At 34.5% G+C, this 52,041-nt stretch carries 87 protein-coding genes and 4 pseudogenes (1 of these 91 only partly in view); 83 read left to right on the forward strand and 8 right to left on the reverse strand.

The genetic code is table 11. From position 1 onward, the window contains the following. Positions 1–43 precede the first annotated feature (43 nt). Together KXD37_RS17080 and KXD37_RS17085 are read left to right on the forward strand one after the other, a co-directional pair. Positions 44–1,165, forward strand: a complete 1,122-nt coding sequence (locus tag KXD37_RS17080) for a helix-turn-helix domain-containing protein (protein WP_263463315.1) — start codon at positions 44–46, stop codon at positions 1,163–1,165. Further along, positions 1,162–1,350 (forward strand): hypothetical protein, encoded by a 189-nt coding sequence (locus KXD37_RS17085; protein WP_075747637.1) that lies wholly within the window; start codon positions 1,162–1,164, stop codon positions 1,348–1,350. Before KXD37_RS17080 ends, KXD37_RS17085 begins: the two co-directional genes overlap by 4 nt. Positions 1,351–1,378: 28 nt before the next feature. Here KXD37_RS17085 and KXD37_RS17090 read toward each other — a convergent pair whose 3' ends face one another. Continuing rightward, positions 1,379–1,558, reverse strand: a complete 180-nt coding sequence (locus KXD37_RS17090) for a hypothetical protein (RefSeq protein ID WP_263463316.1) — start codon at positions 1,556–1,558, stop codon at positions 1,379–1,381. Between the two features lie 70 nt (positions 1,559–1,628). Between KXD37_RS17090 and KXD37_RS17095 the strand changes: the two genes are divergently transcribed. From KXD37_RS17095 to KXD37_RS17160, 14 genes are all read left to right on the forward strand, one after another. Continuing rightward, positions 1,629–1,880, forward strand: a complete 252-nt coding sequence (locus KXD37_RS17095; protein WP_263463317.1) for a hypothetical protein — start codon at positions 1,629–1,631, stop codon at positions 1,878–1,880. 3 nt (positions 1,881–1,883) lie between these two features. After that, positions 1,884–2,099: a hypothetical protein gene (locus tag KXD37_RS17100; RefSeq protein ID WP_263463318.1), complete on the forward strand. Its 216-nt coding sequence runs from the start codon at positions 1,884–1,886 to the stop codon at positions 2,097–2,099. 11 nt (positions 2,100–2,110) lie between these two features. Continuing rightward, on the forward strand, positions 2,111–2,245 hold the full coding sequence (locus KXD37_RS17105; RefSeq protein ID WP_263463319.1) for a hypothetical protein: 135 nt from the start codon (positions 2,111–2,113) through the stop codon (positions 2,243–2,245). A gap of 112 nt (positions 2,246–2,357) precedes the next feature. Beyond that, positions 2,358–2,690: a hypothetical protein gene (locus tag KXD37_RS17110; protein ID WP_263463320.1), complete on the forward strand. Its 333-nt coding sequence runs from the start codon at positions 2,358–2,360 to the stop codon at positions 2,688–2,690. A gap of 27 nt (positions 2,691–2,717) precedes the next feature. Beyond that, positions 2,718–2,909, forward strand: a complete 192-nt coding sequence (locus KXD37_RS17115) for a hypothetical protein (protein ID WP_263463321.1) — start codon at positions 2,718–2,720, stop codon at positions 2,907–2,909. A 104-nt stretch (positions 2,910–3,013) separates the two neighbouring features. Beyond that, positions 3,014–3,331 (forward strand): hypothetical protein, encoded by a 318-nt coding sequence (locus KXD37_RS17120; protein ID WP_263463322.1) that lies wholly within the window; start codon positions 3,014–3,016, stop codon positions 3,329–3,331. Between the two features lie 160 nt (positions 3,332–3,491). After that, entirely contained in the window at positions 3,492–4,652 is a 1,161-nt protein-coding gene (locus tag KXD37_RS17125) for an AimR family lysis-lysogeny pheromone receptor (RefSeq protein ID WP_263463323.1), read from the forward strand. 13 nt (positions 4,653–4,665) lie between these two features. Then, a complete protein-coding gene (aimP, locus tag KXD37_RS17130; protein WP_009967508.1) occupies positions 4,666–4,791 on the forward strand; it encodes a lysogeny pheromone peptide AimP in 126 nt (41 codons plus the stop codon). A gap of 329 nt (positions 4,792–5,120) precedes the next feature. Next, positions 5,121–5,321, forward strand: coding sequence for a hypothetical protein (locus tag KXD37_RS17135; RefSeq protein ID WP_004399418.1), 201 nt, complete (start codon positions 5,121–5,123; stop codon positions 5,319–5,321). Positions 5,322–5,323: 2 nt separating this feature from the next. After that, entirely contained in the window at positions 5,324–5,641 is a 318-nt protein-coding gene (locus KXD37_RS17140) for a hypothetical protein (RefSeq protein ID WP_263463324.1), read from the forward strand. A 48-nt stretch (positions 5,642–5,689) separates the two neighbouring features. Continuing rightward, positions 5,690–5,902, forward strand: coding sequence for a helix-turn-helix domain-containing protein (locus KXD37_RS17145; RefSeq protein WP_263463325.1), 213 nt, complete (start codon positions 5,690–5,692; stop codon positions 5,900–5,902). Further along, positions 5,892–6,968, forward strand: a complete 1,077-nt coding sequence (locus tag KXD37_RS17150; RefSeq protein ID WP_263463326.1) for a tyrosine-type recombinase/integrase — start codon at positions 5,892–5,894, stop codon at positions 6,966–6,968. Before KXD37_RS17145 ends, KXD37_RS17150 begins: the two co-directional genes overlap by 11 nt. A 106-nt stretch (positions 6,969–7,074) precedes the next feature. Beyond that, on the forward strand, positions 7,075–8,457 hold the full coding sequence (locus KXD37_RS17155) for a DNA sulfur modification protein DndB (protein WP_254517580.1): 1,383 nt from the start codon (positions 7,075–7,077) through the stop codon (positions 8,455–8,457). Between the two features lie 23 nt (positions 8,458–8,480). Next, positions 8,481–9,458: a hypothetical protein gene (locus KXD37_RS17160; RefSeq protein ID WP_263463327.1), complete on the forward strand. Its 978-nt coding sequence runs from the start codon at positions 8,481–8,483 to the stop codon at positions 9,456–9,458. Between the two features lie 187 nt (positions 9,459–9,645). Here the strand turns inward: KXD37_RS17160 and KXD37_RS17165 are convergent, their stop codons facing one another. After that, complete coding sequence (locus KXD37_RS17165; protein ID WP_004399410.1) at positions 9,646–9,870, reverse strand: helix-turn-helix domain-containing protein; 225 nt, start codon at positions 9,868–9,870, stop codon at positions 9,646–9,648. Between the two features lie 182 nt (positions 9,871–10,052). Between KXD37_RS17165 and KXD37_RS17170 the strand changes: the two genes are divergently transcribed. The 5 genes from KXD37_RS17170 to KXD37_RS17190 all read left to right on the forward strand — a co-directional run bounded on the left by KXD37_RS17170 (position 10,053) and on the right by KXD37_RS17190 (position 11,752). Then, positions 10,053–10,271, forward strand: coding sequence for a YopT family protein (locus tag KXD37_RS17170; RefSeq protein ID WP_071578959.1), 219 nt, complete (start codon positions 10,053–10,055; stop codon positions 10,269–10,271). 68 nt (positions 10,272–10,339) lie between these two features. Next, complete coding sequence (locus KXD37_RS17175) at positions 10,340–10,537, forward strand: hypothetical protein (RefSeq protein WP_119996859.1); 198 nt, start codon at positions 10,340–10,342, stop codon at positions 10,535–10,537. Positions 10,538–10,648: 111 nt separating this feature from the next. Continuing rightward, positions 10,649–10,843: a hypothetical protein gene (locus tag KXD37_RS17180; protein WP_119996858.1), complete on the forward strand. Its 195-nt coding sequence runs from the start codon at positions 10,649–10,651 to the stop codon at positions 10,841–10,843. Positions 10,844–10,932: 89 nt separating this feature from the next. Then, on the forward strand, positions 10,933–11,484 hold the full coding sequence (locus KXD37_RS17185) for a dUTP diphosphatase (protein ID WP_263463328.1): 552 nt from the start codon (positions 10,933–10,935) through the stop codon (positions 11,482–11,484). A 1-nt stretch (position 11,485) separates the two neighbouring features. Next, on the forward strand, positions 11,486–11,752 hold the full coding sequence (locus tag KXD37_RS17190; protein WP_263463329.1) for a hypothetical protein: 267 nt from the start codon (positions 11,486–11,488) through the stop codon (positions 11,750–11,752). A gap of 142 nt (positions 11,753–11,894) precedes the next feature. Here KXD37_RS17190 and KXD37_RS17195 read toward each other — a convergent pair whose 3' ends face one another. Continuing rightward, entirely contained in the window at positions 11,895–12,167 is a 273-nt protein-coding gene (locus KXD37_RS17195; RefSeq protein WP_213419261.1) for a hypothetical protein, read from the reverse strand. 319 nt (positions 12,168–12,486) lie between these two features. Here KXD37_RS17195 and KXD37_RS17200 point away from each other — a divergent pair, with 319 nt between their 5' ends. The 9 genes from KXD37_RS17200 (at position 12,487) to KXD37_RS17240 (ending at position 16,675) form a co-directional block, all read left to right on the forward strand. Then, entirely contained in the window at positions 12,487–13,173 is a 687-nt protein-coding gene (locus tag KXD37_RS17200; RefSeq protein WP_263463330.1) for a hypothetical protein, read from the forward strand. Positions 13,174–13,216: 43 nt separating this feature from the next. Then, complete coding sequence (locus tag KXD37_RS17205; RefSeq protein ID WP_263463331.1) at positions 13,217–13,951, forward strand: hypothetical protein; 735 nt, start codon at positions 13,217–13,219, stop codon at positions 13,949–13,951. Next, on the forward strand, positions 13,951–14,298 hold the full coding sequence (locus KXD37_RS17210) for a hypothetical protein (protein WP_263463332.1): 348 nt from the start codon (positions 13,951–13,953) through the stop codon (positions 14,296–14,298). The genes KXD37_RS17205 and KXD37_RS17210 overlap by 1 nt, the downstream gene beginning before the upstream one ends. A 30-nt stretch (positions 14,299–14,328) precedes the next feature. Further along, positions 14,329–14,631 (forward strand): hypothetical protein, encoded by a 303-nt coding sequence (locus tag KXD37_RS17215; protein WP_263463333.1) that lies wholly within the window; start codon positions 14,329–14,331, stop codon positions 14,629–14,631. 35 nt (positions 14,632–14,666) lie between these two features. Next, positions 14,667–14,903 carry a hypothetical protein gene (locus tag KXD37_RS17220; protein ID WP_213420327.1) on the forward strand — a complete coding sequence of 79 codons (237 nt, stop codon included), beginning with the start codon at positions 14,667–14,669 and terminating at the stop codon, positions 14,901–14,903. A gap of 40 nt (positions 14,904–14,943) precedes the next feature. Next, positions 14,944–15,186, forward strand: coding sequence for a hypothetical protein (locus KXD37_RS17225; RefSeq protein ID WP_263463334.1), 243 nt, complete (start codon positions 14,944–14,946; stop codon positions 15,184–15,186). A 17-nt stretch (positions 15,187–15,203) separates the two neighbouring features. Further along, a complete protein-coding gene (locus tag KXD37_RS17230; protein ID WP_263463335.1) occupies positions 15,204–15,878 on the forward strand; it encodes an SLOG family protein in 675 nt (224 codons plus the stop codon). Between the two features lie 411 nt (positions 15,879–16,289). Further along, positions 16,290–16,505 (forward strand): hypothetical protein, encoded by a 216-nt coding sequence (locus KXD37_RS17235; protein ID WP_263463336.1) that lies wholly within the window; start codon positions 16,290–16,292, stop codon positions 16,503–16,505. 14 nt (positions 16,506–16,519) lie between these two features. Next, positions 16,520–16,675, forward strand: a complete 156-nt coding sequence (locus KXD37_RS17240) for a hypothetical protein (RefSeq protein WP_263463337.1) — start codon at positions 16,520–16,522, stop codon at positions 16,673–16,675. A 345-nt stretch (positions 16,676–17,020) separates the two neighbouring features. On the opposite strand, the gene KXD37_RS17245 is transcribed toward KXD37_RS17240, so the two are convergent. Then, a complete protein-coding gene (locus tag KXD37_RS17245; RefSeq protein WP_263463338.1) occupies positions 17,021–17,395 on the reverse strand; it encodes a YoqO family protein in 375 nt (124 codons plus the stop codon). 120 nt (positions 17,396–17,515) lie between these two features. Here KXD37_RS17245 and KXD37_RS17255 point away from each other — a divergent pair. Further along, positions 17,516–18,038 (forward strand): annotated as a pseudogene (locus KXD37_RS17255) (hypothetical protein). A 3-nt stretch (positions 18,039–18,041) separates the two neighbouring features. On the opposite strand, the pseudogene KXD37_RS17260 reads toward KXD37_RS17255, so the two are convergent. Then, positions 18,042–18,266, reverse strand: a pseudogene (locus KXD37_RS17260) (hypothetical protein). A 305-nt stretch (positions 18,267–18,571) separates the two neighbouring features. Here KXD37_RS17260 and KXD37_RS17265 point away from each other — a divergent pair. Next, complete coding sequence (locus tag KXD37_RS17265; RefSeq protein WP_263463341.1) at positions 18,572–18,985, forward strand: hypothetical protein; 414 nt, start codon at positions 18,572–18,574, stop codon at positions 18,983–18,985. A gap of 65 nt (positions 18,986–19,050) precedes the next feature. Here KXD37_RS17265 and KXD37_RS17270 read toward each other — a convergent pair whose 3' ends face one another. Beyond that, positions 19,051–19,863: an ATP-dependent DNA ligase gene (locus KXD37_RS17270; RefSeq protein WP_263463342.1), complete on the reverse strand. Its 813-nt coding sequence runs from the start codon at positions 19,861–19,863 to the stop codon at positions 19,051–19,053. Positions 19,864–20,013: 150 nt separating this feature from the next. Here KXD37_RS17270 and KXD37_RS17275 point away from each other — a divergent pair, with 150 nt between their 5' ends. The 21 genes from KXD37_RS17275 to KXD37_RS17375 all read left to right on the forward strand — a co-directional run bounded on the left by KXD37_RS17275 (position 20,014) and on the right by KXD37_RS17375 (position 37,366). Then, positions 20,014–20,235, forward strand: a complete 222-nt coding sequence (locus KXD37_RS17275) for a hypothetical protein (protein ID WP_263463343.1) — start codon at positions 20,014–20,016, stop codon at positions 20,233–20,235. A 64-nt stretch (positions 20,236–20,299) separates the two neighbouring features. Next, the gene (locus KXD37_RS17280) at positions 20,300–20,770 is read left to right on the forward strand and encodes a YopX family protein (RefSeq protein ID WP_263463344.1); all 471 of its coding nucleotides are present in this window, start codon (positions 20,300–20,302) and stop codon (positions 20,768–20,770) included. 37 nt (positions 20,771–20,807) lie between these two features. Then, positions 20,808–21,203: a hypothetical protein gene (locus tag KXD37_RS17285; RefSeq protein WP_263463345.1), complete on the forward strand. Its 396-nt coding sequence runs from the start codon at positions 20,808–20,810 to the stop codon at positions 21,201–21,203. 98 nt (positions 21,204–21,301) lie between these two features. After that, complete coding sequence (pghZ, locus tag KXD37_RS17290; protein WP_263463346.1) at positions 21,302–22,126, forward strand: gamma-polyglutamate hydrolase PghZ; 825 nt, start codon at positions 21,302–21,304, stop codon at positions 22,124–22,126. Continuing rightward, positions 22,123–23,883, forward strand: a complete 1,761-nt coding sequence (locus tag KXD37_RS17295) for a right-handed parallel beta-helix repeat-containing protein (protein WP_263463347.1) — start codon at positions 22,123–22,125, stop codon at positions 23,881–23,883. Before pghZ ends, KXD37_RS17295 begins: the two co-directional genes overlap by 4 nt. 87 nt (positions 23,884–23,970) lie before the next feature. Further along, complete coding sequence (locus tag KXD37_RS17300) at positions 23,971–24,264, forward strand: hypothetical protein (RefSeq protein ID WP_263463348.1); 294 nt, start codon at positions 23,971–23,973, stop codon at positions 24,262–24,264. Between the two features lie 64 nt (positions 24,265–24,328). Further along, the gene (locus tag KXD37_RS17305) at positions 24,329–24,709 is read left to right on the forward strand and encodes a hypothetical protein (RefSeq protein ID WP_263463349.1); all 381 of its coding nucleotides are present in this window, start codon (positions 24,329–24,331) and stop codon (positions 24,707–24,709) included. Between the two features lie 328 nt (positions 24,710–25,037). After that, a complete protein-coding gene (locus tag KXD37_RS17310; RefSeq protein ID WP_263463350.1) occupies positions 25,038–25,409 on the forward strand; it encodes a hypothetical protein in 372 nt (123 codons plus the stop codon). A gap of 22 nt (positions 25,410–25,431) precedes the next feature. Next, the gene (locus tag KXD37_RS17315) at positions 25,432–26,772 is read left to right on the forward strand and encodes a hypothetical protein (protein ID WP_263463351.1); all 1,341 of its coding nucleotides are present in this window, start codon (positions 25,432–25,434) and stop codon (positions 26,770–26,772) included. Positions 26,773–26,817: 45 nt separating this feature from the next. Then, entirely contained in the window at positions 26,818–27,978 is a 1,161-nt protein-coding gene (locus KXD37_RS17320) for an AAA family ATPase (protein ID WP_087960913.1), read from the forward strand. A 45-nt stretch (positions 27,979–28,023) separates the two neighbouring features. Further along, on the forward strand, positions 28,024–28,635 hold the full coding sequence (locus tag KXD37_RS17325) for a hypothetical protein (protein ID WP_263463352.1): 612 nt from the start codon (positions 28,024–28,026) through the stop codon (positions 28,633–28,635). 10 nt (positions 28,636–28,645) lie between these two features. Beyond that, a complete protein-coding gene (locus KXD37_RS17330; RefSeq protein WP_263463353.1) occupies positions 28,646–30,157 on the forward strand; it encodes a DnaB-like helicase C-terminal domain-containing protein in 1,512 nt (503 codons plus the stop codon). A 14-nt stretch (positions 30,158–30,171) separates the two neighbouring features. Then, positions 30,172–31,236 carry a DNA primase gene (locus KXD37_RS17335; protein WP_263463354.1) on the forward strand — a complete coding sequence of 355 codons (1,065 nt, stop codon included), beginning with the start codon at positions 30,172–30,174 and terminating at the stop codon, positions 31,234–31,236. Between the two features lie 5 nt (positions 31,237–31,241). Beyond that, positions 31,242–32,936: a DHH family phosphoesterase gene (locus KXD37_RS17340; RefSeq protein WP_263463355.1), complete on the forward strand. Its 1,695-nt coding sequence runs from the start codon at positions 31,242–31,244 to the stop codon at positions 32,934–32,936. 17 nt (positions 32,937–32,953) lie between these two features. Next, positions 32,954–35,245 (forward strand): DNA polymerase, encoded by a 2,292-nt coding sequence (locus KXD37_RS17345; RefSeq protein ID WP_263463356.1) that lies wholly within the window; start codon positions 32,954–32,956, stop codon positions 35,243–35,245. A gap of 25 nt (positions 35,246–35,270) precedes the next feature. Then, positions 35,271–35,972 (forward strand): 3D domain-containing protein, encoded by a 702-nt coding sequence (locus tag KXD37_RS17350; RefSeq protein ID WP_263463402.1) that lies wholly within the window; start codon positions 35,271–35,273, stop codon positions 35,970–35,972. A 108-nt stretch (positions 35,973–36,080) separates the two neighbouring features. Next, positions 36,081–36,239: a hypothetical protein gene (locus KXD37_RS17355; protein WP_033885423.1), complete on the forward strand. Its 159-nt coding sequence runs from the start codon at positions 36,081–36,083 to the stop codon at positions 36,237–36,239. A gap of 36 nt (positions 36,240–36,275) precedes the next feature. Further along, positions 36,276–36,473, forward strand: a complete 198-nt coding sequence (locus tag KXD37_RS17360) for a hypothetical protein (RefSeq protein WP_041336515.1) — start codon at positions 36,276–36,278, stop codon at positions 36,471–36,473. A 32-nt stretch (positions 36,474–36,505) separates the two neighbouring features. Next, entirely contained in the window at positions 36,506–36,721 is a 216-nt protein-coding gene (locus KXD37_RS17365; protein ID WP_019712328.1) for a YorP family protein, read from the forward strand. Continuing rightward, positions 36,714–36,869, forward strand: coding sequence for a hypothetical protein (locus KXD37_RS17370; RefSeq protein WP_263463357.1), 156 nt, complete (start codon positions 36,714–36,716; stop codon positions 36,867–36,869). The genes KXD37_RS17365 and KXD37_RS17370 overlap by 8 nt, the downstream gene beginning before the upstream one ends. After that, the gene (locus tag KXD37_RS17375; RefSeq protein WP_263463358.1) at positions 36,869–37,366 is read left to right on the forward strand and encodes a deoxynucleoside kinase; all 498 of its coding nucleotides are present in this window, start codon (positions 36,869–36,871) and stop codon (positions 37,364–37,366) included. The genes KXD37_RS17370 and KXD37_RS17375 overlap by 1 nt, the downstream gene beginning before the upstream one ends. A 37-nt stretch (positions 37,367–37,403) precedes the next feature. Here the strand turns inward: KXD37_RS17375 and KXD37_RS17380 are convergent, their stop codons facing one another. Continuing rightward, positions 37,404–37,748 (reverse strand): hypothetical protein, encoded by a 345-nt coding sequence (locus KXD37_RS17380; protein WP_263463359.1) that lies wholly within the window; start codon positions 37,746–37,748, stop codon positions 37,404–37,406. A gap of 469 nt (positions 37,749–38,217) precedes the next feature. Continuing rightward, positions 38,218–38,634 (reverse strand): hypothetical protein, encoded by a 417-nt coding sequence (locus KXD37_RS17385; protein ID WP_263463360.1) that lies wholly within the window; start codon positions 38,632–38,634, stop codon positions 38,218–38,220. Positions 38,635–38,790: 156 nt separating this feature from the next. Here KXD37_RS17385 and KXD37_RS17390 point away from each other — a divergent pair, with 156 nt between their 5' ends. The 30 genes and pseudogenes from KXD37_RS17390 to KXD37_RS17535 form a co-directional block, all read left to right on the forward strand. Continuing rightward, positions 38,791–39,708 carry a DNA cytosine methyltransferase gene (locus KXD37_RS17390; protein WP_263463361.1) on the forward strand — a complete coding sequence of 306 codons (918 nt, stop codon included), beginning with the start codon at positions 38,791–38,793 and terminating at the stop codon, positions 39,706–39,708. 47 nt (positions 39,709–39,755) lie between these two features. Then, a complete protein-coding gene (locus KXD37_RS17395; protein WP_106021394.1) occupies positions 39,756–39,974 on the forward strand; it encodes a hypothetical protein in 219 nt (72 codons plus the stop codon). A gap of 3 nt (positions 39,975–39,977) precedes the next feature. Next, on the forward strand, positions 39,978–40,343 hold the full coding sequence (locus tag KXD37_RS17400) for a hypothetical protein (RefSeq protein WP_160245161.1): 366 nt from the start codon (positions 39,978–39,980) through the stop codon (positions 40,341–40,343). A 39-nt stretch (positions 40,344–40,382) separates the two neighbouring features. Continuing rightward, positions 40,383–40,610, forward strand: coding sequence for a hypothetical protein (locus KXD37_RS17405; protein ID WP_263463363.1), 228 nt, complete (start codon positions 40,383–40,385; stop codon positions 40,608–40,610). A gap of 12 nt (positions 40,611–40,622) precedes the next feature. Beyond that, a complete protein-coding gene (locus KXD37_RS17410; RefSeq protein ID WP_106021389.1) occupies positions 40,623–40,805 on the forward strand; it encodes a hypothetical protein in 183 nt (60 codons plus the stop codon). Positions 40,806–40,872: 67 nt separating this feature from the next. Next, a complete protein-coding gene (locus tag KXD37_RS17415; protein ID WP_263463364.1) occupies positions 40,873–41,085 on the forward strand; it encodes a hypothetical protein in 213 nt (70 codons plus the stop codon). A 34-nt stretch (positions 41,086–41,119) separates the two neighbouring features. Continuing rightward, the gene (locus KXD37_RS17420) at positions 41,120–41,299 is read left to right on the forward strand and encodes a hypothetical protein (protein WP_010331050.1); all 180 of its coding nucleotides are present in this window, start codon (positions 41,120–41,122) and stop codon (positions 41,297–41,299) included. Between the two features lie 353 nt (positions 41,300–41,652). Next, positions 41,653–41,775: a hypothetical protein gene (locus KXD37_RS17425; RefSeq protein ID WP_263463365.1), complete on the forward strand. Its 123-nt coding sequence runs from the start codon at positions 41,653–41,655 to the stop codon at positions 41,773–41,775. Continuing rightward, the gene (locus KXD37_RS17430) at positions 41,775–42,095 is read left to right on the forward strand and encodes a hypothetical protein (protein ID WP_263463366.1); all 321 of its coding nucleotides are present in this window, start codon (positions 41,775–41,777) and stop codon (positions 42,093–42,095) included. Before KXD37_RS17425 ends, KXD37_RS17430 begins: the two co-directional genes overlap by 1 nt. Positions 42,096–42,161: 66 nt before the next feature. Next, complete coding sequence (locus KXD37_RS17435; protein ID WP_411910716.1) at positions 42,162–42,515, forward strand: hypothetical protein; 354 nt, start codon at positions 42,162–42,164, stop codon at positions 42,513–42,515. A 14-nt stretch (positions 42,516–42,529) separates the two neighbouring features. Continuing rightward, positions 42,530–42,877, forward strand: coding sequence for a hypothetical protein (locus KXD37_RS17440; protein WP_263463368.1), 348 nt, complete (start codon positions 42,530–42,532; stop codon positions 42,875–42,877). Between the two features lie 13 nt (positions 42,878–42,890). Further along, the gene (locus KXD37_RS17445; protein WP_263463369.1) at positions 42,891–43,016 is read left to right on the forward strand and encodes a hypothetical protein; all 126 of its coding nucleotides are present in this window, start codon (positions 42,891–42,893) and stop codon (positions 43,014–43,016) included. 37 nt (positions 43,017–43,053) lie between these two features. Then, positions 43,054–43,362, forward strand: coding sequence for a hypothetical protein (locus tag KXD37_RS17450; RefSeq protein ID WP_263463370.1), 309 nt, complete (start codon positions 43,054–43,056; stop codon positions 43,360–43,362). Positions 43,363–43,419: 57 nt separating this feature from the next. Continuing rightward, positions 43,420–43,611: a hypothetical protein gene (locus tag KXD37_RS17455; protein WP_041056314.1), complete on the forward strand. Its 192-nt coding sequence runs from the start codon at positions 43,420–43,422 to the stop codon at positions 43,609–43,611. A gap of 33 nt (positions 43,612–43,644) precedes the next feature. After that, positions 43,645–43,839 carry a DUF1653 domain-containing protein gene (locus KXD37_RS17460; protein WP_263463403.1) on the forward strand — a complete coding sequence of 65 codons (195 nt, stop codon included), beginning with the start codon at positions 43,645–43,647 and terminating at the stop codon, positions 43,837–43,839. A 16-nt stretch (positions 43,840–43,855) separates the two neighbouring features. Further along, positions 43,856–44,122 carry a hypothetical protein gene (locus tag KXD37_RS17465; RefSeq protein WP_128740416.1) on the forward strand — a complete coding sequence of 89 codons (267 nt, stop codon included), beginning with the start codon at positions 43,856–43,858 and terminating at the stop codon, positions 44,120–44,122. Between the two features lie 31 nt (positions 44,123–44,153). Then, entirely contained in the window at positions 44,154–44,504 is a 351-nt protein-coding gene (locus KXD37_RS17470; protein ID WP_263463371.1) for a hypothetical protein, read from the forward strand. A 52-nt stretch (positions 44,505–44,556) separates the two neighbouring features. Further along, positions 44,557–44,904 carry a hypothetical protein gene (locus tag KXD37_RS17475; protein WP_263463372.1) on the forward strand — a complete coding sequence of 116 codons (348 nt, stop codon included), beginning with the start codon at positions 44,557–44,559 and terminating at the stop codon, positions 44,902–44,904. Then, positions 44,904–45,299, forward strand: a complete 396-nt coding sequence (gene nrdI / locus KXD37_RS17480) for a class Ib ribonucleoside-diphosphate reductase assembly flavoprotein NrdI (protein ID WP_263463373.1) — start codon at positions 44,904–44,906, stop codon at positions 45,297–45,299. The genes KXD37_RS17475 and nrdI overlap by 1 nt, the downstream gene beginning before the upstream one ends. Next, a complete protein-coding gene (gene nrdE / locus KXD37_RS17485; protein ID WP_263463374.1) occupies positions 45,262–47,361 on the forward strand; it encodes a class 1b ribonucleoside-diphosphate reductase subunit alpha in 2,100 nt (699 codons plus the stop codon). The genes nrdI and nrdE overlap by 38 nt, the downstream gene beginning before the upstream one ends. Further along, a complete protein-coding gene (locus tag KXD37_RS17490; protein ID WP_157883195.1) occupies positions 47,349–47,486 on the forward strand; it encodes a hypothetical protein in 138 nt (45 codons plus the stop codon). The genes nrdE and KXD37_RS17490 overlap by 13 nt, the downstream gene beginning before the upstream one ends. 18 nt (positions 47,487–47,504) lie before the next feature. Continuing rightward, positions 47,505–48,080: pseudogene (locus KXD37_RS17495) on the forward strand (ribonucleotide-diphosphate reductase subunit beta); the annotation flags it as partial. Between the two features lie 107 nt (positions 48,081–48,187). After that, a complete protein-coding gene (locus KXD37_RS17500; protein ID WP_010331065.1) occupies positions 48,188–48,709 on the forward strand; it encodes an HNH endonuclease signature motif containing protein in 522 nt (173 codons plus the stop codon). Between the two features lie 176 nt (positions 48,710–48,885). Further along, positions 48,886–49,293: pseudogene (locus tag KXD37_RS17505) on the forward strand (ribonucleotide-diphosphate reductase subunit beta); the annotation flags it as partial. Then, the gene (locus KXD37_RS17510) at positions 49,290–49,532 is read left to right on the forward strand and encodes a thioredoxin family protein (protein WP_263463375.1); all 243 of its coding nucleotides are present in this window, start codon (positions 49,290–49,292) and stop codon (positions 49,530–49,532) included. The pseudogene KXD37_RS17505 and the gene KXD37_RS17510, both read left to right, overlap by 4 nt. Positions 49,533–49,574: 42 nt before the next feature. Then, on the forward strand, positions 49,575–49,937 hold the full coding sequence (locus KXD37_RS17515) for a hypothetical protein (RefSeq protein ID WP_263463376.1): 363 nt from the start codon (positions 49,575–49,577) through the stop codon (positions 49,935–49,937). A 68-nt stretch (positions 49,938–50,005) separates the two neighbouring features. Then, positions 50,006–50,620 (forward strand): hypothetical protein, encoded by a 615-nt coding sequence (locus KXD37_RS17520; RefSeq protein ID WP_263463377.1) that lies wholly within the window; start codon positions 50,006–50,008, stop codon positions 50,618–50,620. Positions 50,621–51,088: 468 nt separating this feature from the next. Beyond that, complete coding sequence (locus KXD37_RS17525; RefSeq protein WP_263463404.1) at positions 51,089–51,244, forward strand: hypothetical protein; 156 nt, start codon at positions 51,089–51,091, stop codon at positions 51,242–51,244. Positions 51,245–51,261: 17 nt separating this feature from the next. Continuing rightward, positions 51,262–51,555: a hypothetical protein gene (locus KXD37_RS17530; RefSeq protein WP_106021355.1), complete on the forward strand. Its 294-nt coding sequence runs from the start codon at positions 51,262–51,264 to the stop codon at positions 51,553–51,555. 142 nt (positions 51,556–51,697) lie between these two features. Beyond that, positions 51,698–52,041, forward strand: partial view of a hypothetical protein gene (locus KXD37_RS17535; protein ID WP_042976089.1) — the 5' portion only. 1 nt of this gene lie beyond the right edge of the window; only the first 344 of its 345 coding nucleotides appear in the window; its start codon is at positions 51,698–51,700; the stop codon is cut by the window's right edge — 2 of its three bases fall inside, at positions 52,040–52,041.

Here is a 52,041-nt window from a genome sequence, read left to right on the forward strand (position 1 = left end):
CCAAAAATCATTCCTTTAACGATACAGATAGGGAGAAATTATGATGGAGAAATTAGAAAATAAGATAAACAGGTTGTTGAGTTTAGGGTATGAAGGAGAATACTGGGATTTTAAAGAAAAATGGCATACTGATAATGGGAAATTGGTACATGATATTCTATGTTTTGCAAATACAGTTCACGACAAAGATTGTTTTATAATAGTTGGAGTTTCCGATTCGGGTGAACTTAAAGGTTTGGATGAGCATGAGAGAAAACAACAAGCCAACATTATAGATATGCTTAGAAATTTAAATTTTTCCGGTGATAGACCTAACGTATTTTTAAGATCGTTAAAGTTAAGAGGGAAAACAATTGACGTTTTAATAATACCTAATTCAATTAAAGTGCCTTATTTTTTAAAAAAGGATTACAAAAAAGTAAAATCGGGTTTTATTTACACAAGAACTGGTGACAGTAATACTCCAATTGACCAAAACTCTACAATTTCTGTAATAGAAACTTTATGGAGAAAGAGATTTGGTTTGAATAAAACAGGGTTAGAACGGTTTAATCAACTCTTGAAAGACAAACTTTCTTGGGAATACAATGATTATGGATACTACTATACTTATAGTCCTGAGTATGAATTAAGGTATAAATACACCGATTCTCCAAGAGAGACAATAACAGAGTTCTATTCTTATGCTGTGTATAATGAACATACTACAACTCAACAAGCTGAACTTATAGTGAATGGTACAGTTCTTAAGGAAATACAGTTAGTTACGTTAGATGGGGGCAAATATATGACTCCTTCACCTGAGTGGGAATATATTAAGTTTGGGTTCGATGATATATATGATTTTAAATATTTTATTATAGGAGACCTTTTATACAATTTACATAATTTCTTTATAGATGAACAAAGTGAAGATGGAATGATTGCTTGCAGAAATTTTTTAGAAGTAGTTTTAATATTTAAAAATGAAGAAGAAAAGGAAAAGTTCTTAGAATTTGTGCAGGATAAACAAGATGATTTCAAAAGTAAGTTAAAGCATGCAAATAATAACAATCATAAAATCGATAACAAAGTTCATCAAAGACGCTTTGCCACTGCTAAAGTATTAAAACAAATGTTTAAGGAGTTTAGAGCAAAAGGAAATGAAAGGTTGATTAATGTATGAGAGAAAAAATTGAAGAGTTGTTGAATGAATTTAAAGAGAACGGAAGTGTGCTAGTTAATACATCTGTGCAAAACTTAGAAGATTCTTTTGAAAAAGCCCTGATTTCAATTACCGAACATTATGATAAAGATTACAAAAATGGATACGTGCGTTTCTTTAAATCAAACAGAAGCTTTTTCTTATGATTATAATTTAAACAAAAAGAGCATTAAACTAAATGCTCTTTTTCATACCGCATCGCCGGCATTCCCGCAAGAATATTCCACTCTTCACAGAGCTTTTGAACAAAGTGTAATCACAATTGTCGCAGCGGCCGTATTTTACATCAGGATATTCTTTATAATCAAAAACGATTGAAGTATCATACCCGTTTGTTTCGTATTTCTCTTCCACAAGATCACCTACATAATTTATTCAACATACTCAAGAATACCAAATTACGTTCGATATAGGGAGGGAACAAATGATTGGATTAGCTTATTTTTTAATTATCTGGCTTGGAGTTGGATTATTGACTGGCATTAAGTTTATTTTTGTTGATCAGGTCTATGACGAAGAGTTTAAAGAACTCATGGATAAAGAAACAACAGCGGGCATGGAAAGGAATTTGGCCAGCCTGTTTTTCAAAAATAAACTTAACGTTATTGCTTTTTTCATGTTAATTGGTTTGCTGCCATTAGCAATGAGGATTACAAAATTATTTAAAAGAGGTTGATTTATGTCCTTGCTTGATTATTTTTATGTACTGCAGTTTGAAAACAAGGAATACTTTAAAGCATTTAAATTAGATGAGAGCGGTTATTTGACATCTAGCAACCTCCATGAAGCTTCTAAAATGCATAATATGTTAGAAGTCATTGAAGTAGCAAGTGAGCTTAAAACGAAGTGTAATGTGCAATGTGAGGTAAGGGAAATTCAAGTTGTGACTCGGTAAGGAGTGTTCATGTGTATTGGATAGAGTGGATTGAAGGTGGGGAAAAGAAGAGCATTGTTGCTGAAGGTTGGATTGAATGGGCTGCTATACTTGAAGACTTGTATCAGAAGCGGTTTGAGTGTGTTGAATGGAAGAGGCTTAAATGAAGAAGAATTGCTTCAATAGAAGAATTGCTTGAAACCTTACTAATTTGTTAAACGTATACTGATAAACACGCAAATAACAAAAAAATGAAGTTTATAGGGGGGGGGAACTACAGTGGAAAAAGCTGAAATTCAGGAACTTAAATTGCGTATATTAAAAGACATTGAGATGTTTCAGTATTATTTAAAAGAAGTTCTAGATAATGAATTGATTGAAGATTCAGCTGCGTTAGGGATTGCGAGGCAAATACTTAAGCAAGGGGCTGAGAATCTAACAGAAAAACAATGGTATGTTTTTTTAAAACATGGAGTTGGGGAGGTGAATTACGTTTCACAATGTCGTAGAGACTACGAAAAAATCCCATGGGAAGAGATGCTTGGTGCAGTATATATTTATGAAGATGGTTTATGTTCTTATTGTAGACACAAAGAAGAAAAAGGCGAATAGATTTTTGAAAAAACGGGGGTAATTAAATTGACAAGAGTACAAGAATTAGTAAATGAATTGAATGACAAAGGCCTAAATGATATTGGATTGGCAATCATTTTAATGGAAAAAGCGTTAACTGACCTGGAGCAGGGGAATTATTCAGATGAGGTCAACATTGCAGACTCAAAACGCCTTATGTTAAAAGAAATGATGAAAATGCAAAAAAATCCTCGTTAATTGGTGTAGACTCTTCGGATCACATCCATAATAGCTTAAGTATTTACTACGAGAAATTTGCTAATCGAATTGGAAAGCTATCTGAAAAGAGAGGGGAATAAATTGTGAGCTATATTGTAAATGGGGCTGGAGCTAAAATTTTTAGCGATATTAATAAAAATAAAAAATTAGATATACCAAATTTAAAGAACGATTCTGAAACCGGAAGGGTATATACTGTGTTGTCTGTCGGTTTTATTGGCACACATCCATTGGCTACTATTGAGGATGAAGCAGGTGATCCAACAGCAAGGTTATTACCAGAAGATTTGACTTCTTGGGTGTTATCCACTATAGATTTTAAAAAACGCGGTGTGAATCTTCTTCCTGAAAAAGTTGAATTTGGGAAGATAGATGGGGTTAGCTATGCAGAGATGCTGTAGTCAACAATGCCTTCTCAACTGAGAAGGCAGTTTCAATAAAATAGGAATTTTAAAGAGAATACAAATACAAAAAATATGTACAAAGTAATTGACTCGTAATGTGATCTATAGTATTATTAAGTTAACCAATAAAGACAACAAAAAGAAATGAGGGGAAATAATGGAGTTAATAAGGATAGCTATGAAGAAAGACTTGGAAAATGACAACTCTTTAATGAATAAATGGGCAACAGTAGCTGGCCTTAAAAACCCCAATCCTCTTTATGACTTCTTAAACCATGATGGGAAAACTTTTAATGAATTTTCTTCAATAGTCAACATTGTTAAAAGTCAGTATCCAGACCGTGAATATGAATTAATGAAAGATTACTGTTTAAACCTAGATGTTAAGACAAAGGCAGCAAGAAGTGCATTGGAGTACGCTGATGCAAATATGTTTTTTGAAATAGAAGATGTTTTAATAGATTCAATGATTTCTTGCAGTAATATGAAAAGTAAAGAATATGGAAAAGTGTATAAAATACATAGAGAACTGTCTAACTGTGATATTACTGAATTTGAGGCAGTGAAAAGACTCGGTAAATTAAATATTAAGACACCTGAAATGAATTCTTTCTCAAGACTCTTGCTGCTTTATCATTATTTAAGCACTGGTAACTTTTCTCCGATGGCCCAACTAATAAAACAAATTGACCTAAGTGAGATTTCTGAAAACATGTACATTAGAAATACATATCAAACAAGAGTTCATGTTCTAATGTCTAATATAAAGCTAAATGAAAATTCATTAGAGGAGTGCAGAGAGTACTCTGAAATGGCATTAGAAAGTACAAATATCCAGAGATTTCAGGTTTTCAGCTACTTAACAATTGGTAACTCTCTTTTATTTTCGAATTATGAATTGGCTCAAGAAAACTTTTTAAAAGGGCTAGGCGTTTCTGTTCAAAATGAAAATTACAACATGATTTTCCAGCAGGCTTTGTGCTTCTTAAATAATGTATGGCGCAAAGAAAATAAGTGGATTAATTTTGAATCTGAGTCAATTATAGATTTGCAGGAGCAAGCTCATTGTTTTATCAACTTTAATGAAAATTCCAAAGCAAAAGAAGTTTTGGATAAACTAGATCGTTTACGTCATAACGATAATGAGCTTGCAATGCATCATTATTTGAAAGGGAGGCTCGAACAAAATAAAGCAAGTTTCTATTCTTCAATCGAGTATTTTAAAAAGTCTAATGACAAATTCCTTATTAGGCTGCCGTTGTTAGAACTGCAAAAGATGGGTGAAAATCAAAAACTTTTAGAACTACTTTTACTTTAAAGGAGGTGAGACAATGAAAAAACTTATTATGGCTTTAGTTATCTTGGGCGCACTAGGCACTTCTTACATAAGTGCAGATTCTTCAATCCAACAAGCTTCAGGTGATTATGAGGTTGCTGGAATGCCACGTGGAGCATAAAATCCATTGACACATAAAGTTATTAGTATTATCATTTACTTAATTAAATTAATCAGAGAAAAGGAAGACGTTTGGCTCTTTTGAGCTAAGCGTCTTTTGTAGTTTTAAGGCCATCACTTAAATATTAAGTTTTTATAACATCTAGTGATCAACTTCAAGTACATACACCCTAATTCAAAATGTAATGCATTACAAAGCAGCACATTCGCAAAAAAAATTGCGTAGAATGTGCTATTTGTCGTTAAAAAAATCTTTACTTCCCTTTTGTAATGCATTACAATTGCTATAGATGTAAAAGATAAAAAATATGTATATAGGAGGTTGGTGGTATGTCCGCAATTAGTTACTTGAAAAACAGTATGACAATGCATAAAACCATTTACCAAAAGAAAGTTGAAAGCTTAGTTAAAAATGATTTGTTTTTTCATGAAAAAAGCATTGAAAAGTCAAAAATAATGAAGAATGAAAATGTTCGAAAACAACTAACTAAAGGATACATGAAATTGTTAAGTGAGTACAAGGAGGATTAATAATGCATGTTGTAGAACTTAGGTCTACAAATCATAAAGATATTGATGCCGAATTTGTTTTAAATGCGAAACAAACTTACATAGAGAGTGTACTAAACATAAGGAATATGATTGTTCATGCAAAAACTGAAGATGATCTACATGGTGCAAAAATAGAGATAGCAGCATTATTAAAAGATCTAAATAGAGTATTATTAGGTGGAGATGGATTAAAAAGAAGCATTGAAAATAATCCACATTTTAGATCCCTAATACAATTTGTTAAGAATTTAAAACGACACATTGCAATTGAATTTGAAGAGTTTATTTATCAACCATAACATATACGCACTGCAGTCTATAGTATACATAAAAAATAGGAGGTTGACATGTCAGAGCGAATAAAACAGCTAATGGTCAAACGTGGCATCACAATAGAGGAATTGTCGAGGGAAACAATGATTGATATTCAGACATTAAACAAAATCATTGAAATGTCAGATGAATCAGATGTTACAACCATAAAGCTTATCGCTCTGGTATTGAATTTCTCTATTGATGAGTTATTGGATGAGAAAGGAGGAGAAGATAATGCAAAATAAAGTTAAACAATTAAAAAATTATGCTGTTTACGATGATATCGAAGGCTTTTTAATCAATAAAGATATAAGAAGTAGCTCAGGGAATTCTAACTATATGATGCCTTCATCAACTACAAGAGTGTCTAACACAAGAAAGAATTATGAAGGGGATATTAAGCAGTTCTTTAGTGTGATTAAAGGGAAAGATGTCAAAAGTTTAGTTCCCCATGATTTAGTTGTAACTAAAAGTGAATTAAGCAACTATGTTAAGTATCTTCAGGAAAAGGGATTAGTTAATAATAGTATTAACAGAAAAATGACCTCCCTTAAGATGCTCTATACATATTTGGAGCATGATTATAAGGACTATATTGATTTGTCGGTGTTTAATACTGTCGAAAGGCTTAAAACAGTAACTAAAAACTGGGATAAAACAACCCAGACAGAAGCGGAAAGAATTGCCCAGGATATGTATATAAATGAAAGGCAAAAGCCTTTAATGAAAAAGCTGTTTGTTAAATTCGCCATAAGAACTTCTTTTCGTGTAAGTGCGATTTTGCGCGTAAGATGGAGCGACATACAGCATGATGAAAGTACAGGCCATTATATAGTAACAGTTATTGATAAAGGATCTCAGGTTGTGTCTACAGGCATTAACCAGGTATTTTATGAGGAATTGTTGCAGCTGAAGGAAGAGGATGACAGTGAAACTGAATTGGTTTTTAAGGGGCTTTCGGAACAATCTTTACGACACTCATTGAAAAGGTCGAAAAAAAGGATGGGTATACCTCCTGAAAGAGAATTAGTCTTACACTCATTTAAGGGTGTAGGAATTGACTATGTCTATGAGAATTCTGGTCACGATTTACTTGCAGCAAAAGAACAAGGAAATCATAAAAACACATTAACAACAGAGAGATATATGAGCAGAAAGATTAACATAGCGAACTCTGCTGGTGTAACAATGGATGAAAAAATTGATTTAAATCCACTATATGAAGCAACTAAAGAGGATTTTATTAGTTTTTTTGAAAACACTGATCTTTTTACATTAAAAAAGTTTATAAAGCATGTAAATGAGCGATAATCATTTTTTCGGCATATTACTCAGTTCAAATGATAATTCTTCTTGATTAACCAGATTGCCTTTGGTAACTTTAAATTTAGCAACATGACATGAGGTGAAAGGCTATATGACAGTGATCTTTGATCAGTCTGCAAATGAGAAACTGCTTTCAGAAATGAAAGATGCTATCTCGAAAAATAAACACATAAGATCATTTATTAACGATATTCAATTAGAGATGGCTAAAAATAAAATTGCTCCAGGGACAACACAAAAATTAATTTACGATATAGAAAATCCAGAAGTCGAAATTTCTAAAGAATATATGTACTTTTTAGCCAAGTCACTATACTCAGTTCTTGAAAGTGAAAGGTTTAATCCACGAAATTACTTCACAGAAACGGATATGAGAGAAATTGAAACTTTATGGGAAGGATCTGTGGAGGAAGATATAAAATTTCCGTATACATTCAAACAAGTTGTAAAGTACTCGGATGATAATTATTTCTTCCCAATCACTGCTAAAGAGTTGTTTATGCTATTTGAAAATAAGTTATTGCACTATAATCCTAATGCTCAAAGAACAAACAAAACGAAAAAACTAGAGGGATCAGATATTGAGATACCTGTACCGCAGCTCAATAAACAATCGGTTGAAGAAATAAAGGAACTGTTCTTAGAGGGGAAATTAATTAAATCAGTTTTTACGTTTAATGCACGTGTTGGAAGCGCAAGTGGTGGCGAAGAATTAATATATGATGACGATACTATGTCGCTTACAGTGACTGAAGACACCATTCTAGACGTTTTAGACGGGTATCACCGGCTAATAGGTATTACTATGGCTATAAGACAGCACCCTGAGTTAGATCATTTGTTTGAAGAAACCTTTAAAGTAGACATCTATAACTACACTCAAAAAAGGGCGAGAGAGCATTTTGGGCAACAAAACACAATAAACCCAGTCAAAAAATCTAAAGTTGCCGAGATGAGCCAAAATGTTTATTCAAACAAAATTGTTAAGTTTATTCAGGATAATAGCATAATTGGTGATTATATAAAGACAAATGGAGACTGGATAAATCAAAATCAGAACTTGCTTATAACTTTTTCTGACTTCAAAAAGGCAATTGAAAGAAGCTATTCTAAAAAAGATTTTTCTACTCAGGCAGACATATTAAAAACTGCAAGATACCTTACATCTTTCTTTGATGCTTTAGCTACACAATTTGTAGATGAGTTCTTAGGTGATATAGCAAAAGAACGGAAGAGGAGTTTTGTAAACAACTATTTGTTCTTTAATGGATATGTGGGATTAGCTAAGAAATTGCAATTAGATGGGGTAAGTCTGGAGGATTTGGAAAGTAAGATTACTGATGTTTTAGGCTCTATAGACTTTAGTAAGAAAAATAAGTTGTGGGATGAACTAGGTGTAGTAGACAAGAATGGGAACGCTAAGTCACCACAAAAGATATGGAATTTCTTTAACAATTTAAAAATAGACGAGTAATTACTTAGGAGTTGTTTGCTGCAATGTTCAATAGTGAGATTAAGGAAAAATATATAGATACCTTATCTGAGGGTATGGTTTTGCAGATGAGGCCTATTTTTGCTAAAGCAGAGATTACTGAGACTTTATATAATAAAGACATTTATGATTTCACATCAATGCAAATTTTAGAGCTAATACGATCATTCGATCAAACCACTATCGGTAGTGTTCGGAGAACCTTAGCATTATTGTCATTGTATATTGATTGGGCAATTTCATATAAGTTAAGTAAAGGATTAACCAATTTAGCAAGAACTATTTCAGAAGAAGAGCTTTATGAGTGTCTTGGGGATAAAAAATTATATATTACTTATAGTGAATTAGAAGAAATGGAAAGTCAATTAGTTAATTATCAATCAAAGGCTGTATTAAGGCTGTTGTTTGAAGGGGTTTCAGGTTTAGCTCATTCTGAATTGCTAAGTTTAACGAAAAAGCAAGTTGAGGATGCGATGCTAAACGGTAACGTTTTAACCCTGCATGATTCAAAACACGGTGAACGAAAACTAAAAGTAAGTAGTGAATGTCTTGTTATTGCCTTAAATGCAGCTCAGGAAACTAAATATAAATTAAAGAATGGGAAGGCAAAAGGCCAAACAAAAGAAGTCTTTTTAGTTGAAAATGATTATGTAGTTAAAACAAAAAGAACGTCCAACAAAGGAGACGGCCAAGCAAGCAAATTTGTCATAACTAATCTAATTACTGATATATCTGAGTTCTTTAAAATTAACTTTTTAACACCAAACACTATTGTTAGATCTGGTCATTTGTATAGAGCATATCAGCTTTATAAAGAAAAAGGGGTTATTGATAACTCTGTAAGGTATCAGATTTTAGATGACTTTAATTTAAGAGTGAAATCCAAATATCGAGCAGTTTATTCAATGCAAGATTATATTAATGAGGAAGAAGTTAATAAATATTACGCAGAAGAACTAGGTCTAAAAGAGACGACCATTTAAATAAGAAATCCATTTGACTATTTTGGTTAAATGGATTTTTCTTTTATCTCAAAAATTGTGAAAAAATTCGCATTTCGACAAAAATAGACAAAATAATCACTTTAAATACATGTTTAAATGTAGTAAGATGGTCATGTAAACCATATGGTTTACTAAGGAGGAGACCAAGACCAAAGTCTTAGTCGTTTCAATGCCTTTCAACCTTGAATTCATAGAGGTCTTCGACATTACAATCTAAAGCAGCAGCAATTCTTTTTGCAGTTCTAATAGACATGTCTACTTTAACCAACCGATTATAGTCGCTCAGCTGCTGTTTCTTGATCCCAGTTATCTCTGAAAGTTCATTGATTGTAATGTCTTTCTTTCTACATAGTTCAGGTATCAAGCATTGCCCGATCTCAACTTTAATCATAATCGGACATCCTCCTGCGTTCTGTTATGGAAAGACATAATACATATCATACCATACGAAGCCGATAAATAACCACTAGCATAACACCTACTTTCTATGTATAATGATTATACAAAACAGAACGCACGTTCCCTTGGCGTCTTAAGGGTTTATCACAGAAAATTGAACATAGGAGAATGAGGATGGCAGGTTATTTAAACAATATTGCACTGAGTCTGGAAATTGTACTCAAAAACAAAGCAGATAGTCCAGAAGTCTCTGAAACATTGGTAGCCAGGATTTGTGAAAATTTACTTTTGTCTAAAGAAGTCTCGTTTTTAAAAGCTGACGGATCAGTTGAGAATTTTAAATTAAATGATATGGAATATGAAATAACAAATACAGAAGAATTGCCTGAGTAAAAATAAAAAAAGAAAGACTCCATTAAACATAATGTAATCAGCAGCAAGAGGAGAATGAAGGTATTGTTTTGAATATATTTGTTGATCAAGATAATTACAAAGAGGTTAGTCTAAGACTCACAAAAAAATTGCTGACTTCAGAACATTATCAATTCCTACTTGGCTTCAAGGGAGAGAAATTAGATATTACAATTTCAATTACGCCACAAAGCCTCGTTAAGCTGAGGGATGACATCAATGAATTGATCTTTATGTTCTCAGATTAAAATTAGATTCGGTCACATAAATTGGCCGAATCTAATTGACAGATATTAAATGATGGGTTATAGTTTATTCAAATACAAATAATATGTATATAGGAGATGATAAAGAGAGCTATGTTGCTTGATGAAAAACTCGATAAATTAACAAAAGCGGTTTTGCGATTACAAGCATACAAAGAAGAGAAAAATTTACGAAGGGTTATCGGAGAATTTCACTCAATAATCGATTATGCTTACGAGGGGATGTATATAGCTGAAGATATGTTAAGAGAAGAAGTGAGTAAGAGTAAAGAAGTAGGTACATATTGAACGTTGTAATTGTTCACTCAGATCACAAAATTAAAATTAGTGTATAAAATGTAAGTTTTATTCAGACTTATATTTTAGGAGGGAATAGCTTGAATCTACAAAAAATGTTCGAAATGCAAAAGGCGCTTGATGAACGGATTATCAAAGAGAAGGGGCTGGAAGGTCAGGACTTGCTGCCAAATCTTATTCTCGCTTTACAGGTGGAGCTGGCCGAGTGTGCAAATGAATGGCGCGGCTTTAAGCATTGGAGCAATGACAGAGAACCTAGAATTTGTGTAATAGATAAAAAGGGACAGACTGCAAAAGAATATTATAAAAATCCACTGCTTGAGGAATACGTGGACTGCCTGCATTTTATCTTGAGCATTGGGAACCGAATTGGATATGCACACGAAAATTTAGGGAAGTGGACTGACTTCACTATTGTAAACCAGTTTAACCACTTGTTTGGATATGCTTCGGACTTATATAAAGCAATACATGAAGATTGGTTTGAAGAAAAGTTATTTGATACTTACGATGAGTTTTTTGCGGGTTTTATCGGTCTAGGTAAAATGTTTGGATTAACCCATGAACAAATTGAAGCTGCGTACATGGAGAAAAACGCTGTCAATCATCAGCGGCAGCAGGAGGGGTATTGAAATGAGAAAACCAAAAACAGCAAGACTCAAGAAGAAAAAAGGGTTCAATCGGGAAATCACATTGCAAGAAGCTTTCGATGTTATTGCGGAAGAATTGTGTAGACGAGGACAAGAACATTGCGCTTTTATCGCACTAGAACAATGGACAGGGAAACTCATTCCCGAAAGAAAAATCGAATTAAGTCTGGTTGGCGATGAAGCGGGGGAACACATTTCCGTTGTGAAATCAAGTAAGGCTCCGTCAGAAATAAAGAAAGGTTTGAAATAAGGAGGATGCACAATGAACGAAATTAACCCGATGAAGAAGTGATTTAGGATTTAACTAATGAAGAAGAAATGGTGCTGATCATTGACGAGAGCTTGTTGTGAAAATATAAAAGAGGGAAGATTCCCTCTTTAAAAGTCAGCACTCATACAGGTGTTGAGTACCAACAACGTTCAAATGCACCATACCAAATACCTGAGTAAGTTTTCGCACCTTTTAAGTACCAATTATAGGTACCGTCGTTATAAATAGCCGGTATTGCATTTCTAGAAGAGTATGGGCCAAATATTTCTGAAGTACAATGCTTCCATGTTTCATTAGGGCTAGCAGCTTCTGCTTGAGCAGTAAAAAAAGCAGATGAAGAAACTAGCAAAGCGAGTGATAGAACTGAACTTGCAATTACTTTTTTAATTTGCATGATTGATGCTCCTTTTCGTTAGGGATAATAGTCTTACAAGTTTAATAATACTATATATTCAAATATAATCCATGTAAAAATTTATTTAACTTATATGGGAATTAGTAGCGGAAGAAGATAAGGAGGGCGCGGAGTGAAGGAAAATATTCTTTGACCCATCTGCAGCGAAGGCCAATTGGAACTATGGCATATGGATATTTACGAGTGTGGGACGATGCTACCGAATGAAGTATTGAAGTAAAATAACGATGGACTTTGAGTAATTGAGGTTTCAGTCTAGATAAAAGATGCATTTTATTTAAAAAAGGATGGTGATTGAATGGGAATGTTTGATAGCTTTATTGGTCAAATTAAATGTCCTAATTGTAAAAATCAACAGAAAACAGAAATTCAGTTTAAATGGGGTGAATGCTTACTATTAGATTATGAGTTGGGGGATGTTGTTTCAGGAGCGCCAGAAGGTTTATATGTCGAAGATGATTGGTTTAACGAGCGGTGCTCAAACTGTAAAACAGAATATATGCCGAATGTGGTTTTGAAAAACGGGAAGGTTATTTCATTTATTAGCAAAGAGGAGCTTCAAAAAACAGACCTTGCTCAATTAAAAGATATCCCATTAAAACATGCTAAGACTCAAAGGTATGAAAGAGATAAAATCGTTGCTAAGGGTTTTACTAAAGAATCAGCCGATTTCAATAAGCAACCATTTAAGGAGAACCAGATTATAATGGCCTTTGAGCGTGAATGGAAAGTTTCTAAAGGATGGAGAAAGGACTTTAACTCAGAAAAAGTTAGTGAATTTTTTAAACTTTCCGGATGTGCAACTAGGAAGTCTGATTACTGGTTTGTTTATATAGTTGTAGATGCTACAGGATTGAAACGCTTCGTGGAAGTTTCCGACAGAATTAAACATTGGTCAGACAATGATGATAGGTACGGCAATATGCTATTCAGTGAAACCTATGGATTTAAAGATGAGCACTTTTTATTTAGTGAAATTTTTTGATAGGGAGGAAATGAGGGAATTAGATTAGTAAAGGAGTGGAAAGATGGAAATGTTACAACCAAATCAATATTTTGACATGATTAAATCAAAGAAAAATAAGGTTACAGACAAAGAGCTTCAAAGGTATTACGACAATTGCTTGGTATTACTCAATAAATATAAGCAAACCAATCAAATTAAAGCTGCAAAGAAACTGATATTCCACTTAGAGTCAATTGAAAAAGAAAGGGAGATTGTAAAGCTTGGTATTGATACGTTTGTTTATCGAGATGATATTGAAGAATACATAGATAACATTGCAAAAGATACAGTCAAAATTATTGAGCTTGAAAATTACGAACGTGAAATCCCTGATGATGTCATCATCAAATACAGCAAAGTGAAAGACAAATTGGATCGTTTTTACGTGGTGTTTACAGATTATACGGGGAAGGTTGAAAGGCAAGTCGAAAAAGAACGAAGAGATAAAGATCCAATTCTATTTGGCACTTTTCAAGATGAATCGAGTGGTACTTTGATTGAACGTTTTTATTTCATAGGTGACTGGGAAGATGAATATTGCGATCTCACTTTAGATAAGATGATTTCCGAAGTACAGGAAGCAAAAGAATCCAATATTGCAATGACCATCAATACACCCCAAGATATCGAGCAATTGAAGATACAGTTAAACAACATGGACAAGATAGCAAATGGGTTTAGGATGAATAACCCCGGATTTGCAGTGGTTAACGAAAAGAAAAGTTGGTTTAAAAAGCTGTTCAAAAGGACGAAGTGATGAAAAGAACAGTTGACCTTACTGAAAATAGAGAATTCATGAAGATCGGAAGTAACCAAAGCAAGTCATTATTGCAAAGGTACTTAAAGAAGCGAATATACCCATGGAGTGTACAAGCAGAAGTAAGACAGAACTACCTTTATAGTAACGGCTTATTGTTAACTGGCACCGGCTTTGAAAGGGAAAAACAACAGGAGACAGCAGCCTTTGATAAGACGTGTCATTGTTGTGGTAAGTGGGACTCATTCCATATGACGATAACTAAATCAACTCTGTGTAAAAGTTGCGAAGAAATGCTTGATCACAGTGTTGTGGGCAATGTCCCTTGGAGAAAGCAGTTTGGATAAAAGTAAAATTTTAATGAAAAGAGGAGCTATATGAGAAAGTATCAAACAAGGACACAAGTTGCATTAAATTTCCTGCTTTCGGAGGCCAGAGAAGAGCTTAGATTATGTGAGGACAGAATAGAATATCTTACAAAACATAGGGATTATGTTCACATGAAGATAGAGAAACAAGTAAAAGCAAATTTAAACGAGAAAATTGAAAAAATATCTTCATTAATTGACATGGAAAATGAGTCTTCTTCATATTTACCTTCACTTTTGCAAATTCAAATACTAGATACAAAGGGAGAAACAATAATTCAGGAAGAGCATTTATCTGAAGTGATTGAATAAAATTGAAGTTTTAAAGAAAAAGGAGCTGTTTTAAAGTGAAAGATATCCGTGTGATATATGACAGAAACAAAACTTTGGAAGCGGTCGTTGTCCAGTTTGGAGATTATATGTGTGAGCTAACAGATTCACAAGTAATTGATGAAGAAAATAAAGAATTTGATGTACTTAATGATGAATATCAAGGAGCTTGGAAATATGAAAATGGAGAACACTGCGAAGTTGAAATTTATGATGGTGTAGACAAGTGGGTCTGTCAAGCATTCTTACACTGAATAAAAAGACTGTTTTAACGGAAATGAGAGGTGAAAGTTAATGAAATTAAGGATAATGAAATGTTCAGACGCAAGCTACTGGTACAGGGATAAGATAGGTATGTATTACGATGTATTAAATAAAGGCGGGATAGCTCATAGTGTACAACATGATTCAAACACTCCTTTATCAAAAGCTGCAGTTCTTAAAGAAGATGCCATTATTTTTGAAGATGAAAAGCTTGATAAGGTTCAGCAGTTGTTTAGAAAACTAGATGATCAGCTACAAAAGATTTGTTTATAGGATGGTGAAAATGCATCATGGCGATTGATTTTGCGAAACTGAGGGATCCAGAATGGAAAAAGCAATGGCTTGAAGAGGAAAAAGAACGTGAAAGAATACAAGAAGAACAAGAAACACTGAGAAAGAAGACAGTTTGCTTTACCGGTCACAGACCAAATAAATTGGGTGGCTATGATATGAAAAATCCCACAATGCTCAAACTCAAAGATAAGCTGCTTGAAGTGATTGAGGAGTTAATCATAAAAGAAGAGAAGTCTAGGTTTATAACTGGAGGAGCGTTAGGAACTGATCAGGCTGCTTGCTGGTGTGTACATATTCTAAAGAAGAAATACCCACATATCAAAAACATAATTGCTACACCATTCAAAGAACAAGATAGAGTGTGGTCTGCAGAACAAAAGATGTGGTACAAACGTATGCTTGATGTGTCAGATGAGATTATCAATGTTGAAGAATTAGATAAATATAAAGTTAGTGAAGCTGTACCAGGTGAGTTTTCGCCAGCTAAGATGCAGAAACGAAATGAATACATGATTGATCATAGTGAAGCAATAGTAGCTGTTTATGACGGAAGTAAAAGTGGGACAAGGAACTGTCTGAATTACGCTAGGAAAACATACTTAGGACATCAAATTTGGAGGCTGCATCCAAAATGTGATTTTGAATTAGATGTATCATATACACCTCAATAACCCAGCGGGAGGTAATAAAGCATTGAATTTTTTTAACTACAGATCTGAACAGAGAGGATATGAGCAAGAATACTATGGGGGTTATTGTAATCAAGTGAGAAATCTTGGTTTAAAACCTATCCCATTTCACAGGTTTCAGGACTTTTTAAGGGAAAGCTACAATTCAACAAGAACAAAGAAGGAAAGGATGAGATTTCTAATTAAGATCACAGAATCACAATAAAAGGATTGCTTTATGCAGAATGGAGGACAAAGGGATAGGGTACATCAGATACATAATCGAAACAGCCTGGTTTAACTTAGTTTGGTATAAATGTCACCTTGGAGCGGACATAAGCATATTTGACAGCTGCGAATGGAATACATATAAACGTATAAAGAATAAAAATAAAATAAGTGGAGGTTATTTGAATGATAAAGACGAATCTGCATAGCAACCACGTTGATGAAATTATAGGTGAGTATTACGCTGCTAAAGGATATTCAGTCCAGAGCATTGATCGTCAGGAAAATGGCCAACTAATTGTTGTTGCGCAACGAGAAACAGGGGAAATGAAACCGAAGAAAGTTGATTTAGCATTTGATTTCATACATAAAAGACCGCATAGAAAGAAATATCTTGCTTAAAAGGGGATGAGAAAATGGACAGAATGAAGGAGCTTATTAGGAAGAATCTATGTCTGAAGAAGATGTTAGAAGCCAACGAAAGAGAGATACTTGAGGAGAAACGCAAAATAAGAACTCAAAAATTTTCTCGAAAGTTGATCGAAAGACAGAAAGAAAAAGCATTAGTCTAAAATGAAGTCGACAATGAGTTAGTTATGAAATTGATGAAAGAAAGGAATTAAAGAAAGAAAGGAATTAAAGAAAGAAAGGATTTAAATAATGATTAAAACAAGGCTATTCCAAGATGAATATTGCAACGGAGAATGGGTTGAAATTGATAGATTAATAAATGGCTTCATAAGATCAGAGTCAATTGAGGTAGTTGATATAAAATACAATTCCTTTAATACTGGTCGAACTCATAATACAGCGCTGCTCATCTATAGAGAAGAGATTTAAGGTTATCAGATAGTGATGTTGAAATCGTTAAAGACTGCACAGAAAGAAACGTTTAGCATAAAAAAGGCAAAGAGGAATTAACACTCTTTACCGTTAGATTTCTTTTTTAGACGATCACAGATAAATTTCATTATACTGATAGCTATTGCAACAGATCCAATTATTAATGTAATTTGAAGGATGAATATTACTCCGAAATTTATATTCACATTGTCAAATAGGTCACTGGAAAAGGAAAGAAGCTTATGAATACCCAAGGCAAGTATGAAAAAGGAAAGGCATATTACGACAAGGGATGCTTTAGAATAATCTTTAGCATGGTCAAAATTATAAATTGCTATTGATAAAAATAATAAACCCGTAGCGATCTTGTGGGATAGCGAATCATTCGCCGAAAATGATTGCACTACTATGCTGATGAAAAATCCAGTAATACCGATTGTTTTACTCAAGGGATCACCCACTCTTATGTAAGTTAGGTATGAGTTTACCAATTAAAGGGGATTTCCTCAAGATGGTACACATTAAAGTTAAATTAAAATCGTGATTTTAATTAGATTAGGGGGAAACCAATGAATCAAGATATTCAGTTTTTAAAAGAGTTGCAGAATGAGTTGAGAACTCAAGACATCGACAGTCAAGCTGCGCCGCGGTTTTGGACAGTCGGTGATTATGAATGGGTTGAAGCTCGGGAAGAAAACGCAGAACGCTATTCTGTATACCTGCCATATATTGCAGAATCATATGTTTTTAGATGATTATCTAGAAGAAATAAAAGAAGATAGTACGCTGTCTAAGGAAGCTTTAACAGAGTTGAAAAAGGAAGACTTTGACGATCCTATTGAGTGGATTCAAAAATACATTGATGAAGAAGCAGAATTAATTCCAGAAAGAAAGGTTCACATTGTACGACCGGATACAATGTTTTTGACCAAAGAAGAAGCGAAGAGACACATCAAATTGAATAAGCATCATTACACTTCTGAAGCACATACTTACGCAATGACAGCTTGGAGAGCACCGAAAGTTGAGCGGTTGCTTAACATACTTGAATCGTTTGATTGGAAATCAATAGAGACTTTAAATAAAAGATAGTTTTTAACTAAACATATAAGGATGGATCGTTATCGAAATTATAAACAAATCCGATAACGATCGCAGAAGGGGATGTTAATCTCTATAGCGGCGTCTTTCCTCAAAGTCATCGGGATACTCATTCTGCTTTGACTTGGACTTGAATACATACCATATTACAGCAGCTAGTGAATAATCCATGACTTTATCAAAAGTCCAATTTGTGAAAAGATCCATAAGAAATTTCAATACCTTTCACCTCCGAGACAAAAATGCCCTTTCTCTTTTAGATGGCATGCGTAAGACACGCCTCTATTAATAAAAGAGTGAAAAGTAATATGAAAATCAAAAAAGAATTGAAAAAATATAAAAAATTGAGGTGGAATAAATGATTAAACAAGAACGAGAAGATTATTTAAACAGGCTTGCTGAATACGGATTGACAGAAGAAGAGGATGAGGCAATGACAAGTATTATGGACGATTTAGGGCTGGATTGGTGATCAAATTAAAATCAAAATAAAATATTTATTTTATAGGAAGGAGGCAACCAAAGTGCCAAATCAAGAGCAAATAAAACGCATGAATGATATTAATGACTTGATAAAGCTTATTGCAAGCATTGATCATCGGACATTCTACCGCAAGTCAAAGGATCGTATAGCGTATTTCAGGTTTAAGAAAAAACTGTTCTTCGTTGATGATTACACGGGTGATGACGTTTATCCGTATGAAATGGGATACGGGAGTCCAAACGGCTTTTCCCATGGGGGCAACATGTGGCAACTGGTCAACAGTTTTAGAAAGTTCATTATAACAGGGAAATGCGGCGAACTGAGGGATTATAAAGAAATATGGGCTTACAGCTATGAAGGATGTATGAAAATCCGTCAGAAGGCAAAAGAAATAGGGTTTATAGAGAGTGTTGATTATCCTTATAGCTTCGATGATTGGATGATAACTTATTGATCAATGTACTAAATTTTCACTCGGATTTTAAAAGCTAGGCTCTAAGGAGCTATGTAACGGAGAGATTACACTCTCCAGGATTCGAAGGAAGGAATGCGGAGTTTACCGTGCTTAGTCTTAAATCTGTGCTTAACCTTACATAATATAGGCTCAATAAATACATATTCTTCAGATTCAGACTGTACTTGTTTCATAGAATGAAATTTGCCGCGTTCTGCATGGGGCATGAATTCCATAAACCCAGCTGCAGTGCCGTCAGGATAAGACAGAAGGAATTTTATATCCTTCTTGGTGTAGCCGGTTATGAGAACCTCAGTGTAATCGTAATTGATCACTTTCAACCAATTATGCGAACGTTTATTGATCTCATAAGAGGAGTCAGCTTTCTTGAGTACGATGCCCTCTAAGTTCTTTTCTTTGGCCAGGTTAAAGTAAGCTAGTCCGTTACCTTGAATTCCTTCGATTACAAAGACATTAGGATGATTTAGCTCAAGGGAGTTCAGAACTGTCTTACGCTCTGTGAGCGGCTTAGCTGCAATCGGCTGACCGTCTTTGTAGATAACATCAAAGATACAGTAAACGATCTTATGGGCTGATTTTTTGGACATGAAACGTTCCATTACAGCCTCAAAGTCAGGAGCGCCACCTGGGGCAGCTACAATGACTTCACCATCAAGTACTGTTCCATCTGGGATATCTAAATCCAAGAGTTCAGGAAACTTGCTTGTTACTTCGTTGTTGTGACGAGTGTATAACTTAATCTGGTTATCAAATTTAGAAAGAATGAGTCTGATTCCATCAAATTTGAGCTCAGTGATATAGTCCTCGTCCTCAAATGGTTCTTTTATCGAATGCAATAACATTGGCGATACAAACAAAATATCACCTCCTACTTAGAACATATTAGCTAAGCGAAGGTGATATATAAAGCAAAATAGCACTGGTACTTAATGGGATTCGATTTTGCTGTCATTCTAAAGAGAATAGTTATCTTCAGGCTTGATACACGAAAATCAAAAAGGAGGAATGTGATGCAGCAAACAGTAGAGGCTAAAGAAGTTGAAGTGTTGATCAGGGGAATTTGGAGAAAGAAAAAGTTCACTGATATTCAAAAGGGGCAAACCTTTAAGATTGAGGAGAACGGAAGAGTAAAGAAATACATAGCAAGAACAGATCCTTATTGGGATGACATGTATGAGACTTACATAATTGATTTGTTAGATAAAAACAAAATTAGAAGAAGTAAGTGAACAGAAATCTTGATAAAACAGAGATTTTATAAAGATAAAAATAAAATTAAATGGAGGCTGTACAATGAGGGAAATTAAGTTTCGAGGAATGGGTATCAACGGTGAATGGTATTACGATAATCTATCAATCATTAAACAAAAAATAAAAAGCATGGGCATTGATCCTGGTTCTTATATCTCTAATAAAGCTGGTGTTCCATTTGCCTACAAAGTGAGACCGGAAACAGTCGGGCAATACACCGGATTAAAGGACAAGAACGGTAGGAAGATTTATGAGGGGGATATTCTCCGTGTGTGGGAAGAGAATGAACATGTCCCTAATCGTGATAGCGGTGGAGGCATTATTGACTTTGACATTATCGAAGGATTTTCACAGTTTGGAGTAGTTGACTTTAAGAGTGCTTGGTTTACTTATGAAACTAAAAAGCATCAAAAAGGACGAGAAGAAGATATTTTTGCACCATTAGATTTTACTAATAACTTTGAAGTCGCTGGGAACATCTATGAAGATTCAGAGCTTATAGAATCTAAATAAAAACGATATTTCAACCAGAGTCCAGGGAGGTAATGAAATGAACTTATATGAAATTATGCTAGAGCACTTTGCACCCAAGGGAAGTGAGCGGGGCATCTTTACATATGTGCTTGCTCAATCTGATGAAGAAGTATATGAATGGTTGAAAACTGATCCAAGCCTGTCTGACGGCAGGGCAGTCTATACCCCATATCAAGACAACGAAGCAGATGGTAAAACATATGCAATTTATAATCAGAGCTTTGATATTGTTGGTCATGAAAAATATAAAGATCGAATGATTCGATTAAAAGGTGAGTTGAATGATGAAGTTGAATTAACCGATCTTTATTACGGAATGACCTTAGTCGGGTGGAGTATGGTGAAAGCGGATATTCCAAGTGAACAAATTGAATTGTTAAAAGATACTGGCATCAGTATTGAGTCTGCATAAAAGTAATTTTTTATTCGGAGAAGGGGGTGGTACTAATGTGATTGCTTATAAGATGAAAGTAAAAAATAAAAATAAACCTATTTAAGGAGAGTTGTTGATTGTTAAAGTTTAAAAACAGAATAGTAGAAAAAAGAGTTAAGGGGGCAGAGAAGGCAAGCTTTGGCGGGCCAGTCCTTCTCTACCGCACACTCCGCGGATTCGCGAAGCTATATAAGTATATCACAGACAAGAAGTCTTTTCCAATCCTAGCTACTTCATTGTTTGCGTTATGTAATCCCAGTTCAGTTCTAGCTGCAGATAAGTATAGTAATTTTAAAGAGTTGAAAGAAAATGAGTCACCTTTGAGCTATAACATTCTAACTACCGATGTTGACAGGAGAGTGCTTATTCTGGCTCCCCATGGTGGAGGTATTGAAGGAGGGACTAGTGAGCTTGCAAGAGAATTAAGTAAGTCTTACTCTGCCTATCTATTTGAAGGTTTAAGGATACCAGGAGCTTCTGAGTTGCATATTACAAGTACGAATTTTGATGAACCTCAAGCTTTAGATTTATTGAGTAAGCATGATTTAACAATCTCAATTCATGGGTATGCATCAAGTAAGAAACACACTTTAGTTGGTGGGACAGACAGAGAAAAAGCGGAAAAGATCACATCATTACTTACCGATGCAGGCTTTTCTGCAGAATTGCTGCCTGAAGGGTCCCGTTTAGCCGGTACAAATGAACAGAACATTGCTAATAAAAATAGTACTGGTATGAGTATTCAACTTGAAATAAGCACTGAACAACGAAGAGAAATGTTTAATACTTTTACACTAGCTGGACGGAATGGAACGCAGAATCAAGTTTTTTATGACTATATTGCTGTTCTAACTAAATTCATTAATGAAAATGTGTATTGTATGGCTGGTGTAGCACCATGACATTGTTGAATAAATCCATACGATACTATGTTGACTTTGATCAGTGGGGAATAAATGCATTTAACTCGAATCCAATTGAAACAACTAAAGGATTTAATGAAGCTCTTATATATGCATCAGAGAACAACTTTCCTATTGTTGAAATTCCAAAAGGGAATTTTATTATTGATTCAGTAAATACATTAAATCAACGCAATCCTGAAGTAGGCGGGGGAATTAAAATCCCATCAAATATGGAGCTCCTTTTAGATCCAGAAGCAGTATTTCAAGTAAATCCTAATGGGTATCAAGGCTATTCTTGTTTTTATATTGGGCTTGCAGAGAACGTAATAATTAGAGGAGGTCGTATTATAGGTGATCGATATCAACATGATTATTCTCTAATTGATACCGATAGAAAAACACATGAATGGGGATTCGGAATACATGTTCATGGGAGCAAAAACGTTTTGATTGAAAATGTAAAAATCTCAGATTGTATAGGAGACAACATTTGGATTGCAGCACACGGAATGATGAATTATCCAGGGATGGCTTATACACCTTCCAAAAGTGTGACCGTAAGAAAATGTGAACTGAAAAGAGGGAGACGGAACAATTTAGCTACTAACGGTTGTGAAGGGTTATTGGTTGAAGACTGTGATATAGAGGAAGCTGGAGGAGATACAATTGGCCCTCAACTAGGTATTGATTTAGAGGGCTACGGAGAAAACGGAAGAAAGTATGATCATCCTTATGAGTTAACGATATCGGATTGCAGGTTTAGAAAAAATGGTCGTGGTTCGGTTACTGCTCATACAAGCGGTAAAGTTTCCATCAAAGATAACTACTGTGACAATGTTATTTCATATGGCTACAGTACAGATGTGAGTATTAAGGGTAACAAGGTAATAAATGAAGGGGAGTCTAAAGAGTATGGAATAGACTCTGTAGGCGTTTCGAGCACTGAGACTGGCAACAGAATTCAAATTACTGATAACAATATTCAAGGGTTTAAAATAGGCATGATGATTAGAGGGAAAGGGGTATCGATTGATAATAATACCGTAAAGAACGCTTCAAATTGTGCAATAGCAACACATATGGCCGAAGATGTTACCATTTCAAACAACAGAATACAGGACAGCGATTGTATTCAGATCCAGGTGAGGAATTCATCAGATATTAAAGTAAGCAATAATAAAGGGAAAGGGACAACCTCAGCATATGCGATTAAAGTGATGGATTCTAATGATGTCACCTTTATAAACAATAAGTTCTCCAATCTATATGGAGGTCTATATTGTGAAAGGTCACAGTCCATCAGAATTAAGCAAAATGATTTCTTATTAAGTGGAAAAGGTTACGGAATATATTGGGATAAAGATTCAGAAGTCTTCCTGACAAGAAACGAGATATTTGAACCAAGAAATGTTGCAATTATGGGGGCAGCTGATATGTACAATATCAGAATAAGTGATAACCAGATATATAATTGCAAAGCAATCATTGCAATCCACTTAATAGGTGGTTCTGATCATATGTTAAGAGGAAATGAAATCATGTTTAACAGAGAGTCAGATCAAGGCTATGGAATATATTTGAACGGAACAAATAAGGTACGTTTAATTAGGAATGATGTTCAAGGCATTGGTACAAAAGTACTTTCGCATCCATATGCAACGTTTAATGCTTCCAGTACAACTTTAATACATAATACATACGACAGCGGCACACCTAGATTAGCATTAGATGATACAGTAATCGATTATAAATAAAAAAGCACACATAAGAACACTTGTTCCCTTTTGTGATTTGGTATATAATTTAGCAGTACCAAAAATTACAAAACAGGGGATGAGAGTATGAGTGAACAGAAGCTTAGAATCGGAGAAATACGGTATGAGGTTTTTGATGATTATGATCCATTTACAGAGGAGTATTTAGGAAAAACTCTAGCAAATGCATATTTTATTGCTGAAATTAAAAAGGAAAATGTAGCTCAAGTAGGGAATAGGAAAATTAATTACTCAAGCGATGTTAAAGTTGGTTTTGATGCTTTCGGGGAAGAAACAAAAAAGAAAATCAAAGAGCATCTTCTGGCTGCATATAGTTTAATAGCAGAAGGGGCTAAGAATGATGGTCTGGTGGAATTTTAACTAGAGTCAAGCTGGGCTAGTCTAAGATTAGCCCAGTTATCATACGGACAAAGGGGTTAACTGAATGTCAAACATCATTTCTAAAGAGCAAGATGAAGCAATTAAATACTTTAGAAACAAATTAAATTTATCTGAGAAAGACTTATACATACCGTTGATTAATTTTGAACTACTTAGGGACAAGAACGAACAATATGCTAACATTCTTTACGAATTATATAAAAATGACCCTTATTTGTTTATCAGAGCATTAAAAGAGGGATACGTGGTTAATCAACCAATTGCATTTGATGAGGCCATTGTACGTTTCTTTAATGGAGAAAAACTGGCTATTGTACATAAAACAACCGGCAGAAGATACAATGTAAATGTGAAAATGAAGCAGCTACCCGACGGATTTACAATGCAAACAATGGATGTATGGTTATGGAGTGAAATTGTTTAAATATTATAAATCCATGATATAATTCTCTTTAATCCTAAGGGAGAGTATTAAATAAAATGGTTTTTTGGGGGTTAAAAAAGTGATTAATATTATTGGAGGATGAGCTACTATAGAAGTTAGAGGCGGAGGCTGACCAGCATCAGCTCTAGGAGCTGCCATTAGGTGGCTCTATGACCTTATAACCCAATAAAATGATAATTTTATTCGAATTAGAATGATTGCGAATGAAACACAAAAATAAAAAATATAAAAAGTTTATAAAACACGTAGACAAATATAAAAAATATGTATATAATAAACTCAAGTTAAAGGGAAGGAGGCGAATTACTTGGAGGTACTTGGGATAACAGAGAAAGCATTTAACTATTACAGAGAAAACGTTAAAGACAACAAGACCATTACCCCTGATCAGGCACTGTTAAAGATGATAAGGAATGTCTTACTTGTCAAAGAAACTCATCCTGAGCGAGTTAAAAAACGTTTATTCTACACAGAGTATGCTTACGGAAACATGCTAATCAAAGTTAACAGAAAAAAGCAGGTATTTGAAATTGTAAATAAGTCAGGATGCTTTTCTGACCAAAATGATTGGAAGTTCCCAAAAAGAAGGTACATAGAACTTAGTAAAGAACTTGGAATCAAAGACTGCAAGTTTAGTAAAATTACATATTCAAAGAAAAATCAAAATAGACAAAAATAAAAATAGAGGATGATAATTGTATATGGCATATAAGAAAAAAGATGATATTAAAATTAATAAAAAACACGGGGGGAAAGAATTCACAAACAATTTTAGGTTTGTTGGTTTAGTTAAACCTGTTAGAAAAAAAGATCCAGAAACAGACAGTTGGTATGATGCTGAAATTTTCGAAACAACTGTTACACAAACAAAGAAAAACAGAAGGGTGCTTCAGTTTAATATCGAAACTGCACCTTATAATGAATTAAAAGTAGAGCTTTCTGGCATGGAACGAGATTTAGTTTATGCTTATAGTTCTGTACATAAAAAAACAGTTCCACTTCCATGGGCTGACCGAAACGATAAGACTAAATTACCTGATGAAACATATCATGTCATTACGCCAGAATGGGATGCAACTGAACAATTAGCTAAAATCGTGAAGCCAGGTATGTGGGTAGAAGTTCAAGGCCAGTACGAATTTGATTCTTTTGAAAACAACAACGGAGAAGAAATCAAATTAGTGAAACGAATTATTAAAAGAGTTTATCCATTGAAAAATGGAGAAGTTGAAATTAAAGGTGTGAAAGATGGGGATCAATTTAAAGTGTACGACTCAGAGGAAGATGGAATCTGGCTCGGTAGTGGAAAAGCAAAAGAAGGTGTTGCAAAAGTTAAGGTGGGTTGGTTAAACCCGGATGGTGGAGATTTATTCATCACCAAAATTACTGACGATGGTGAGGGGAAACGTTTTAAAGTAAGTTACACTGATGATGTTGTTGAAACGGATAAGATTAAGGTGTCGAATAACATTCAAAGTGAAGTTAGAGTAGTAGAAGCAGATGGCAAATACAATTATGTACCTTATGTAAGAGACTTTGCTTCTGAAGATTTTAAAGAACATAACAAATTTGAAATGCAGCTAGGGATTAAGAGTACATACCAAGACGAAGAAACAAAGGATACAAAGGTAAATGGTGTTTATCTTGATCATGGAAAAGAAAAAAGTGTTCCAAAAGATGTTGAGCTTATTGTTTATTATAAAGAACCAGAAGAAGGCAAAAAACCTTTTGCAGATGCATTTGTTGGTTTAAAGAGAGGCGATTTTCTGGTTGTTGAAGGGATAGACAATAATAGAGCACAATTTACACAAGTCGAAGTTGCAGAATCAGAGGAAGAGAATCCTTTTGAAGATGTAGGGGAAAAAGTTGCTTCTTTTGAGACAGTCTCAACTGGAACTCGAAAGGGTCTAGAAGTATTGAGATACATTGTCGGTACATGGAAGAGCGAATTCTTATCGGAGGAAGAGATTTCTAATGAGAAAAAACCTATTGAAGATCCTTTCGCTGAAGTAACTGTAGACGACGATGACCTGCCTTTCTAAGATAAGTTGCGACTTAATAATAATTAAATTATAAGGAGAGATTGAATGAGTTTCCGTAAGAAAATTAAAAATAACACGCCAAAGGTTGAACTACAATCGATCATGACACTAGTAGCAGGAGGATATAAGACAGGTAAGACACGTCTTTGGAAAGAGGTAACTGAATTACACTATTCAAACCCCGAAGAAGCTTTATTATTGTCTTTTGAGGACGGGTACGAGACATGGCAGCTAGACAACATCGTTCCTCTCCATGATGAAGGAACAGATAAAAACCTTTGGAAAGTGTGGGATTACTTTAAAAAAACAGTTGTCCCGGAATTAGTTCAAGAGGCAAAGACAGGGAGAATCGTTAAGCTTATTGGAGTAGATACAGCAGATAGAGCGATCGATGCTTGTACAGCTTGGATTCTGTACGATAGAAATAAACGCTATGGGAAAACTTTTGAGTCACTTCAAGATATTTCTGAGTCAACTAACGGCAAAGAAAACGGATGGACAGCTCTTTATGAAGAACTAAAAAAGCCTTTTGACACATTAAAAAATGCAGGCTACGGACTGATGTTTCTGGCCTGGACAAAAGAAAAAGAAACCACCCTATATGATGGAATGAAATATAATTCCGTTCAATTAATGATGCCCAACTCTGGAAGAAAAGTTTTTGAATCACAGGCAAGTCTAATCTGCTGCTTACATAATGAAGTTTCTGTATTAGATAAACAAGGCAATGAACTAGAAGATAACATTAAAGATAAAAAAGGACGTGATAAGGCAAGTAACTTCCATGACACAAAAGTTATGATGTACTTTAGACCATCTGAGTATGTTGAAATTGCAGGCGGACGTTATACTGAACTACCTGAAAAAGTTGAATATAGTGCAGAAAACTTTTTAAAGACATTCGAGAATGCGGTGCTTGGTCAAATCAAAAAGACTAATCGAACTGTACATGAGATAAAAAAAGAGGAAGAACAACTCAGAGAGGAAAAAGTCCAAGAAGCAGCTGAAAAAGCTGCAAATGATCCTCAGACGTATTTAGACGAGATCACGTCTTTAGTGTCTGACCAACCACCTGCAGTGAAACGCCAGCTAGCTGATGCCTATGCAACAAAGTTTGATGGGCAAAAGAATTATAAACAACTTAATTCGGTAGAAGATCTTAAAGAAGCTTTAATAATCACTAAATCTGTACTTAATGCAGTTTAATAAAGGGGAGTTTTTCTCCCCTTAGTTTATAAAAGGAGAGCGGATATGAGGGAAGTTAAATGCCAGTGGTGCGGGTCTAAAGGTGTAAAAAAAGGAATGCTCTGTGAAGCAAAACCAACTGGGAAATACAATAAAAACGGCACTGAAAAGTACATAAGGAAATATTTTCACGATAAGTGTTATGTTCAATATGAGAAGGATAAAGCGTTTAAAGAAAAAGAAGCAAATGAATTTGATGAACTCTACCTATACCTTAAAGATCTACATAGACTAGAGGGATTAAGTAAGAGAATGATTGAAAGGTTACAGGATCTAAGAAATGGAACGGTTAAATATCAAAGTCAAAAAGTTAAAAGATATAAAAAAGGAGTTCCGTTTAGAGACATTTTAGACACCTATAAGTATTCAGAACAGCAATTACATAAAGCAAGGGATTACAAACAGTTCGAATCATCTTGGCACGAATTTGCGTATTTCTTGAGTATTATAGTTAGTAACATAAGTGAAGTAAAAGAAAGGAACAGACGCTTAGCACAGCAAGACTCAATTCGTACAAGCGTTATAAAAAAACAAATTCAACTTCAGGATGAAATTGATCTTGAGGTTAAAAGGAATAAAAGCAAGAAGGATGAATTAGATATTTCAAGTTTATTATAGGGAGTAAGCAATGACAAAACAAAAATATATAGAAGAATTTGTTGAGCCCTCACATATTCATGAAGCTCTATTTGTAGGTTATTTATGGTCAAATCCAATGCTTTATCAAAGATACAGAACCCATAAAGTCTCAAGTGAGACGTTCACAGAGTCCATTTGGTACTTCTATTACACAGTAGGGTCTCAAATGTTTGAAAATGGTATTAGAGACTTTGATGATAAAACAGTATATTCATTTCTAGTATCTAGACCCAAAGAAAAAAATAAAAAAAGTTATATCGACGCTTATAATGACTTTGGTGGTTTTGAATCAATAGAAGAGTTAATGAACGAATGCAAAAAAGACAGCCATAATGAGGAATACCATTTTAATGAAATTCAAAAGTATGAGAGTTTAAGAAAACTGCAGCAGGCCTCACTAATTGATATTACGAACTGCGAGTTAATCTATAAACTGACTACAATGACTTTAAAACAATTACAACTGTATATGCAGTATAAACATAAAGAAACCTTTGCTCACATTAATTCTGGTGATGTAATTGAACATGACCTTGTGGATGGGCTAGATGAAACAATTGAGGATTTAGATTCGGGGGAGTCTATGGGATCACCATTGCATGATTCACCTCGATTAAATAGGAAAATTAAAGGTTGGAAAGACGGTTCTCTTTATTATTTAGTCCTATCCTCCGGTGTTGGGAAAAGTTCAATTGCAATGGAAAAGTTCATTTTAAGTCTTTTTGAAAACCAGGAGAAGGCGATTTTAGCTATAAACGAAGAAAGTGTAAAGAAATGGCGTTCGCTACTACTTGCGACAATTTCATCTAAGGTATTAAAGAAACCAATTAACAGAGAAAAATTATACGAAGGTAATTTTAAACAAGAGATGTTAAATAAATTAAATGCAGCAAAAGACTGGGCATGGGAACGAGGACAAGGATTAATTAAAACACTGGAGTTAAAGAAGTATCGTGTAGAGGATATCCTCAGTCGTGTAGAGTTATATAGACCCAAAGGATACAACAAGCTTATAATCGATACTTTTAAACCTGATAGATCACAAAAAGATATGGCTCGGTGGGAAGCCTTTTCAAATTCAGCACAAGAATTGCACGATTTAATAAAAGAAGATAATCAAAATGTTGGAACGTTAGCTACTGTGCAGCTGAAGTTAGGTAAGGAAACAAGGTTTTTGGATCTGGACTCAACAGGTAAGAGTATGGAAATCAACGAGGTAGCTGCCGTTGTAATGATGGGCAGATTGCTTTTTGCAGATGAATACACTGGTTCTAAAAGTAAATACGAGTTAAAACCGTACAACTATAAAAAAGATGGATTAGGAAACTGGTATGAAGAAGAGTATAAGTTAGATCCTAAGAAAACATACTTAGTTCTTTTTCTAGCAAAGAACCGTTTCGGAAGTGAAGAAGAGCAGATTATATATGAAGTGAATTACAGTATTAACTCGTTCGAAGAAGTTGCATATGTGAAGGTTCCAAGAATAGGAGGATCATTCTAAGAAGGTGGCGATTAATGTCCGATCTACAAACCATTAGGGAAAGAATTTATAAGGAAGAAAAAATACAAGATGTTTTAGAAGCTCTTGGATGTTGGGGAATTAGCACCGAACAAGGAGGTAAGTTGTTTGTTGCTGGACTTCCTGACGGTGATAATGAACGAAGTGTTCAAGTCAAAAACACACCCTCTTTAACTTCAAATATCAGAAGCAAGGGAATATCAGGATCAATATTTGATGTCATATCCTACATACTTTATGAAGCTAAATCTGAAGATGATAAAAAAGCATGCCTTTCAAAGAGCAAATTTTGGTTATGCAATAAACTAAATTATTTAGAGTACATAGATGGATTTTATAAATTAACAAAAGAAAAAGAAAAACCACAACCGAATAGATGGCTGCACAAGCTTCAGAAAAATCGTAATAAGGAAGATGGAATAACCGATGAGAACGAAATATTGCCCGAAAGTGTTTTGGATCAGTACGGAAATATTCCGTATTTAGGATGGTATAATGAAGGATTGTCACTTAGGACACAAAAGCTTTTTGGTGTAGGAATTGATGTAAGATCTGAACGCGTAACTTTTCCGGTACATAATAAGAGTGGTCAATTAATTGGTGTTAAAGGGCGATATATTGGAAATGACCCAGTGGTTAATGATAAATATAAGTATCTCTATATACAGCCCTGTAATAAGTCAATTGAATTTTATAATTTACATAGAGCTCTCCCTCACATTAAGAGACTGAAAGAAGCAATAGTGGTCGAAGGTGGCAAAACCACCTGGTATTTAACTCAATGGGGGGTTAAAAACTGTATTTCGATTGAAGGAGACAGTATGTCTGATGAGCAAATAAGGATACTTAAAAATTTAGGAATTGGGATTAAATTTGTATTTGCATATGACAAAGACAAAGATGCCAAATTCATTGTTAATGAGGTATCCAGGCTTACAGGCAGATTACGTTACGGAATTTATGACAAGGACAACCTTTTATCTGATAAAGATTCGCCTACAGATAAAGGATACGATGTTTGGACTTCCTTATACGAAAACAAATTTAAAATAAATAGATAGGATGGATGCTGTTGATTTATAAACTTATAGGGGAGAATCATTATAAAAATCCTATTTATACAATAATAAAGAATAGAGATATTAATGCTGATACGTTCTTTAATTTAAATTCATCAGTTATAAATCATTATTCCCTATTAAATAATATGGATAAGGGCATTAATTGTTTATTGAAACATATTGAATTAAAGAACAATATATTTATCCAAGTTGATTCTGATTGTGATGGGTATCTATCAAGCGCAATCCTAATTAATTACCTAAATCAAGCCTTTCCTGGTACTAAAGTAAAATGGAGGCTTCATGATAAAAAAGATCATGGGGCCTCATTGGAAACAATACCAGAAGATACGCATTTGTTGATTATTCCAGATGCAGGAAGTAACCAATATGAGTTACACCGAGAGCTAAAAGAGCGGGGAATAGATACGTTAGTACTTGATCACCATGAATGTGAAAAAGAATCAAATGCTGCAATCATTATAAATAATCAGCTCTCAAATGAGTATCAGAACAAAAGACTTTCGGGTGTGGGTATTGTTTATAAATTTTGTAAAGCTTTAGATGACAAACTTGGTTTAGACTTGGCTGACAGCTTCTTAGATTTAGTTGCAATTGGGAATATTGGCGATGTAATTGACTTACGGGAACCAGAAACACGCTATTATGTAAAGAAGGGCTTAAAGCAAATTAAAAACCCGCTGATAAAAGAAATCGTGGGTAGACAATCATTTTTCTTAGAAGGAAATATAAATATACATTTTACGGCATTCTCTATTGTTCCATTCATAAATGCAGCTATACGCTACGCAACAATGGAGGAAAAGACAGATATGATGAAGGCATTATTAGGCAGTCAAGAATCTGTTTATTATCCGAGGAAGAAAATATACGAGCCCATAGTAAAGTCAGTTGCCAGAAGAATTGCAAATACGAAGAATAGGCAGAAAAAATCACTTGAAAAACCAGTTAATGCATTAATTGAGCAGCTTATCAAAGAAAATAAAACGAATGATAAAGTAATAGTTTTAGATGTTTCCGATGAATTAAAATCCTCATTTACAGGGCTTGTAGCTACCCAATTAGCTAAGAAGTTTAAGAGACCAGTATTGTTAGGCAGGAAAACAAAGGAAGGGAAATTTGGAGGGTCTGCAAGGGGATATGAAAAAAGTGGAATTAAAGACTTTAAACAATTACTTACTGAAACAGGCCTTTTTAACTTTTGCGAAGGGCATGCAAATGCATTTGGTTTTGAAATAGAAGCTGAATACTTTGAAAACTTGAGTACTCAATTAAACAGCATTATTGAAGCAGATGTTTTATTAGAAGATGTTTATGAAGTAGACTTCATTATCCCCGCTGCAGACATGGATGCTACTTTAATTAAATCTATACATAAATATAGGGACGACTGGGGATCAACAGTTGAAGAACCCCTAATAGCAATTGAAGGTATACAAATAAATAATACTGATGTAAGAGTATACAAAAACAGAACATCAACGTTTGTTATTAATGTTGGAGAATACAAATTGACTAAACCGTACTATAAAGGCGATTTTGATGAATTGTTTGATAATGGAGACGAAACATTTTATTTAGACGTTGTTGGTAAATGTAAGGTTAATAAATATGAAAATAAATCAGCTCCTGCAGTAGAGATAGTGGATATCGAAGTAACAGATAGCTTCTTATTTTAACGGGATGAGGTGATGCCGTGATTATAAAACCAAAGTTAGAAACGGATATAACAAAACTATACGTAAAACATTGGGTAAATGACTTTGATGAGATAAATACACTATTTCATAAAGATGAGCCGAAACTCTGTGTTCTTGACTCAGAGACTACAGGTTTACATATCATTAAAGACAAACCGTTTATGTGGGTTTTTGGATGGATGCTCCCAAAAGAAAAAAGAACAGATGAAATTAAAGGAAGGGTATTTGCTTTTGACTCTAAAGCCGAAATTCTTTTACAAGTAATTGCCCTAACAAAAAAGTGTGTAATGACTGTTGGTCACAATGTGAAATACGATTTGCACATGTTAATAAACGGCGGTATTTCTGAAAAAGTTGTTTACGGGTTGAAAAATATTACAGATACAATGGGCCTTTGTAGGTTTTCCTTTGACGCTGTATCTGCACGAGATGGTGGAGATGTTTTAGGGCTTAAAAAAGTATCAGAAAAGTATATTGATCCTAAGGCTGGCGAGTTTGAGAAGGAAGTAAAGAAAGAACTACGAAAAATAAATGATGCTAAGCGAAATATATTAAAAGAATTATTAAAGCCCTATAAAGGATGGGGACTTGGAAAAATTAAAGAAGCGTACAAAGTAAAAAAGCGAAACGAAATGGACTACTTTACAAAAGAAAAAAAGCAACGGTGGCTGAAGGTGCCTGAAGAAATTGAAAATGTTTATTTTAAATGGATGGAAGAAAATCCTTTTGCAGATTACTCTGAAGTAGACCGAGATATAATGATGGAATATGTCCATAGTGATGGTATCTATACATTAGAGTTAGTTGAATTTACTTACCCTACAGTATTAAAAAGAAAACAAAAAGCCATTCTTGAACAAGAAAATAAACTGATAATCGAATTATTAAAAATGGAACGTGTTGGTATGAAAGTAGATATGCCTTATCTGCACAGCTGCTTTAAAAAATGTGAGGACGAAATTCAAAAACTGTATGAAGAACTATGGGGAAGTGTTGGAGAATATTTCACCGTTTCTCAAGGGACAGTAATTGCTGATTACTTTGAGAAAAAGCTTGGAGAGAGACCAGAAACAACTGATAAATCTTTTCTTAAAAAACACAAAGATGATCGTGTATCCCAATTAATTACAAGACTTAGACGACTTGAAAAGTGGCAATCGACTTATATCTCAAGGATTATTGAAGTGGCGCAATATGATAATCATTTTTATACTCAGTATGGGCAGTTTAACACTGTGTCTGGAAGGCTGGGATCAGATGCGCAGCAATTCCCTAAAGAAAGAATTCTAACAGAGGAAGGAGAGCTCTTCGAGAAAGAAAATGGAGAAGGTAAGGCACCGATTGAATATGAAATTTTCTCTCCGAGGCGAGCATTTATAGTTGAAGGAGGAAATTACAACAAAATTGCATACTTTGATTTATCACAAATAGAGTTAAGAGCACAGGCAAACTATACAGTTCTGTTGAAGAAGCCTGATTTAAACCTATGCCGAGCATATATGCCTTTTAAATGTACTCATTACATAACTGGTGAAGAGTTTCGTTTTGATACGAAAGAAGAAAGAGCAAGGTGGTATGAAAAGAAAGAAGACGGAACTTCAGTTTGGCTTCTTGAAAACGGAGAGAGCTGGACTCCCACTGATGTCCATAGCGAAACATCACATAATACATTAATGGCATTGGCATTTAAATGTGTAGACAAGTATAAGCAATACGAACATGAAAAAGAATCTTCAGTTGATGAAAAATCTTTTAAAAAGTTCTGGAGATACATAGGAAAGATGTTTAACTTCATGCGAAACTATGGAGGCGGTGCTAAAAAAGCATCGGAAGCACTTGAAGTCTCAATGGAAATTGCTAATGCCCTTGTCTCAGGTTGGTCAAATACCTTTCCAGAGGTATCTTATTATCAGAAACAAGTTGCAGCTAAAGTACAAAAGAATAGCTATGCAACAAATATGTATGGGAGAGTTTATTTCCTTTCAAATACTGATAAAGCATACAAAGTAGGGAACTATCTTGTACAAGGCTCATGCGCAGATATGTTAAAAGGATATGTTATTAGGATTGGGGAATTTTTAAGAGAAAACAATTGTAAAACTCTTCCCTTAGCTAATATTCATGATGAATTGCAGTTTTTAGTGTACAAGGGTGAGGAATGGATTTTTCCTCATATTAAACGAATTATGGAAGACGTTGAGTGGATGCAAGTGCCTGTAGTAGTGGATTTAGAGATTACAGAAACTACATGGGCTGATAAAAAAGAAGTCCAAATTAAAGCAGCGTAAATTGAAATAGCTAGGAGAGATGAAAATTTTCAAAAAACTTATAGACAAACATAAAAAATATGTATATCATAGAATTAATGAAATGACACTTTTTGCTACAATTGGTTTGTTAGGAGTAGGGCTCGTATATAGCGCTAAAAACTTGTATACACATCAAGACAATCAAGTCTCAATAAAAGAGTCATTTTATCTAAATAAAAAAGAGGTGAGGAAAAAACTTATTCATGAAATTGACGTTTCAAGAATCCTTCCCAGGCTAAAGAGTGAGGAAGAAAAGCAGGCTGAAAGTAGAAAAAAGTATCTTAATGCGACGATTACATATCTAACAGAAGAAAATAAAAAAGCAGCAAAACATACAAAAACAAAAAAAGTGCAAAAAACCAATAAAAAGAGAAGTGAAGATAAATCAGCTTCAAAGGCAATGAAGAGTCATGAAGTTGTTGCCACTGCTTACACAGCGTTTTGTTCTACAGGGTGCATAGGGAAAACAAGAACCGGCTATGATGTATCAAACACATCCTATTACAATGGAAAAAGAATAATCGCTGTTGATCCAGAAATAATTCCTTTGTATTCATTAGTTCAAGTTTCATATGAAGGGAATAGCTTTCAAGCATATGCAATAGATACAGGAGGAGATATTAAAAATAATCGTATAGATATTCTGATGGACAGTGAGCAAGAAGCAAATGCATTTGGTCGTAAAAATGTAAGAGTAAGCTGGTAAATCGTTCCAAATGACAGAAAGGTATAAACATTTCAACAATTCGTTCGATGCAATACATAACATGAAATATATCCCAAGGAAAACTATTACATAGAGAGAGTGAAGAGGATGTTCATTTTAGATAAAGAGGCTAGGGTCAAATCAACTGGGGAGTGCGGGGTTATTGAAGCCATCTACCCTGAAACAAAGACAGTGGAACTTTGTTATTATGATGGAACTTATGATGAAAGGAGTTTTGATGATGTTGTTATGGCAACAAGCAGTTAAAATTTCAAGACAAAATTAAAAAATAGGGTGAGATAATTGAAGTGTATTCAAATTGAAATGTCATTCACAGACGAATATGGACAGGTAACCAAATTAAATAAGACTTATAAACCGTCGATTATTGAAGAACATAAAGGGGAAATCCCTGGATTGTTGTTAGATGATTTTAAGAGGTTCTTGTCGTCCCTTGGGTTTAATGAAAAACAGGTTTCTAGAATAGTAACAGAAGATTAAGAGGTTTTTTATTGAGGGGAGGTGGTATTAAATTGCCTAAATACTGGAGTTATCCTGTTGGGCTAGCTGTAGAAATTAACAATAATGCACGATATGGATGCCCACATCATGTGGGGAGAAAAGGAAAGATTATCGAGCATTTACATTCAGCTACATATGACTATGCAGTTAGCGATGAAACAGGTGACATTACTTACTTTAAAGAACATGAATTAACACCACTAAAGGGAGGTTTAACTTATGTTTAAAAAAGGTCAAAAGGTAATTGTTGATTTTACAGATGAGATTGGAGCTGTTGCGAAAATTGATTATCGATACAACCAGATAGAAGTAAAGTATCCAGATGGCACTTACCAGGTTGTTGGATTTCATAAAATAAGAAAGGTGGAGGATTAATGACATTGATTATATTGGAGGGGCCTGATTGCTGCTTTAAATCAACAGTTGCAGCAAAGCTAAGCAAAGAACTGAAGTACCCAATTATCAAAGGTTCAAGCTTTGAGTTGGCCACAAGCGGGAATGAGAAATTATTTGAGCACTTCAACAAATTAGCTGACGAAGACAACGTGATTATTGACAGGTTTGTTTATTCTAACTTGGTATATGCAAAGAAATTCAAAGACTACTCTATCCTTACAGAGCGACAGCTTAGATTTATTGAGGATAAAATTAAAGCAAAAGCGAAGGTTGTATACTTACACGCTGATCCAAGCGTTATTAAGAAAAGGTTGAGTGTACGTGGAGATGAGTATATAGAGGGAAATGATATCAATTCAATTTTAGACTTGTACAGAGAAGTTATGATCAATGCTGGATTACATACATATTCATGGGATACAGGACAATGGAGCAGCGATGAGATCGTAGAGGATTTGATTCAATTATTTGAGTGAACAAAAAGGAAGGAGTGAACTAACACTCCTCAGTAAACTAACGTGCTTCTACTGTAATTTTATAAATAACATAATTGTCGTTTATGTCATAAGCGTAAACCACCGCTGTACCTAATGTTGAATGAGAAGAAACAACACCACTGGAACTAATGCTAATGAGGTTGCTTCCAGATACTATTTCCCATCGGGTGTAACCTTTTAACAGGGAGACATTAGAATTCCTTAGCATATGGTAGTCAACTGTAGCTATAGGATCTCCTTGTTGTACAACTTGGTTAGATTTAATAGGTTCAAGAGCAGAAGCTTGTGATGTGAATGCAGGGAGAGCTAGTGTTGTAAGGGATAAAGCAGAAACAATCAATCCTTTGTAAAGCTTTTTCATAAGAATTACCTCCCAGGTTTTGATTGTGATACAACTATAGTCTAGCATGTTAAATATTTGAAATGTGTGAAGTGTTTGTGAAACTGAGTTAAATAACCTTGGATTAAATCTTATGGATAACAATTACGTATTCATTTTCTAATAGCTCATTCAAGTTTTCTCTTACTTTACTAGGGAACGGATGTACTTCAAGTAGATCAGAGTACTCAATGTAAGAGTTAGATTCGCAAAAGTCTGCCCGGAATAGCAAAAGACTTAAAGCGCTTGTACTAAAGTTTGTTTTGAGCTTATTAACATCATGACAAAAAGTCGCTTCATCATTGTATTCTTTATTGAAAATGGAAGATGGTTCAAGTTTCATTGCCTCACCTTGTTGATTTAAATACCAAATAGCTAGAAGTAGTACAATTTATATGACGATTTATAATTTCACATAAAAAAACGCCTATAAAGGCGCTTTATTACAAACTTACAAACCAACTGCCTTAATACCAACACTTCTGTTAGAAGAATCGTTAGTATATAGTTCAACAATGTAATCACTACTATTAAACAATGGCTTTTTAAGGTTGAAAGTTACCGAATCATTACCAGCAATAGTACCCGATTTCATATCTGTTGAGCCTTTGGTAATCTTATAGTTTACTGATTTAGAGCTGTAATTAGTAAGAAGAAATTTAGTTTCATCATAAACACCATCAATTTTTGCGGAGGCAGAACCTTGGTACCAGCTAGGAACGCTATTATAAATTGTCGTTCTCTTAATACTAAATGGTGCATCTTCACTTACTTTGTTTTCATTTAAAGTTGCTGCACTTGCACCAGTAAATGATGCACTTACCATAGTTATTGCTAAAAGACTAGTGGCTAAAATTTTTGTTTTCATAATTACCGTCTCCCTTGTAAAAATATGTATTACAAATTCAGTATAGAACTGAAGGATAAAAATGTAAATGAGTAGAAATATCTGTAAAATATGCTTTGGAACTATATAAAAGATCAATTTTATTCAGAATAAAAATAAAATATATGGAGTGATTTAGTGAGAGTACTAAGTTTATTTGACGGAATGAGCTGCGGACAAATTGCGCTAAATAAAATTGGCATTACTGATTATAGATATTATGCCAGTGAAATCGAAAAATCGAGCATCACTGTAACACAAAGGAACTATCCTTCCACAGTTCAACTAGGCGATATTTTAGAATTAGACGAACATAAATTAAAAAGATTAAATAAAATTGATCTTTTGTTAGGCGGGAGTCCATGTCAGAACCTCTCTATAACTGTAGCGGATCGTGAAGAGCATTTTACAGGATTGGCAGGGGATAAATCAAAATTGTTCTTTGAGTATGTGAGGGTATTAAAAACAGTTAAGCCTAAGTATTTTCTATATGAAAATGTTGAGAGTATGAAAGAGAAGGACAAAGAAACGATTACTAAAAACTTAGGCGTTGAACCAATAATGATTGACAGTGGACTACTTTCTGCACAGGAAAGAAGAAGATATTACTGGACTAACATTCCAAACGTTAAACAACCTAATGAAAGGCACCAGGTCTTAGCAGATATTCTTGAGGAAAATGTTGATGAAAAATATTATTACAATCTTAATTATGATTTTTATGGGCTACATAAGCGAATAGCTGCAAGGCTTGATTTATACAACTATGATATTTTACAAAGGGTATACAGTCCTCATTTTAAAGCTCCGACCTTAACAGCATGTAGAGGAGGTCATAAGCAAAAGAAAGTTATACATAATGATAGAGTTAGAAAGCTTACTCCTCTTGAATATGAGAGACTGCAAACTGTACCTGAAGGTTATACAGGAGGTGTTGCAGACGGTCATAGATACAACATGCTTGGGGACGGATGGACAGTTGATGTAATAGCTCATATTTTAAGCTATGCTGATTTTACAGAAATAATGGGTGTACATACAGAAGCAGCAATTTAAATAAAATTTGTCTTTTATACAAATGTAAAATAAGAGGAGTGTATCGATTGGAAAGTTACCCAGAGTCCTTAAAAAGAGAGGCAGAGGAGATTAAAGAGCGTGTTAGGAATGGGAATATCAAAGAAGACAGGATTAAAGAAATTGCAGAAACGACAGTTGAGTTTTTGAAATCAGAGGAGAAAAGACATAAATACTTTTCTGAAGTTGCTGCAGCTATGGCTGATAACTTAAGTGAGTTTTTCAAGTCGTATTTAAAAGGAGAGTGAAATATGCTAACTGATCAAGAAAAAATTGACTTGGTAAACGCTCTTGATTTTGTAGTTATTGAACCACATACACAAAGCATTTACGTACATAATGATGAAAAGACCAGTGGAGTATTAGCTAAGGTTTTGCACAATATTTCAGTAGATGAGTATATTGAGAGCTTTAATAAAGGGAGTCTAATTGATATCTTTCCAGCAGCTATGCAAGAAGCCGGTGCGGAAGGATTTAAAGATGGCCAGTTTGTGATTATGCCAAAAAAATTTTATGTTGATCAATGTTATGCGATGAGTAAGGAAATCGAGCGGTTAACTAACCTAATCGATCTACACAATATTAAACCAAATACATATCGAGGCTTGATTCATTAAATTGTTTCAAGAAAAAACGAAAGGATAAAGGGATGTTTATTGAAAAAGTATTATGTAAGGTGTAAAGACAGCAAAGGTGAAAATGCGTCTCTAGTTATTGAGGCGCTATCACCTGAACAAGCAAAAGAACAAGCATACAAAGTACATGAGGTAAGGGATATTTATAATGTAAGTCTGGGAGAAGGAACAGCAAGGAATTATCTAGAGCGAAAATATTCTCCATACATAAAAAATGACAATGGAAAAGCCATAACCATATTTTCATAGGGAGAGGGTATCATTAAGGATATTGTTAGAGATCTTGTAATTGATGATATAGATGCTGCTGAAGGAGTATTGGATAAGCTTTATATTTACTTAGAAAACACTTTAAGGCCTGAAGAAAAGCGTGTTTGGGAGCGGTGTGATAAAGATATAATGTCTGTTTTTGCAAAGCTGAAAAATATTAAAGAAATTATTTAAAAACCGATAGACAAATACAAATAATATGTATATAATTAATTTACATTAAAGGCGAAGGAGAGTGTTAATGAATCATATATGTGACATCTGTAAAGAGTACATAAACGGAAAAACAATTTGTCTTAGAATCAGCGATGATAAAACTTATGTAGACTTCAATTGTTGTGAAGGTTGTGCAAAGGGTTATTCCGAGAAAGTGAAGAAGGAATGCAGCAATTTAAGCGTTAAAAAGACATTAGAATATTTAAGGCTAAACAACAAATACAAAATAAGTGAATAAAATATTCCTTTTATCGAGAATGGAGAGATGATGAGTGAACATGTTCGTAATTGCTGCAAAAAGTGAAGGGAAATATCTTTACGGATATCACCCACATATTTACTCAAACCGTAAACAAGCAGAAAACGCACTGCAGACAATGAGAAAGAACGGAAAGTTAACTGATAGAGACAAGGTATATGGGTTAGACGGGCTGTTGTTAGTGGATCTATAAATAAGGAAATAAACCTGAAAGAATCGGGGTGAATGAAATTTCATTTTTAATACTGGGTCTAATCTTATTCGGTTCAACGTTTTTAGGCAATGGCCTTGCATGTTTAGTTGAGAATAAGAACTTTAAAGAAGGCATGCCATTTTACATCACTGTTTTCCTGATTGGAGCCTGTTCGCTCCTTCTCGGAGTTATTCTTACAGTGATATGAACAAGATGAAGGGAAATAGTCAGAAGGAAATGTTCATAATTTCCCGGGCAAGCGCAGTATACGACAAATCAAAACAAATAATGAGGAGTTGCTAACAGTAAAGTCTAAATAAAATTCAATTTTTATCGTGAAAGGAGTAACTGAAATGAAGGATAAATTAACATCAGCAGTTCACTTTATTGAGGTCAATCGAGATGAAATGGGTGACAAGGAATCACTGAACATGCTTCTAAAAGCATTAAAGAAAATCATCAATGAGGGAAGATAATGAAGTTTCATATTCTTGAAGATAAACAAATGAGGGATATTGGTTTTACGGATCACGTGAAATCAAAGTGGTACTTCATAAAATCAATTCAACCTAACATCACTTTTAATTTAACAATACATAAAAAGAGTCTCAAGGGTGAAATTGACGTATTAGATGAAAGATACTTACAGCCATATGATTATCAATACTATATGAAAGCTTGCACAAAAGAGGAACTTGAATTCGCATACGTTACTAATGATAAAGTGCAAGAAATTATGGCTAATTTTATTGAACAAGGAATCATAACAGAATATGAAATGGGGAGCTACATTTAAGGAGGTGAATAAGTGGGGAGACATCAAGCTAAGTTTGAAGGCAAGATAATCAATAAATCATATGGATTGGACGCACTCGGTCGTTTTTCTGAATATGAGAAAATCGAACTCAACTGTTTCTTCGAAGGAATAATTGACTTAGATCCAATTGAAGTTGGGGGCAAAGTATACATCCCTGGTTTTAATGAATATGTAGTTGTTACTGATAGGCAGCGGAACACCAATAATGAATGGACGTATCAGACTGATAAGATCATTAAAACTATTGAAGACAAAGAGAGTTTTGAAAAGGCGATTCAAGAGCAAGCAAAACTTGAAGAAGAATGGCAACAGCGTGTCAAACTAGAGAATCAATTTGTTAAAGAACAAAGTGACAATCTCAAAACTTCCTGGTGGAAGAGACTAATCACTAAAAATTAAGGGAGAGACTTTTATTGAATAAGGATACAAAAGATATTTGGAACGGTTTCTTTATTGGATCAGGTTCGTTAATTGTAGTTGGATTACTTATTTTTGTTGAAGCGTTGACTATGTCACTAATTGTTTATTACGGATTAAATTACGTGTTAAACCCTTTGCTAATTGATACATACAACATTCAAATTGTCCATGTCACCTTACCTCATGCATTTGTTATCGGTGTTTTACTCAATGTATTTGTCAAAGGTGTGAAACGGTCAGATCAGGAAAAAGATGAGGACATTTTCAAGAAAGCCGGTAAGTCTTTACTTCATTCAGCTTTTGCATTGATTGTTCTGTATGTTAGCACATTGTTTATCTAAGGAGGTACTGAAGATGAGTGATGATAATGCTGCAAAGATTATTTTTAAAAAGAAATCGACTGGTGAAATAGTCGGCGAAATGAAAGTTACAACTTTACCTGCTGACACCATTTTGCAAACCGACAATAAGTCTATATAAAAGTTTTATTTTATAGAAAGAAATAAGGGGTAAGAGAATGCCAATAAATTTAAAGATTAGAAAGAACGAAGCAGATAAGCCGAAGGTGAAAGAGATAGAGGACGGCTATTTTATTAGAATGCATGAGGATGATGTGTATATAGTTAAGGCGCTAGAAAGGGAATATCAAGCTAATACCGATACACAAGAAGTCATGCTTATTAGTCTGAGTACCTTTGGAATAGGACTGTATAAGAACATGCAGGAGCTAAAAAGTCGACTATATGACAGGGGTAGCACGGTTGAAGTTATCAGACCTAAACAAGCAAACGTTAATATCGGTTTTGAGTGGAGAGAAGCCAAATGAAAGAGCTTTTGGAAACTGAATAAAAGGATGATTTTATTGAGAAAGGAGGAAGAAGGAATGGCTTACGATGAGAGCAATGGTAAATTAATTAATCCTAAAATTAGCGATGTTATTGAGGTACTACAAGAACAGCTTGAATTTTATGGGGACACTCCTTTTAAGTGTTGTGTTAATGGAGAAGATACAGAGAATGAAATTCAGGTAGATTTTTATAAGAATGTTTTATTGTTTCATTTAGAGGAAGCTTAAAAGGGGGTGAAGTAAATAGATACATACAATGTAATCGGTTGTCGGTTTAAACATTATAAAGGCGGTCTATATAAGGTTATTGGAGAGGTAATTCATACTGAGACAGAAGAGAAGCTTGTTACATATGAAGACATGGATGGCATTCTGTGGGCAAGGCCTAAAGACATGTTCTTTGGAACAGTTGTTGTTGATGGAAAAGAGGTAATTAGGTTTACAAAAATCAATTAGGAGATGATGTAATAAGATGAAATTCTTTGAGGTGCGTGACCCATATTACGCATTAATAAAAGCAAATACAAAAGAAAAGGCAATAAAGCTATATACAGAAGAAATTGCGGATGATGACGGGAACTTAAGAGATGAGATCAAAGAAGTTGGTATGTTGTACGCAGCTGTAAAACACAGTCGAACAGTAACCGAGGATCAAGAGCTGTCCCCAATATCTGATGTTCTCGAAGAGCTTCAAAGTAATGAAGAAAGAGTTTTGATTATGGACGGAAGTTTACTTTAAAGAATAAAAATAAATTAAGAGGAGTGATGAAATGAAAAGTTGGATTAAAAGCAAATTAATATCTTTCTTAGGTATAGATTCTCTTGAGCAGAAATTACTAGAAGAGAATAAACGGCTAAAGTTTAAGCTGAAAAATTTAGAATCTCTAAACCAAAAAATCATTGAAGAGAATAATTCTATCATGAAACAATTTAATATTTCAGCAGATATAAACCATTATGAACATCATAGTTGGGCAGTAATATCAATTCAAGGTAAACCAGAATATGTGAAATTTGTTAACCTATCGAATCAAGATATGCGAAGCGTACATAGTTTCTTAAAGCAATTTGAAAGAACAAATAGGACAATTGATAGTCCTTTAAAGTTTTTTAAATTTTGATAAAACTTCTATCTTATTCAAACTGAAAAAACAAATAATAAGGAGATGTAAAATGGGAGCAGCTAGACAGTTATACGTAAAGCGTAATGATCTGGTGACTATGGAAGAAGCAAAAGAAAATAAGAAGATACATATGCAAAATGGTGAGTCATTTACAGTATTTAAGGGAGAACTTATTGCAACTGACTTAGAAGGACATCAAATGGTTATCCCGCAAAGCCAAAAGGATAACTATATCCCTGTTGAATTGGAGGAATTATCTCCATATGAGATTCAAATGGCCAAAGGATATGCTGAGATGGGAGCTATTAATAGTGAAATAGCTGAAGCATATTACCATGTTGAAAATGAAGCTGAATGTGCAACTACAAGATTAATTACAGGGGCATATAACGATTAGTGATCATTACATATGAGAGTAAAACTGGCAATGTAAGAAGGTTTGTAAAAGCGTTGCAACAAGAGTTAGACATTGAGGCAATTGAAATAACTGATGATATTATCATCACTCAAGAGTTCATACATATTACATATACGATAGGCTTTGGGGAAGTACCTGAAAGGACTTTGAATTTTATCAAAAAGAATAAAAATAAAATAAGAGGAGTTGCAGTTAGTGGTAACAAGGTTTGGGGTGATAACTATGGTTTAGCTGGAGACAAGATTTCAGCTAAGTTCCACATTCCATTGTTATTAAAGTTTGAACTTAGTGGAACGAAACAAGACTTACAGAAGATCATTCAGGAGGTACAACTTATTGACAAACACAATACCAAAGTGGATCAAGCTCAATAATGAGATCATGATTCAGAAAGATGGGAAGTATCAATTCGAAAAGGATAAGGAGGCCGTACATAGTTACTTTGTTGATTACATTAATCAAAACACAGTCTTTTTCCATGATCTAAAAGAGAAACTTGATTATTTGATTAAAAATGATTATTACGAAGAAGAATTCTTAAGCAAATATACATTTGAACAGATAAAATCAATTTATAAGATTGCTTACAGTTACAAATTCAGATTCCCATCTTTTATGAGTGCGTTTAAGTTCTACAATGACTACGCATTGAAGACAAACGATAAAACAAAGATCCTGGAAAGGTATGAGGATCGTGTCTCAATTGTAGCTCTATATTGTGCTGATGGTGATTACGAGAAAGCAGTTGAGGAAGTACATACTATGATGAAACAAGAGTATCAGCCGGCAACACCTACTTTCCTTAATGCTGGACGTAAGAGAAGAGGCGAAATGGTGAGCTGCTTCTTACTTGAAGTGGATGACAGTTTGAATGCTATCTCTAGAGCCATTGATATCTCCATGCAGCTTTCTAAGCTAGGTGGAGGAGTAGCATTGAATCTAAACAAACTAAGAGCCAAAGGTGAAGCAATTAAAGACGTAGAGAATGCGACTAAAGGTGTCGTAGGTGTTATGAAGCTATTGGATAATGCTTTTAGATATGCAGATCAGATGGGACAAAGACAAGGATCAGGAGCAGTTTATCTAAGTGTATTCCATCCAGACATAACAGACTTCCTGGATGCCAAAAAAATAAGTGCTGATGAAGATGTCAGAGTTAAAACACTGTCTATTGGTGTAGTTGTTCCTGATAAATTTATTGAACTTGCAAGGGAAGACAAGGATTATTACATGTTCTATCCGCATTCAGTATACAAGGAATATGGGCAGTATCTTGATGAGATGGATATTAATGAAATGTATGATGAGCTTGTTGAAAACCCTAGGGTTAGAAAAGCTAAAGGGAATACTCGAAAGCTGTTAGAGCAATTGGCCATTCTAAGAAGCGAATCTGGTTATCCATATATCATGTTTGCTGACAATGTAAATAAAGTGCATCCAAATGAGCATATTTCAAAAGTGAAATTTTCTAATTTGTGTTCTGAAGTCCTCCAATCATCACAAGTATCAGTTTATACGGATTACGATAAAGAGGATGAAATTGGTTTAGATATCTCCTGCAATCTTGGCTCAATGAACATTGTAAATGTAATGAGTAATCAATCAATTGCTTCAACAGTCAGAATAGCAATTGACGCACTGACAACTGTCACAAGGAAAACAAACATTTTAAATGCTCCAGCAGTTGCGAGAGCAAATACTCTAATGAGATCAATTGGTCTAGGGCAGATGAACCTCCATGGATTTCTAGCTCAAAATAATATTGCTTATGAAAGTGAAGAAGCTAAGGATTTTGTTAATACATACTTTATGATGGTTAACTTCTACTCTCTGCAGCGTTCAATGGAAATTGCACGAGAAACAGGAGAGACATACTACAAGTTTGATGGTTCGACTTATAAATCAGGTGAGTATTTCGAAAAGTACGTAACAAATGATTATAGCCCTCAGTATGAAAAGGTTAAAAAGCTATTTGGAGATCAACATATTCCTAATATTGAAGATTGGACGAAGCTTAAAGAGGATGTAATGAAATATGGTCTGTATCATTCGTATAGACTGGCTATTGCACCTACCGGAAGCATTTCTTATGTCCAATCATCTACAGCCGGTGTTATGCCGATTATGGAGCGCATCGAAGAGCGTACGTACGGCAATTCGAAGACGTATTATCCTATGCCGGGGCTATCGCCGCAGAATTGGTTCTTCTACAAAGAAGCGTACGACATGGATATGTTTAAAGTCGTCGATATGATCGCAACGATTCAGCAGCACGTCGACCAAGGCATTTCTTTTACGCTGTTCTTGAAAGATACGATGACGACGCGTGATCTGAACCGGATTGACTTATACGCGCATCACAAAGGCGTCAAGACGTTGTATTATGCGCGAACAAAAGACACAACGCAGGAGGGGTGCTTATCATGCGTTGTTTAAGCGATATGGTATGTAAAACGTGCGGTCGGGATTTAGATTATAACCCGACGTGCGTAATCATTAGCGAAAAAGGAACGTACTGCGATATTGCATGCGAAAATATAGACGATATGGAGGACGAATAATTGACGAACGCAAACGCAATCCACACGGCGGCCGATTGGTCGCGCCACGAAGACGATTTTACGCAAATGTTCTACGCGCAGAACGTTAAGCAATTCTGGCTTCCGGAAGAGATTTCGCTAAACGGCGATCTTCTCACATGGAAGTATCTCGGAAAAAACGAGCAGGACACTTATATGAAGGTACTGGCCGGATTGACTCTTCTTGATACAGAGCAGGGGAATACAGGAATGCCGATCGTGGCTGAACACGTAGACGGCCATCAGCGGAAAGCGGTGCTGAACTTTATGGCAATGATGGAGAACGCTGTCCATGCAAAGTCGTACAGCAACATCTTTCTAACTTTGGCTCCAACCGAGAAGATCAATGAAGTATTCGAATGGGTGAAAAACAATAGATTTCTTCAAAAGAAGGCTAGAACAATTGTTTCAATTTATAAAGCAGTTGAGAATAACGATGAAATTTCCTTATTCAAAGCAATGGTTGCATCTGTATTTCTGGAGAGTTTTCTTTTTTACTCAGGGTTTTATTATCCACTTTACTTTTATGGACAAGGTAAGCTCATGCAGAGTGGGGAGATCATCAACCTGATTATTTAATAGTCCCTTTTGTCGGCAACGGCAAATGTGAACCTCTCTAATTGCTGGAAAATCCTTTTTAGGACAATCAGCAGCGAAGCTATGCGAACCCAAAGGAGGTGAAAGTGATAAGAAAGGAAGTCGAAGAAGCACCATGGTGGATAACCGAAACGGGAATTATCATATCAAAAAAATTAAAGAAACCAAGAAAGACATTTATTACTCCACATGGCTATGAAATGATAGGATACACGCATCCGAAAAAAGGAACACAGAACTTTTTAGTACATAGGTTAGTCGCAAAATATTTTATTCATGAAATACCAAAAGGAATGTTTGTAAACCACATAGATGGAAATAAACTAAACAACCACGTTCGGAACTTAGAAATAGTTACACCTAAAGAAAACACTCTACATGCAATGAAAATTGGATTAATGTCAGGACAACCTGGAGAAAGTAATTCAATGTCAAAGCTCACAAATATGGAGGCAACAAATTTAATCTACGATTTGATTGCTGGAATGAACAATGTTGAAGCTGGTGAAAAATACAGCCTTCATCCTCGTTACGTTAGTCTAATTCGACATAAAAGAAGATGGAAGACTTTATGGGATCGCATAGAACGTTCAACGACTATCGCATAGGCGGCGAAATTCCGCAAAACGAGTAGGGCGCAAGCTATTGGCGTGGGTGAGAACCCCTTAAATCGAAACGGGAGGCATCCTACAGGGATGATGATATAGTCTGCTCCTTACGGTAACGTAAGGCGGTTGCGACAGGGCAACGAACCGATAGTAGCGAACTCGGTTGAACTAAGGGTATTAGAGACGAAGCGATTCACGGAACGTATATTGGATTGTTAGCTCAGGAGATTTATAAGAAGCAAACACCAGAAAAGCAAAAAGAACTGTATGCATGGGCTCTAAGCTTACTGCAGGAGCTTTATGAAAATGAATTAGAGTATACAGAAGATGTCTATGATCAGGTTGGTTTAGCTCCAGATGTAAAGAAATTCATCAGATACAACGCAAATAAAGCTTTAAACAACCTGGGATTCGACCATCTGTTCGAGGAGGAATATGTTAACCCAATTGTTATCAATGGGTTAAGCACTAAGACTAAATCCCATGACTTCTTTTCAACTAAAGGGAATGGGTACAAAAAAGCAACGGTTGAACCATTAAGGGATTCAGATTTCATTTTTACCGAGAAAGGATGTATTCAATGAGATTGATTAAATTAGAGCAGCCTAATTGCAATCCATGTAAAATGGTGTCCAATTACTTAGAACAAGCAGATATTCAATTTGAGACAGTGGACGTTACACAGGAACCAGAAGTAGCAGCTAGATTTGGTGTTATGGGAGTTCCGGCAACCATTCTGCTGAATGATCAAGGAGAAGAAGTAAACCGAAGTGTTGGTTTTAAGCCTAATGAACTTGATGAGTTATTAAAGGAATTACGATAAAAGGGTAATTTTAAACAAACTTAAATTAAAAGGAGCTAATAAATGTATTTCATTGAAACTCAGGAAGGATTAATTGGAAAAGAAGTTGCTTATGTTTGGGCAAATCAGTTTTGTGAGCAAACAACAATTATTACTAAAGATGGAGGCGTGTTTATGGCTTGTCAACAAGCTGGTTGGGATGATGACTATGAGACAAGAATTTTATACGCACATGAAGCAAAGAAGATCTTACACCCTCTGAAAAGAGAATTACATGAAAAAGGTGTGATCGATGAAACAGAGTGGGAAGAGTATGAGAATGAGCTAAAAAAGAAGCAAGATGCTGAAAGAGAAAAGTATCTCAAAGTGAAAGAAGAAAGTGATCGTAAACTATATGAAGAGTTGAGGGCAAAGTTCGAACAATAATGAGCCTGTTTACTAAAGAAGACAGTACAAAATCATACATACATTAAAAACAAAAGGAGAATGATTAAATGGGGAAAATGGATGAAGTAATTGTTGTAGCACCTAGAGATAAAGTATTTGATAATGAAAAACTGGTCTTTCAAGGAATTGAATCTGATCTCGATAAGGTTGATCAAATAATCGAAAATCTCGCTGAAAGCATGGCCGATATGAGGAGAGGAAACGCTGAGGAGAATCAGAACTATAAACAGCCAATACCTTATGCCGTTTTACAAAAAGGAGACCAAGTATTTGCGTACAAGCGCTTAAAAAAAAGCGGAGAAATGAGACTTCACGATCAATTGTCAATTGGTGTTGGAGGACACATGAACGCAATTGAAGGCACAAATTTTTGGGAAGCAGTCGCTGAAAATTTAAGAAGAGAGCTTACAGAAGAATTATTTATCTCTACATCTAATTTGAATTTGGAAATTGTGGGATTGATTAATGACGACCTAAATGAAGTAGGAAAAGTTCACTTAGGCGTATTGCTTGTAGTCAAATTGCCTGAGACTGCAGAGGTATCAGTAAGAGAAACAGATCAATTAGAGGGCTTTTGGCTACATAAGAATGATTTTGATAATCCTGAAGTACTTAACCGACTGGAATCTTGGTCTAAGTATGTTGCTGATATAATTTCTTAGTTGAAACCTTGGCTGTATTCATGCTGTGTGATCTGAACAATGGAGGTTTCAGCCAAGGTAGATATAAATATTATGTTTAAAATGAATATTTTAATACGAAGGATTTAATTAATTTTAAAAAGGGAAGTTTTGAAAAAGTGAAATAGTAATAACTAAAGTCGATAAAGAACCTAAAGATGTCAAAGAAACAATTTTTCTTGTGCTTTGCTTTTTTGAAGGTTTACTTAGTTCATGGATAACTGCACCCCATAAAAGCATGGATGCTAAAATTATAATACTCAAATACATATCAATCCTTCCTTTCTTTGTTTTTACAGTTTTAATAATTGACGTCGATTTTACCACATTTAGGATATAGGTGTCGATGGATTAATCATTTAAATAAAAGAATGCTTTTATCCGAATTTATTAAGGAGGTAAGTGATCATTAATAACCAAGAAGGAGATTTACAAGCAAAATATGACGACATGCTTTATAGGAACGGTCTTTGCTTTGTGTTTCTTCAGTTACGAGGACTTGAAGATGAATTTATTGAGCACATGAGACGAGTTGCTGAGTATGAAAAAGATCTGAGATACAAAAAGGCAGCGTCTAATTTCTTGAAGATGATCGACCATAATTAAAATAGGTGGGTGATTAATTGTTAAAGTATAAAAATAAAATATTAAAGAGTATTGAAAAGATCAACAAACTTGAAGAAGGGTTGTCACTATTTGAAGAAGGTGACGAAGAATATTTAAGTGTATTAGTGAAAATTCAGGGGCTATATGATGAAATCTCAGATACTGCTTTAGAGTGTTTTAAAGAGATGACTGCAAAAATCAGGAAAACTGGTCAGAAACGGATTGTAAAAGGGATTGATCAGTTACCACATGCAATTAAAGAAAGTATTACTGATCAAGTGAATGGTTTAAAAGGGGAGCTATTTGAATAAAAGCAAATATGAATGGTGTTGAATTTGAGGGTGAGTAATAGCTAATCAAACACAAATATAAAATTAGGAGATGTTTATTATAACATATGTAACTTTATTTCTAGCAGCTTATCTAATTGCATTAAACATTAATGAGGTCAGATTGATTGTTCGAGGAGAAGGTAATGCGTATAGAAAAGTAAAGAATGTGGTCGATAATTCATCATTAGAAAATATGAAACGAAATAAGAATTTGATTTACCTGTTTACTTTGCTCAAGGGGATATCTTTCATTGTCCCTTTGGCTTATATCGGATTAATTATGCATGATAACATTCTAATGCTTGCTTGGACAGCAGTTTCACTTATTTATGTTGTCCTTAGTATGTTTAAAGTTTTAGATGTATTAGACGGTGAAAGAATCAAGCAAAACACATATTTTTACTTGTTATTTGTTTGTGGGAATTTTCTTTTTGTTGTATTTTATTTGGCAGATATATTCGTATA

The organism is Bacillus sp. XT-2 (genome assembly GCF_025696525.1).
Classification (GTDB): Bacteria; Bacillota; Bacilli; order Bacillales; family Bacillaceae; genus Bacillus; species Bacillus halotolerans.

What these genes read in the sequence shown, in the direction of transcription:
- KXD37_RS17080 (WP_263463315.1), top strand. Translation starts at nt 44, where the DNA reads ATGGAGAAATTAGAAAATAAGATAAACAGGTTGTTGAGTTTAGGGTAT.
- KXD37_RS17085 (WP_075747637.1), top strand. Translation starts at nt 1,162, where the DNA reads ATGAGAGAAAAAATTGAAGAGTTGTTGAATGAATTTAAAGAGAACGGA.
- KXD37_RS17095 (WP_263463317.1), top strand. Translation starts at nt 1,629, where the DNA reads ATGATTGGATTAGCTTATTTTTTAATTATCTGGCTTGGAGTTGGATTA.
- KXD37_RS17100 (WP_263463318.1), top strand. Translation starts at nt 1,884, where the DNA reads ATGTCCTTGCTTGATTATTTTTATGTACTGCAGTTTGAAAACAAGGAA.
- KXD37_RS17125 (WP_263463323.1), top strand. Translation starts at nt 3,492, where the DNA reads ATGGAGTTAATAAGGATAGCTATGAAGAAAGACTTGGAAAATGACAAC.
- aimP (WP_009967508.1), top strand. Translation starts at nt 4,666, where the DNA reads ATGAAAAAACTTATTATGGCTTTAGTTATCTTGGGCGCACTAGGCACT.
- KXD37_RS17135 (WP_004399418.1), top strand. Translation starts at nt 5,121, where the DNA reads ATGTCCGCAATTAGTTACTTGAAAAACAGTATGACAATGCATAAAACC.
- KXD37_RS17140 (WP_263463324.1), top strand. Translation starts at nt 5,324, where the DNA reads ATGCATGTTGTAGAACTTAGGTCTACAAATCATAAAGATATTGATGCC.
- KXD37_RS17145 (WP_263463325.1), top strand. Translation starts at nt 5,690, where the DNA reads ATGTCAGAGCGAATAAAACAGCTAATGGTCAAACGTGGCATCACAATA.
- KXD37_RS17150 (WP_263463326.1), top strand. Translation starts at nt 5,892, where the DNA reads ATGCAAAATAAAGTTAAACAATTAAAAAATTATGCTGTTTACGATGAT.
- KXD37_RS17155 (WP_254517580.1), top strand. Translation starts at nt 7,075, where the DNA reads ATGACAGTGATCTTTGATCAGTCTGCAAATGAGAAACTGCTTTCAGAA.
- KXD37_RS17160 (WP_263463327.1), top strand. Translation starts at nt 8,481, where the DNA reads ATGTTCAATAGTGAGATTAAGGAAAAATATATAGATACCTTATCTGAG.
- KXD37_RS17165 (WP_004399410.1), bottom strand. Translation starts at nt 9,870, where the DNA reads ATGATTAAAGTTGAGATCGGGCAATGCTTGATACCTGAACTATGTAGA.
- KXD37_RS17170 (WP_071578959.1), top strand. Translation starts at nt 10,053, where the DNA reads ATGGCAGGTTATTTAAACAATATTGCACTGAGTCTGGAAATTGTACTC.
- KXD37_RS17180 (WP_119996858.1), top strand. Translation starts at nt 10,649, where the DNA reads ATGTTGCTTGATGAAAAACTCGATAAATTAACAAAAGCGGTTTTGCGA.
- KXD37_RS17190 (WP_263463329.1), top strand. Translation starts at nt 11,486, where the DNA reads ATGAGAAAACCAAAAACAGCAAGACTCAAGAAGAAAAAAGGGTTCAAT.
- KXD37_RS17195 (WP_213419261.1), bottom strand. Translation starts at nt 12,167, where the DNA reads ATGCAAATTAAAAAAGTAATTGCAAGTTCAGTTCTATCACTCGCTTTG.
- KXD37_RS17200 (WP_263463330.1), top strand. Translation starts at nt 12,487, where the DNA reads ATGGGAATGTTTGATAGCTTTATTGGTCAAATTAAATGTCCTAATTGT.
- KXD37_RS17205 (WP_263463331.1), top strand. Translation starts at nt 13,217, where the DNA reads ATGGAAATGTTACAACCAAATCAATATTTTGACATGATTAAATCAAAG.
- KXD37_RS17210 (WP_263463332.1), top strand. Translation starts at nt 13,951, where the DNA reads ATGAAAAGAACAGTTGACCTTACTGAAAATAGAGAATTCATGAAGATC.
- KXD37_RS17215 (WP_263463333.1), top strand. Translation starts at nt 14,329, where the DNA reads ATGAGAAAGTATCAAACAAGGACACAAGTTGCATTAAATTTCCTGCTT.
- KXD37_RS17225 (WP_263463334.1), top strand. Translation starts at nt 14,944, where the DNA reads ATGAAATTAAGGATAATGAAATGTTCAGACGCAAGCTACTGGTACAGG.
- KXD37_RS17230 (WP_263463335.1), top strand. Translation starts at nt 15,204, where the DNA reads ATGGCGATTGATTTTGCGAAACTGAGGGATCCAGAATGGAAAAAGCAA.
- KXD37_RS17235 (WP_263463336.1), top strand. Translation starts at nt 16,290, where the DNA reads ATGATAAAGACGAATCTGCATAGCAACCACGTTGATGAAATTATAGGT.
- KXD37_RS17240 (WP_263463337.1), top strand. Translation starts at nt 16,520, where the DNA reads ATGGACAGAATGAAGGAGCTTATTAGGAAGAATCTATGTCTGAAGAAG.
- KXD37_RS17280 (WP_263463344.1), top strand. Translation starts at nt 20,300, where the DNA reads ATGAGGGAAATTAAGTTTCGAGGAATGGGTATCAACGGTGAATGGTAT.
- KXD37_RS17285 (WP_263463345.1), top strand. Translation starts at nt 20,808, where the DNA reads ATGAACTTATATGAAATTATGCTAGAGCACTTTGCACCCAAGGGAAGT.
- KXD37_RS17295 (WP_263463347.1), top strand. Translation starts at nt 22,123, where the DNA reads ATGACATTGTTGAATAAATCCATACGATACTATGTTGACTTTGATCAG.
- KXD37_RS17300 (WP_263463348.1), top strand. Translation starts at nt 23,971, where the DNA reads ATGAGTGAACAGAAGCTTAGAATCGGAGAAATACGGTATGAGGTTTTT.
- KXD37_RS17305 (WP_263463349.1), top strand. Translation starts at nt 24,329, where the DNA reads ATGTCAAACATCATTTCTAAAGAGCAAGATGAAGCAATTAAATACTTT.
- KXD37_RS17315 (WP_263463351.1), top strand. Translation starts at nt 25,432, where the DNA reads ATGGCATATAAGAAAAAAGATGATATTAAAATTAATAAAAAACACGGG.
- KXD37_RS17320 (WP_087960913.1), top strand. Translation starts at nt 26,818, where the DNA reads ATGAGTTTCCGTAAGAAAATTAAAAATAACACGCCAAAGGTTGAACTA.
- KXD37_RS17325 (WP_263463352.1), top strand. Translation starts at nt 28,024, where the DNA reads ATGAGGGAAGTTAAATGCCAGTGGTGCGGGTCTAAAGGTGTAAAAAAA.
- KXD37_RS17330 (WP_263463353.1), top strand. Translation starts at nt 28,646, where the DNA reads ATGACAAAACAAAAATATATAGAAGAATTTGTTGAGCCCTCACATATT.
- KXD37_RS17335 (WP_263463354.1), top strand. Translation starts at nt 30,172, where the DNA reads ATGTCCGATCTACAAACCATTAGGGAAAGAATTTATAAGGAAGAAAAA.
- KXD37_RS17340 (WP_263463355.1), top strand. Translation starts at nt 31,242, where the DNA reads ATGCTGTTGATTTATAAACTTATAGGGGAGAATCATTATAAAAATCCT.
- KXD37_RS17355 (WP_033885423.1), top strand. Translation starts at nt 36,081, where the DNA reads ATGTTCATTTTAGATAAAGAGGCTAGGGTCAAATCAACTGGGGAGTGC.
- KXD37_RS17370 (WP_263463357.1), top strand. Translation starts at nt 36,714, where the DNA reads ATGTTTAAAAAAGGTCAAAAGGTAATTGTTGATTTTACAGATGAGATT.
- KXD37_RS17375 (WP_263463358.1), top strand. Translation starts at nt 36,869, where the DNA reads ATGACATTGATTATATTGGAGGGGCCTGATTGCTGCTTTAAATCAACA.
- KXD37_RS17380 (WP_263463359.1), bottom strand. Translation starts at nt 37,748, where the DNA reads ATGAAAAAGCTTTACAAAGGATTGATTGTTTCTGCTTTATCCCTTACA.
- KXD37_RS17385 (WP_263463360.1), bottom strand. Translation starts at nt 38,634, where the DNA reads ATGAAAACAAAAATTTTAGCCACTAGTCTTTTAGCAATAACTATGGTA.
- KXD37_RS17400 (WP_160245161.1), top strand. Translation starts at nt 39,978, where the DNA reads ATGCTAACTGATCAAGAAAAAATTGACTTGGTAAACGCTCTTGATTTT.
- KXD37_RS17415 (WP_263463364.1), top strand. Translation starts at nt 40,873, where the DNA reads ATGAATCATATATGTGACATCTGTAAAGAGTACATAAACGGAAAAACA.
- KXD37_RS17425 (WP_263463365.1), top strand. Translation starts at nt 41,653, where the DNA reads ATGAAGGATAAATTAACATCAGCAGTTCACTTTATTGAGGTCAATCGA.
- KXD37_RS17430 (WP_263463366.1), top strand. Translation starts at nt 41,775, where the DNA reads ATGAAGTTTCATATTCTTGAAGATAAACAAATGAGGGATATTGGTTTT.
- KXD37_RS17445 (WP_263463369.1), top strand. Translation starts at nt 42,891, where the DNA reads ATGAGTGATGATAATGCTGCAAAGATTATTTTTAAAAAGAAATCGACT.
- KXD37_RS17450 (WP_263463370.1), top strand. Translation starts at nt 43,054, where the DNA reads ATGCCAATAAATTTAAAGATTAGAAAGAACGAAGCAGATAAGCCGAAG.
- KXD37_RS17455 (WP_041056314.1), top strand. Translation starts at nt 43,420, where the DNA reads ATGGCTTACGATGAGAGCAATGGTAAATTAATTAATCCTAAAATTAGC.
- KXD37_RS17465 (WP_128740416.1), top strand. Translation starts at nt 43,856, where the DNA reads ATGAAATTCTTTGAGGTGCGTGACCCATATTACGCATTAATAAAAGCA.
- KXD37_RS17470 (WP_263463371.1), top strand. Translation starts at nt 44,154, where the DNA reads ATGAAAAGTTGGATTAAAAGCAAATTAATATCTTTCTTAGGTATAGAT.
- KXD37_RS17475 (WP_263463372.1), top strand. Translation starts at nt 44,557, where the DNA reads ATGGGAGCAGCTAGACAGTTATACGTAAAGCGTAATGATCTGGTGACT.
- KXD37_RS17490 (WP_157883195.1), top strand. Translation starts at nt 47,349, where the DNA reads ATGCGTTGTTTAAGCGATATGGTATGTAAAACGTGCGGTCGGGATTTA.
- KXD37_RS17510 (WP_263463375.1), top strand. Translation starts at nt 49,290, where the DNA reads ATGAGATTGATTAAATTAGAGCAGCCTAATTGCAATCCATGTAAAATG.
- KXD37_RS17515 (WP_263463376.1), top strand. Translation starts at nt 49,575, where the DNA reads ATGTATTTCATTGAAACTCAGGAAGGATTAATTGGAAAAGAAGTTGCT.
- KXD37_RS17520 (WP_263463377.1), top strand. Translation starts at nt 50,006, where the DNA reads ATGGGGAAAATGGATGAAGTAATTGTTGTAGCACCTAGAGATAAAGTA.
- KXD37_RS17525 (WP_263463404.1), top strand. Translation starts at nt 51,089, where the DNA reads ATGCTTTATAGGAACGGTCTTTGCTTTGTGTTTCTTCAGTTACGAGGA.